Origin of the sequence: Natronogracilivirga saccharolytica, assembly GCF_017921895.1 — a bacterium.
In the GTDB taxonomy this organism is placed as follows: domain Bacteria; phylum Bacteroidota; class Rhodothermia; order Balneolales; family Natronogracilivirgulaceae; genus Natronogracilivirga; species Natronogracilivirga saccharolytica.
Genome location: NZ_JAFIDN010000001.1, coordinates 115,343 through 173,013, shown reverse-complemented (window position 1 = coordinate 173,013; position 57,671 = coordinate 115,343). Strand labels below are relative to the sequence as shown.

Below are 57,671 nucleotides of genomic sequence, written 5' to 3'. Positions count from 1 at the left end.
CGCTGAACCGGCACACGAGACGTGGAGGCCATATTCACAAGATCCTGGATTGCACGTCCCTGGGCATTATTGCGTATGTAAATTTTCGATATGTTGCCGGGCCGGTGTTCAAGCAGTTCATGAACTGCATTCCGTCCGTATACAAATTGCTCGGAATTCATGGATCGTTTTAATTTGCTTGATAGTTATTAAGATAGTTGCTAATGTAAGTTATTGCTGCTTTTAAATGATCGATTCCGGGAACCAGAACTGATGCACGATTAATCAAGATAACGATACCGTTACAGAGCCCCATGATTAAAAGAAGCAAAAAAACAGAAGATATATTCCAGCGCAGAAAGGTCCGGGATGTTTCGTTAACAGACGGAACAGAGCAGCCCGTCCGAAGTCTGAAAGGTGTTAACCCGCTGCATATCGGCGCCTCCGTCCTTATGATGATTACCGGCTTTTTTGCCATTTTTGTCTCCATGACCGAGCAGGTTTTCACTTTCTGGATATCATCCGTGCTCAGCCTGCTGGGAAGTATGAGTGCCATGGTGGGACTCTGGGTGTTTTATGAAACGGTGCGGGACAGAAAAAGCATGGATAATCTCGTAAAAAAGGCTATCATCCGTGTGATTCGCAATCAGAATTAATTTTTTAAACTGCTTGCCGGAATGGCATTTACCGGATATTTGTGATCATGAATTATACGGATGAGGAGCTGACCCGAATCAACACGGTGCTTGATTATCATGTTGGCAAAGATCGTGACGGAAAACCTTTAGCTGACCAGGTTCGCATACTGGAACACCGGAAACGCCGGTTTCTGTTTATCACCGGCATAAACATCCTGGCACTGATTTTTTTTTCATACTGGTTTTTCAGCGACATGACCGAACTGTCCTCATGGGTTTTCTGGGTATTGATAACCGTATTTGTACTCAACCTGGTATCAGTCAATTACCAGAAACGGCAGTTGCAGCAGGCCATCGAGTACCTGAACAGCCGCTGATGCAGCCGTCGGTGCATTTTTGGAAATTGCAAAATACCATTTGATACCGCATGTGAAACCTGCTATTTTTCTGCAACCTTTCACTTAGCCTGCATTTGTCAGATGGAGCCGAAATATATATTTGTAACAGGGGGAGTTACGTCGTCCCTCGGTAAGGGAATCATTTGTTCATCCCTCGGACTGCTTCTCGTTGCCCGGGGTTTTCGTGTAACCATTCAAAAACTTGATCCCTACATCAATGTGGATCCGGGCACGATGAACCCGTATGAACACGGTGAGGTCTATGTTACCGATGACGGAGCAGAAACCGATCTGGACCTGGGTCATTATGAACGATTCCTGGGTGTGCCGACGTCCCAGGACAACAATGTCACTACCGGAAGAATCTACTACGATGTTATTACCAAAGAACGACAGGGCGCTTATCTGGGTCAGACCGTTCAGGTCATTCCGCATATCACCGATGAGATAAAATCGCGGGTCAAGTCAATCGGTGATTCCGGAAATTTTGACATTATAATCGTAGAGATCGGTGGAACGGTAGGTGATATCGAGGGGCTGCCCTATATCGAAGCAATGAGGCAGCTCAGGTACGATGTCGGTAAAGAAAACACGCTCTCCATCCATCTTACGCTTGTCCCGTACCTGAAAGCGGCAGGCGAGCTCAAAACCAAACCGACCCAGCACTCGGTAAAAACCATTTACGAACTGGGATTGCAGCCCGACATCCTTGTTTGTCGTGCCGAAGTACCTATTGATGCCTCCATACGCAGAAAAATTGCCCAGTTTTGCAATGTTGATAATGAAGATGTGATCGCATCGCTGGACGCCCGCTCCATATATGAGGTCCCGCTTCTGATGAAGGATGAAGGATTGGACCATCGCGTCATCAAAAAGCTGCACCTGGACAGTTCCGACCCTGAACTGACCGAATGGAACCGGTTCGTCCAGGCAGTCAGTAAACCGGATTATACCATACGGATTGCCCTTGTGGGGAAATATGTCGATCATCAGGATGCTTATCTCTCCATTGTCGAAGCATTCAAGCACTCCGGAGCGGTAAACAACTGCGAAATTGATATCCAGTGGATATCCTCCGACTATCTGGATTCCGGAAATGTAAACACCCTGCTGGAAGGAGTGTCGGGCATACTGGTGGCTCCGGGTTTCGGTGCCCGCGGTATTGATGGAAAGCTTGTTGCTGTAACATATGCACGTGAAAACCGGATACCCTTCATGGGTATCTGCCTGGGAATGCAGTGTGCCGTGATCGAATATGCACGCAATGTGTGTGGATGGGATCAGGCCAACAGTACCGAATTCGACCCGGAAACCCCCTATCCCATTGTGGATCTGATGCTTGAACAGAAAAGCATCGATGAAAAAGGGGGGACCATGCGTCTGGGTGCCTATGACTGTTCATTGAAACAGGACTCCTTTTCCGGCAGCGCCTACGGGAAGCCGGTCATCAGCGAACGGCACAGACATCGTTATGAAATTAATAACAGATACCGCGAAGAGCTTGAGGCCAACGGTCTGATTGTGACAGGAGTCAATCCGGATAAAGACCTCGTTGAGATTGTTGAGGTAAAAGATCATCCGTGGTTTGTGGGAGTTCAGTTTCATCCGGAACTGAAAAGCACGGTCAAACAACCGCACCCGCTGTTTGTGGATTTCCTGAAAGCATCTGTTGAATACGCACGCTCCAACGGTCAACTGGACGAATTTACTGCGGTAATGAATTCTCACAATTCCTGAAATGCCGGTGGATGATGATATTCGGAATAGGGTGCGGGTCAGAGTAAATGGTCTTGTGGTCAGGGATCAGGCCCTGCTGATGGTAAACCTGCACTCGCCGGTAACGAATGAACTGATCTGGATGCCGCCGGGCGGCGGTCTTGGCTTTGGAGAAACATTGCACGGCGCACTTGTCCGGGAAATAAAAGAAGAGACAGGTGTTACTGTGGAAGCCGGACCTCTTTGGTATCTGCAAGAAGTTCATGCAACCGGCATCCATGCTGTTGAGTTTTACTTTTTTTGCCATTACAAAGCCGGTGAACCGGTTGCAGGCGTAGATCCGGAGTACAGCAAAGAGCAGCAGATTATCAGGGGTGCTGACTTTATCCCCTTTGACCGGCTCGGCCGCAGTGACATATTTCCCGAATACCTTCGAAACGGATTTGCTGAAGACCTGTCCGATCCTGAAAGACAAAAAGAATTGCCCGGGTTCATTTGACAGTTTTATCTTAATGCCCGGCCCAGCCGCAGCTGGAAGTCATTGTATTCCGGATTCCAATGCATTTTTTTGAATTTATATCCGTGCCTGAGTCCCAAAACAACCATCCCCGGATATATTGCCGGGAACGTGTCGTAATGAAGTTCCGTGAAACCCATAGCCGCAGCTTCACGCATCATTTCAAAAAGCAGTTTCGTGGCCACTCCCTGTCTGCGGTACAAGGGCGAGGTAGCCCCTTTAGCCGAATAAAAAATCCTGGGGCTTTGAGCATATCCGATTTTGAAACCGGCCAGCTCTCCCTGGCAGTGGGCAGTCAAAAAAATCAGCGGGTCATGATCCAGCCGGTTGATCAGGCGCTTCTCCCTGAAGACAAGGTTGTTGAGTTTTCTGACTTCCTTTATGAACAGAAAGCCGTCCCGGCTTATGGTGATTTCGTCAGCTACTTTTTTCCTCATGAATTTTGACCACTGCAGGCACGGAAGTATCTTTTACATCTTAATAAATGATTGCAGATGAGTTTTTGTTCTTTTTTTACCTTCTGCTAACCCATAATACATAATTTTTCTTTATTTCATGAATATCCGGATTCAGCAGATAAATGTTGTGGTCGGTGACATCAAAAGCAATGCAGACGCTGTACTCAGAGCTCTTGAAAAAGCCGAAGCTGACAGTGTGGACCTTCTTGTTCTGCCGGAGCTTGTTGTTTGCGGGTATCCGCCGATGGATCTGCTCGAAAGAAGATCATTTCTGAATGCCGTATTTTCCCAGAATGACCGGATCATCGAAAGTACCGGAAGCACAGGCCTGCTTTTTGGAACTGTTACCCCGAATGAATCCGGACACGGGAGGCCAATATACAACACAGCCATACTTGCACATCAGGGAGAAACTGCCGGCCGCGTTCACAAAACCCTGCTTCCGACCTATGATGTGTTTGATGAGTTCCGGTATTTTGAACCCGGAAACAATATCCACGTCACCGAATGGGCCGGTTTTAAATGGGGTATCACTATTTGTGAAGATATCTGGAACAATCAGAATGAGTATAACTATCATACTTACAAATGTGACCCTGCTGTCGAACTAAGGGAGAAAGGGGCACAGGTGCTCATTAACATCGCCGCATCCCCCTTCACCAAAAGAAAACCCGAGATGCGGGAAGATATGCTGGCACGGCATGCCCGCAGGCTGAACATTCCGGTCATTTATGCGAATCAGGTTGGAGCAAATACCGAAATTGTTTTTGACGGCATCAGTTCTGTATTCAGTGCTGAAGGCAATTTGATAACCAGACTGGCGACATTTGAGGAAGACCATGGTGATTTCACTTGGTCAGGGTCACCTGATATCAGTTATACCGGCTCCTCCGTTGCACCGATTCCCGGCACGGAAGAGCGATTGTTTCATGCGCTTGTGCTTGGTCTCAAAGACTATGTCGTCAAAAGCGGAATGCCGGACCGGGTGGTAATGGGACTGAGTGGTGGCATTGATTCTGCCCTGGCTGCCGTCATTGCAACCCGGGCTCTGGGAAAAGAAAATGTGATGGGCGTGACCATGCCCTCGGAGTTTTCATCATCAGGCAGTGTGACAGACTCTGAAGTACTCGCTTCCAACCTCGGGATACCCTTCTACGAATTGCCAATTGCCGATATATATCAGGCGTTTATCAGCACACTTCAACCCGTTTTCGGCGACAGCGAATTCGGAGTTGCAGAAGAGAACCTCCAGAGCCGGGCGCGCGGGGCGCTGCTGATGGGAATATCAAACAAATTAGGAAACATGCTGCTCAATACCGGTAACAAATCTGAACTTGCTGTAGGGTACTGTACCCTTTACGGTGACATGGCAGGTGGTCTTTCCATCCTTTCTGATATCTATAAAACCGAAGTTTATGCGATTTCCCGCTGGCTGAACGACCAGTTTTTCGGCCGTGAGATCATTCCGGAAAACACAATATCCAAACCTCCCAGTGCGGAGCTGCGGCCCGATCAGAAAGACACCGACTCGCTCCCTCCGTATGATATTCTGGACGGCATCCTCAAGGCCTATATTGAAGATCAGATGCCGGCAGAACACATAGTACAAAAAGGTTACCATGAAGAAACCGTGCGGGATGTCATCCGAAAGGTGGATGGCAACGAATACAAGCGCAGACAGGCTGCACCGGGTATCCGGGTGAGTTCAAAAGCTTTTGGCTCAGGCCGCAGACTGCCGATTGCGCAGCGATGGACCGAGTTAGGATAGCCGGCAGTATTTCTTTCGTTTTTCAGTCTTTAGCCGTACTTTTATAGTTTGAACAGGACTGCAACTTTATACATCTGTAGCCCGCATCATATCACCCCATTCCCAAGGGAACAGGCCTGAAAAATGAACCTGAAACAACTACTGATATTCTGTTTGCTCGTACCATTTGCTGTGCAGGCAGCAGCTCAGGACCGTATTGAACAGAATGAACAATTAATCAAAATTGAGGACTGGCAAGAGGGAATTGAATACCGGAAAGTAGAGCCCAGGGTGCTTCAGGTAAACAGGTCAAGGCTGCTGCAATTCCCCGAATTTGACAGGTCTGACTATTTTCGTGAGCAGGAACAGGAAACAGCAGAGTCAAGTCCGCCTTCCTTGTCCAAAGAGGTGCTTCAGCGGCTCGCCCATATTTACCGCGTTCATTTGCTATCAATGGAGGCTCAGATTAATGATGACCCGGCAGCCGCCGAAGAGTATATCACAGACGGTTTGATGGGACTGCAGAATCTGATGGATGATCATCCCGAAGTACGGGACAGCCGCCAGTTCGCCGAGTTGTACCGCACCGTCATGACCGAGTATCAGGAGTTTTACGGGATATCCGAATCCATAATCAATGTTGAAGGTGAGATTTTTGAAGTGCATGAAGACCTGATGCGGATGGAAGAGGAAGACTGGTTTGATACACATGCGTTTATTTTGCCTGAAAATCTTGAAATGGGAAAGACTCAGGTGCCTCTGATCCGCAATGAACAGGTTAATAACCACATCGCCTATCTGACTGTGCGCAGGCCCGAAATCATGGAGCGGTGGCTGGAGCGGTCGGCCAGGTATTTCCCGATGATGAGGGAGATATTTCGTGAAGAAGGGGTGCCTGAAGAACTGGTTCACCTTGCTATGATCGAAAGCGGGTTGGTTCCAACAGCACGGTCACATGCCAGAGCTGTGGGAATGTGGCAGTTTATCTATGCAACAGGCTCGGTATACGGACTTGAAGTCAACTGGTGGATTGACGAAAGACGTGATCCGGTCAAGGCAACCCGCGCTGCTGCCAGGCACCTGCGCGACCTTCATCAGTACTGGGACGGCGACTGGCATCTTGCGCTGGCAAATTATAATGTAAGCACGCGGCGAATGCTCAGCTCTGTCCGGCGCGCAGGCGGCGTCCGGAATTACTGGGAGATATATCCCTACCTGCCGCGTGAAACAAGAGGTTATGTGCCCGGATTCATCGCCGCCACCCTTATCGCAATGAATCCCGAGGATTTCGGTTTTGAATCCGCCTATGATGCAGACCCCTATGAATACGATGTTGCTGAAGTAAATGGCTCAGTTGATCTTGGACTGCTGGCAGAATGTGCCGGCATCTCCACTCAGGAACTAAGAAACATGAATCCGGAGCTGCTGCGATGGGCTACACCTCCCGGCGATGAACCGTATCCTCTGAAGATTCCGAAAGGAAGCAAAGAACGGTTCATGGAAGCCTATAAGGAGATCCCGGAAGATAAGCGTATGAATGATCTGGCAATTCATACGGTCAAAAGGGGTGAAACACTTGGGGTCATTGCAAACAGGTACGGCACCACCGTTCGTGCATTGTATCAGGCAAATGAAGGGTTGTCCAGCGTGATTCATCCCGGACAGGATATTGTCATTCCCGTGCCCGGAGGAAGTGATGTTGCCATACGGTCCGAAGAACCGTCCCGGGCGCAAACGGCAAGAACTGCTGCCAGTTCAGCCGCCAGTCAGCAGGCCTCTGCGTCCAACAGGCCTGCCAATTCAGAAGCTGTTACCTATGTTGTGAAATCCGGAGATACCGTCGGACACATAGCGGAATGGTTTGATACCCAGGCGTGGCGTATTCGTTCATGGAACAACATCAGCAATTTAATACGGCCCGGCCAAAGACTGACCATATATGTCCCGTCCAACCTGCAGCAGCAATATGCGAAGCTGAATGACATGAGCCGGGCGGAGCGTGACAGCTTTTCTGCCTCAGATGCCGCAACCCAGGTAGCCGACGGTTCTGACGGGGAATACCGGACCTACACTGTCCGGCCCAATGACAACCTCTCGAATATTGCAAGAAGCTTCAATACGACTGTGCAGGAAATTCAAAATCTGAACAATCTCTCTTCAACACGAATTTACTCCGGACAGACGTTACGAATTCCGAATTGACATTTTTCTGAAACCGGCCTTCTGTCACCCATGAAAACCAACATTTTTTCCTATCCCAGGTATCTCCTGATAACACTCCTTTTGTTGCTGCTTGTCGGTGCAGGCTTTGTTCACCGGTCTGATCCCTATTTTCAGATCCATAAAAACTTTACCATCTTCAGTGAAGTTTACGAACAGCTGTCAAGTAACTACATCCATGAAGTTGATCCTGAAAAGCTTATCAGGCGGGGGATTCACTCCATGCTCAAGGAGCTGGATCCCTACACTGTTTTAATTGATGAGTCAGGCAGCAGACAGATGGATATTGTGACTACCGGGCAGTATGCCGGTGTCGGGCTGGAGGTAGGAGCCCGTGGCGGCGAGCTGGTTGTTATTGCTCCCATTGAAGGATACTCAGCTGAGCGCAAAGGAATTCGGGCCGGTGATGTTATTCTGAATGTAAATGATACCGATGTACAGGGCCTGAGCACCGATGACCTGCAGAGTCTTCTGAGGGGGGACCCCGGTTCCACGGTAAATATGACCATCAGGCGATACGGAATTGATGAGCCCATCGACTTCGAGCTGACCCGTGAGACAATCGAGGTTAAAAATGTGAGTTATTTCACAACTCTGGATTCTGATTCTCGAATAGGATACATCCTGCTCAGGCGTTTTGCCCAAAATGCTGCCGAAGAAGTCAGAGAGGCCATTCTGGATATGCAGGAAGAGGGTTCCCTTGACGGGCTGGTCCTGGATGTGCGGAATAACCCCGGCGGCTTGCTTGACGAGGCTGTAAAAATCATTGACAAGTTTGTTCCTGCCGGCGAGCGGGTTGTCTGGACAGAAGGGCGGCTCTCCCGGGCAAACCAGGAGTACAAAACAAGAGAACAGCCGGTTTTCCCCGATAAGCCGCTGGTTGTGCTTCAAAACGGTGGAAGCGCCAGTGCCTCCGAGATTGTTAGCGGAGCGCTGCAGGATCTTGACAGAGCTGTGGTCATCGGCGAGCGCAGCTTTGGAAAAGGTCTGGTACAGATAGTCCAGCCGCTTTCCTATAATATGTCGCTGAAAATGACCACCTCAAAATATTATGTGCCGAGCGGCCGGTCCATACAGTCGACACCCTACCTTTCAGAAGAAGAAGCTGCGGAAATGGATGAAGTCCCCGACTCGCTTCGGACCGAATTCAAGACCAGGGGTGGCAGAACGGTCTATGAAGGAATCGGCATTGAGCCCGATATCAAAGCTGAAAAACGGCAGCAAAGCATGCTCGAAATCGCGCTGCTTCAAAACAGCCACTATTTCTTCTTTGCCAATGAGTATACATCAGATAAAGATATCAAGGGCGATGAAATCGATTCAGCGGAAGCTTATGATGCGTTTTTGGCTTACCTTGAGAATCAGGATTTTGAGTATGCGACTCGTACGGAGCGGAAGTTCAATGAATTTACGGAAACACTGGACGAATCGCTCAAGCAGGAGTCGGAGGACCGTATTAAAGCCATGCAGGAGCTCATAGACCTTGAAAAACAGAAACAAAAAGAACGGTATTCCGAATACATCAGGAAAGAACTGATGCTTGAACTTATTTCACGTTTCGATGGAGCCGGCGGACGCATGAAAAAACAGCTGGAATCGGATAAGGCAGTGTTGAAGAGTATCGAAATACTTGAAGACAATGCGGCCTGGTTGTCCATCCTTGAACCCTGACACCTGTTATTATTTTGCTTAAAGCAGATCTTCACATTCATACCACGGCATCCGACGGTAAACTATCACCAGCGCAGGTTGTTGCACATGCACTGACAACGGACCTTGATGTAATTGCGATCACGGACCATGACACCATTGACGGGGTGGCCGAGGCAAAGCTGGCTTCGGAGGGAACCCCCCTGCAGGTTGTCAATGCTGCCGAAGTAAGCACCATTTATCAGAACAGGGAGTGTCATCTTCTGGCGTATTCATTTGAGGATGCCGGTGTCATGACCGGACTTTTCCGGGGGCAGAAAGACAAAAGAATTGAACGGGCGCAAAGTATCATCCATAACCTCAACAAGCTTGGTTTTGATATTTCTTATGATGAAGTCCTCGGGGAAGCGGGAAATGCATCAATCGGACGTCCGCACATCGCCCGGGTGATGATTAAAAAGGGATTTGCAGCCGACATTCAGGAAGTGTTTTTCCGGTACCTTGGGAACAGCTCAAGTGCCTATCATCAAATTGACTATCCGGATATTTCCGAAGCCATAGATCTGGTCCATCAGGCAGGAGGCTATGCAATACTCGCCCATCCCGCTGACAACTACACTTTCATAGATATAAAAAAGTTCAGGGAGTATGGACTGGACGGCATTGAGTGTTTTCATTCATCGCATAACTCCTGGCATCAGCGCCGTTTTACCGATTACTGTGAAAATTTCGATCTGTTAATTACCGGAGGATCAGATTTTCATGGAAGTGTGCAGGATTTTCACCATTTTGGTACGATTCACACCAAACTGGAACCCGATTCACCATTATTGAAGACAAGGGCAGCTGAACCACAGAAAAATTCCAAAACTTATTCAGAAACATTATGCAAGTGAACAAGATTGAAGGGACGTTTAACGTTACAGATGCCAAAATCGGAATCATCGTATCCCGATGGAACAGTTTTATCACCGAACGGCTGCTGGAAGGAGCGGTAGATACTTTGAAGCGGCACGGGGTTGATGAAACACACATAGATGCCGTATATTGTCCGGGATCGTTTGAAATTCCCTTAATTACGTCAAAATTGGCCGAAACCGGCAAATACAATGCTCTGATCTGTCTGGGTGTTGTTATCCGCGGATCGACACCGCATTTTGATTTTGTTGCCGGAACGGCCAGCAGGGGAATTTCGGATGTGATGCTGAAGTATCAGATTCCTGTGGGTTTCGGTGTTCTGACTACCGACACCATTGAGCAGGCAATCGAAAGGGCCGGCACAAAAGCAGGAAACAAAGGTGGAGAAGCGGCAATGACAGTACTGGAGATGATTTCTCTTTACGGTGAAATCGACTCATTGTGAATTCTGGATGACATTGAAAAACGGTAAACTTAACTGAATACATTTTTGAAAGAAGAAGGTATTTCAACCGATAACTCCCGAACCGAAGACCAGCAGAAACAGCTGCAGCTTCAGAAAAGCGGGAAAATTCCCCGGCATATTGCCGTTATCATGGACGGAAACGGCAGATGGGCAAGGAACCGGGGAAGTGTTAGGATAATGGGCCACAAAGCCGGAGTGGATTCCGTGCGCGATATAACAGAGGCATGTGCAGAAATCGGGGTCAAGCATCTGACCCTGTATGCCTTTTCCACCGAAAACTGGGGACGCCCGAAAGGTGAAATCAGTGCCCTGATGAAACTGCTCGTCCAGTCCCTCAGAAGTGAAACCCGTAAACTGGATGAAAACGATATCCGGCTTTCCACTATCGGGGAACTTGACCGCCTGCCTCCAACCTGCAGGCAGGAGCTCGAATACGCAAAGGAGCTTACATCCGGCAACCAGAGAATGGAACTTTGCCTTGCCTTGAGCTACTCCGGGCGGTGGGATCTGAATCAGGCAATGAACAGCATCGCGCAAAAAGTCAAAAACGGAGATTTGGGACCGGAAGATATTACCCAGGATGCCATCTCACGGCATCTGGCAACATCCCGCATGCCAGACCCCGATCTTATTGTGAGAACAAGCGGTGAATTGCGTCTGAGTAATTTTCTGCTTTGGCAGGCGGCCTACTCCGAACTGTATGTTACCGATACCTTCTGGCCTGACTTCCGCAGGGATGAACTGTACAAAGCCATTGATTCATTCCAGCAACGGGAACGGAGATTCGGGAAAATTCCGGTAACGCCCGAACTCGAAGAGTCGACGATCTGACCTTTAAACTTTTTAGTATAAACCGGAATAAACCCGGAAATAAAATTTGAATTACCCCCGTTTTAAAATCGTGTTTAAAATTTTGAGAAACATATTATCTGTCGCAATTCCGGCCCTTCTGGGATTGGCTTTTCTGACGGCCACACAGCTCAATGCTCAGTCCCCTGATGCTGAAGAATCAGGCTTTCGGCCTGTCAATCCGCTTGAAGACCAACCCCGAATGTATGAAATACTGGAAATTAATGCTTCAGGCAGCAGGTTTTACAGCGAAGCCTTTATTATTTCCACATCAAACCTGAATGTTGGTACAAATATCCGTATCCCCGGCGAAGAGATCCCGGAGGCCATAAAACGCCTTCATAATACAGGACTCTTCTCTGATGTTAAAATCTACAAAGAAGAGGTGGAACGTGAGGGTATAGTGCTTGAAATTGAGGTGACGGAACAACCCAGGCTGGAAAGTTATACCATCGAAGGTGTACGGCGTTCCCACAGGCGCGACTTGCAGGATAAAATCAATCTTGCCACCGGTTTTGCCGTTACCGAGTCAAGAAAATCCCAGGCCAAAAACACCATACACCGTTACTACAACGAGCGCGGTTACAGAAACACCAAAGTTGATATTCATGTGTCTGAGGTAGATACCGTACGGAACCGGGTTTCCCTGGAGTTTGATGTGGATCGCGGTGACAGAATACAGATCCGTGAGATCAAGTTTGATGGTAATGAATCGTTTTCTGATCGGCGGCTGCGCAGAAACCTCGGAGATGTCAAACGAGACAGGTGGTGGCGAATTTTTACACGCCAGACATTCAGCGAACAGGAGTTTGAAGAAGGTCAGGAAGAGCTTCTCGGTTTTTACCGCGAAAACGGATTTCTTGATGCACGTGTACGAGAGGATTCGGTCTATGTATTTGAACGCAGCCGCGGCCGGGAGGCCATAGGTGTTTACCTGAATATTGAAGAAGGCCCGCAATACCATCTCAGAAATATTGAGTGGGAAGGAAATACCGTGTATGAAGATGAAGCCCTTACCGAGGCTCTGGACATGCAGACCGGTGATGTATTCAATGAAAAGAAGTTTCAGGAAAACCTGACAATGAATCGCCACGAAACCGATGTTACCAGTATGTACAACAACATCGGTTATCTGTTCTTTCAGGTTCAGCCCGATCTTGAACGGGTTGAGGGAGATTCCATCGATGCCAGAATGTTTATCGTCGAGGATGACATCGCAACGGTGCGAATGGTAGAGTTTTCCGGTAACACCAAAACACATGACGACGTCGTTCGCCGGACATTGCGCAACATGCCGGGTTCGCGTTACAGCAGATCTGCTATCATGCGCTCCATCAGGGAGCTTGCCCAGCTTGGATACTTCAATCCCGAAGCCATTCAGCCCGATCTCGATGTAGATTATGAGGAGAAGAAAGTCGATATCACCTACATGCTCGATGAATCGCAAAGTACCGATAATTTTGAGTTTTCAGGCGGTTATGGCGGACGGCAGTTCGGCCTGATCCTTGCAGCAAAAGTCAATTTCAACAACTTTTCCGCTCAGAATCTGTTTAATTCCGAAGCATGGCGTCCGTTGCCAAGCGGAGACGGTCAGCGATTGTCCCTGGGTGTACAGGTGACCGGTCAGGGTTATCAGAATTTCAGCTTTGCCTTTCAGGAACCCTGGTTCCTTGGGCGACCCAACTCATTTGGCGTCAACATGTCCTATAGTCTGTTCTCCGGATCAGGCGGCGGTTTTTTCAGGACCGGAAGTACCCGCCAGGAAATGTTCTCCGGATCGATTTCTTATGGAAGAAGACTGACCTTCCCGGATGATTATTTCAGACATATCACCCGGTTGAGATACCAGTATTTCGATGTTGAAGGCTATCAGAGTTTGCTTGGCGGACAGGCCAGTATCATTTCGGTCGAACAGGAACTCCAGAGAAACTCACTGGACAACCCGATTTCTCCGAATTCAGGGTCGAAGTTTTCCATTCGTGCTGAAGTAGCACCACCCATCCCCGGATTTTCCCAGTATTTCAAGACCGAGCTTGATTACCAGTATCACATCCCGATTGTAGGAAATCTGGTGTCTTCTTTCGGTGCAGAATACGGTTACATGAGCTGGTTCAGTTCGTCAAACCGGAGTCAGTTCCAGCGTTACTATCTGGGTGGTACCGAGTTGCAGCAACAGCAGGTATTCACGCGGGATAACATTGATATGAGAGGATATCCCGGGGGATTTGACGGATCTATTTCACCCTACCAGGATGGTGAAGAGGTAGGTGGTACCGTTTACGGTAAGTACTTTACAGAACTTCGGTATCCGTTGATAAGCAGCGAGCAGGTGCAGTTGATTCCCTATTTATTTGCCGAAGCTGGTAACGCCTATCTTGGATACAAGCAATTTGATCCGTTTGACGTGAAACGGGCGGCCGGCTTTGGTGCCCGCATATTTATGCCGATTCTCGGACTTATTGACCTGAGTTACGGTTACCGTTTTGACGGACTGGAAGCACCTGGTGTCGATGCCGGCGAATGGCAGTTTCTTTTCAACATTGGCGCACCATTCTGATGATGAGACTGATCTTAACTTCCGTTTTACTGACAGCAGGGCTGATGTTTATTACAGCTGTTCCTTCCCACGCCCAGCAGAAGATCGCCTACATTGACTCCGATTTCGTAATGGAAGAGATACCGGAATATGAAGGTATAAAACAACGCCTGGAGACCATCGCCGAAAACTGGAAAGAAGAAATTGATGAGATGCAGGTTGAAATTGAGCGGCTCAGACAGGAGTTTGAAGCGCGTGAAATTCTTTTTACTCCCGACGTCAGGCGGCAGCGGCAGCAGGAGATCGACAATAAAGTAAGGGACAGGGAACAGTACATTGAACGTCGTTTTGGTCCGGAAGGAGATTATTTCAGGCAGCAGGAAGAGTTGCTCGAACCTTTGCAGCAACGGATTCTTGAAGCTGTCGTAAAAGTTGCCGAGCGGGATGGGTATGATCATGTATTTGACAGAGCTGGTGACTATCTGTTTTTATTTTCAAGAGACCGGTGGGATATCAGCAGGGATGTGCTCGAAGAGATGGGTATATTCGTTGATGATGAAGATTCTCTTTAAAAATGTATAACTGCACAATTATCGGTTGACGTTATCCGTATTAGATAATGATGTTTTGGTATAGCACCGGCAAAAGTATTATCTTACCAAACTTTTAACTACTTCGTAACTAACATAATATCATGAGGCAACTGGCATCAATAACAATACTTATTCTGGCTCTGTCAGTATCTGCAATTGCCCAGCCGAGGGTAGGATATATGAACCCCCAGGCAGTATTGGACAATCTCCCCGAAAAGGAGGCGATTGAGCGGCAACTGAATCGTTTTCTGGACAGCAGGGAAGCAGAATTTGAAGAAAAGTCCATCGAATTTCAAAACAATCTCGCCCGTTTTCAGCAGGAAGCTCCGGAGTTGTCTGAAGAAGAGACTGAGCAGCGACAGCAGGAACTTCAGCAGCAGGATCAGGAACTGGAGCAGTTTCAGATGAGAGTTCAGCAAGAGCTGGAACAACGTCAGGATGAGCTTCTTGGCCCGGTTTTGCGGGAAATGAACAACATTATTGAATCCATAGCACAAGACATGAATCTTGACTATGTACTCAATCAGGAAACAGGTCAGGGTGAAATGCTCTTGCTCTATATCTCGGAAGACGGAAAAGAAGACCTTGATCTGACAGATAAGGTATTATCACGTATGACAAATTAACCACAATGCAGGAATCTCAGACAATGAAAAAAGCTTGGATTATATTCGGATTTATCTTTATTGCGGGTCTTCTTTCCCCAATGGAAAAAGCCCACGCACAGCAAAATGAATTGCGTATCGGTTATGTTGATCCGCAGCATATCATGAGAAGCATGCCTGAAATGGCAGCAATTGAGCGGCGACTCCAGAATTTTGTCGAAAGAAAGCGACAGGAATTTGCAGAGAAAGAAGCTACTTTCCGGCAGGAAGTGGAAGAGTATCAGCAAAAAATGGCAGTTATTTCCGACGAAGCCAAGCGTCAGGAGGAAGAGCGACTCGCGGAACTCAATCTCGAACTTCAGGAGTTTCAGCAAAACTTCCAGCAGGAAGTACAGGAGCGTCAGTTTGAACTGCTTGAACCGTTGCTCGACAAAATTCAGGACGCCATCGAATCAGTGGCTGATGAGCGAGGATTTACCTTTGTGCTGAATACTATGACCAACAACGGTGACTTTATCATTCTCTATGCATCAGATGAAGCACAAAGAGATTATGATATCACTGACGAGGTTATGCAGCGCCTCGATTTGATGTAATCCCGGAAATACCGACAGAGCAGGGCCCCGATGACCGGTGCCTTGCCCTGCATGCACTAAATAAATCAGGAAAAGGTGACGGCATCCCATCAGATTTCTGAATCTGATAATCTGATCTTCGAAAAACAGCTTTCCGAAGAGGGGTTCTCAAGAATCATGGGACTGGATGAAGTTGGAAGAGGATGCCTGGCAGGACCAGTGGTGGCATCCGGTGTAATCCTTGATCCTGAAAAACCGGTAGAAGGTGTCACTGACAGCAAACTGTTAAAATCATCAAGCAGGGAGAAGCTGGCCGGCACAATTAAAAAGAAAGCCCTGTGCTGGACTATTGCCTGGTGCGAAAACACTGAAATCGATAAGCTGAACATTCTCAAAGCATCGCTGCAGGCAATGGTAAGATGTGTTGAGAAAACCAACCCCGTGCCTGACTATCTTCTGGTGGATGGAAATAAAGGACTTGAGACACTGATGATACCCTCCATGACACTGGTTTCCGGAGACCGGCTGAGTGCCAGCATTGCAGCTGCTTCCATACTGGCCAAAGTTTATCGGGACAACATCATGAAAACATATCACCGGGAATATCCGGAATTTGGGTGGGACAAGAACGTCGGATATCCAACCGCAGTTCATTACGATGCCCTTGGAAAATTTGGCTATACGCCGTATCACAGAAGATCGTTTCGTCTGAAAACAGATAAGGCTTACACCAAAAGACCGTGATGAATGCGGGAATGGCTGAACAATTTCCTACGAAAGAATACTGAATTGTCTTCGGTTCATGTAAAAATTGAGAGAGATAGCCAGCATTACAGAATATGACAGAAATGCAGAGCCTCCGTAACTGATGAACGGCAGGGGGAGTCCAATGACAGGGAATAATCCCATTGCACTCCCCAGGTTGATTACCAGATGAACAAAAAATGTTGCTGTAATTCCGACCACTACAAGCTGAGCAAACGGGTGCTTGTGCTCACCCGCAATATTCAGCAGCCGCAGCAAAAGTACTGAAAATATCAGCAAGACAAGTCCGGCCCCGACAAATCCGAACTCCTCGGCAATAACGGGGAAAATGAAATCCGTCCACTGTTCCGGCAGAAAGCGTAATTGGGTCTGTGTCCCCTCAAGAAAGCCTTTTCCCCAGAGCCCGCCGGAACCGATAGCGGTTTTGGCCTGCATTACATTCCATCCGGCTCCCTGCGGATCCAGGGCAGGATTGATAAAGGCTTCAATACGAGCCTGTTGATGAGGTCTGAGGATTTGATACAGCGCAACCTGAACACCTGCTACGACAAGCGAACCCGTAACAATAGCTGAGGTGGTAAGCCACAAGCGTTTTTGTATAAAGAATATGGCTGTGGAAAGAATCAGTGTGGCGACAACACCAAGCATCCAGTTAATTACAGAGAAGTAGGCAATGATAGCCGGTGATATCAGGAAAAGAGAAATACCGTGAGGCAGACCGGACCAGAAGAGCATTACCGGTATAATTGCAAGTAAAACGAGCGCAGTTCCGGTGTCATTCTGAAATATGATAATGACACTGGGAATAAGCATCATCACGACAGCGACAAAGGCAGATCCAATATGCTCGGCTGAAATATCACGTCTGCTGGTGAGATAGTTCGATACCGCCAGTATGGTTGCAAGCTTCAGCATCTCACTTATCTGAAAACGCATGCTGCCGATAACCAGCCACCGGCGGGCGCCGCCGGCTTCCGTACCCCATATGACCGTCGCAATAGCCAGCAGAATACATACTATATAAAGAATATAGGATATCTGCTGGAACGTCCGCGGGTCAGCAAACTGAATCATAACCAGAATCAAAATGGATACACCTATCCAGATAATCTGGTTGAGAAAATTGTTCTGTATATAATCAGGGAGGAATTGCGACACAGGACCCAGTGTGGCACTGTAAATAGCAATAAGCCCGGCTGTGAAAAGAAATATCCAGCAAAAGACAAGCAACCAGTCAAATTCTTTGTACCAGGCCATTACAGTACGTCCTCTTGCTCTTCAGCTTTACGCGGGGTGAATGTTTTCACATAGTCATAAACCCACGGGCGTCTGATCTGTCCGTGAAAATACTTTTCCATGAGCAGGCCGGCAATAGGTGCCGCTGAAATGGAGCCGAATCCGGCATTTTCGACCAGCACGGCAATGGCAATTTCAGGGTTGTCATAAGGAGCATAGGCAACAAACCAGCCATGATTTTTTCCGTGCGGGTTTTGAGCAGTTCCCGTTTTTCCGGCAACTTCCACATCGGCAATATCAGCATAAAATCGTCCTGAGCCGTTTTTTACGGCAAGGCGCATTCCTTCCTGAACAACCTGGAGGTCCTCATCCTTTACCCAGTCAATTTTTTCATTATCCGGCTCAACTACAGATGCCGACCCGTCCGGATAGGAAATACGATCAACAATATGAGGCCGGACACTGTAACCGCCATTGGCAATTCGAGAGGTCATCAGAGCCATTTGCAGCGGAGAACTTGAAAAGGTACCCTGTCCCACACCCACACTCAGAAGATCCCCGATTCCCCATTCTCTGGGCCCGCCGAAATAGGTGTTATAATAGGCGCTGTCAGGCAGAATTCCACGGCGTTCGTTTGGCAGGTCAATATGTGTGACATCACCTAAGCCGAAAGATCTGGTATGATTGTGCCATTCATTCAGGCCCTTCTCACGCATGGTCTGGTGCATCAGAGAAAAGAAATAGGTGTTGCATGAATTCTGGATAGCCTGTACAAGATTCTGTCTTCCGTGCTCTTTGAGGCACTTGTAGTGCCTGCCATGAGTGTATCCTCCCCGGCAGTTAATCTCTGTATCCTTGTCAACTACACCAAAATCCAGGCCTATCAGTCCCATGAGAGGTTTCACGGTGGATCCTGGTGGTTGCATCGTGGAAATGGCTCTGTTGAAGAGCGGACGCGTGGTGTCGGACTGAAGTGAGATCCAGTAATCCATATCAATTCTTCCGGAAAGACGCTCAACATCAAAAGATGGTGAACTTGCAAGTGCATGTATGGCTCCGCTGTTTGGATCCATGACAACCAGTCCGCCGATTTTGCCCTCCATCAGATCTTCAGCAAGCAGTTGCAGTTCGGAATCGATATGGGTGAAAATATCGGCTCCTTTGATGGGGCTCTGACTCATGGTTTCTTCTTCATAGGGACCAAGGGCCTGTCCAAGTGCATTTACCTGGATATATCTTGTACCCAGATTTCCGCGCAGCTCATGTTCGTAGACAAATTCAAGTCCGCTCCTTCCGGCTTTATCACCAAGATGATACCGGTTTGAGCTCCGGTACTCCTGCTGTGTCACTTCACTAAGATAGCCAAAGATATGAGAAGCTTTAACATCGGTAGGATAGTGACGCTTGGATTCAACGTGGTGGCCGATTCCGGGCAGCTTCCACAAGTTCTCCTGTATTTGTGTAAAGGAGTGGAAACTGACATCGGTAAATATCCTTGACGGGCGATGCCATGAGTAACTTCTGGCAGTATTGATTCTGTCTTCAACCACTGCAGGAGGCACCTCAAGATATTCAGCCAGCAAGGGAATGGCATCTCTGTCAAAATTGGCAGGTGTAACCGTGATGGTATATATGGGCTGATTGTCAATCAACAAACGTCCGGTTCTGTCGTAAACAAGTCCTCTGGCAGGGCTTACAGCTTCCTGACGCAGACTGTTCGCCAGACTCAGAGGTCCATATTTGTCATGCTCGATGATTTGCAGCTGGAACAATCTTCCCGCAAAAATGAGAAGTATGGTTATGATAGTCACCTGCAATACCCGTATGGATACGGCTGTGTGTGACTGTTTCTTGTTAAGAAGCATGATGATTATTCAGTTATCACGCAAGAGATGGATAATAGTACCAATTACGGCCGTCAGCAGACTGCTTCCGAATAAAACCTCGAAAAAAACCGCTTCTGCCTGGTAAATCTGAGTGAAGAAAGCGGCTATAAGGAATAACAGATTATGAACTAATGATATTACAAGCAAGAGCAGAAATACCTGTGAAAGGAATAATTTTGTCTCTTCAATCCGTGGGATGAAGTTGTAGACGAACATGGTGGTCAGTGTTTTCGAGAGCAGATGAAGCCCCCAGAAATCCAGGAAAAAGTCTGTCAGAAAGCCTGTGAAAGCAGCAAACAGGATGGCTGTAGTGCGCTCCTGCGTGGCTATTACCCAAATCAGAATTATTAGAACAAAGTCGGGCTCGACTGCACCGTAGCTTAGATGGGAGAAGATTAAAACCTGTAACAGAACAGCTGCAAGTCCAATGAGTCCGAATTTTAACAGATTAGATTTCATTGGAACAATCCTTCGTATTGCAGCAGAAGCTCGTCCACTTCCGGTTCAGGGATGTATCTTACTACGAAAGCTTCAGCAGTTTGATGCAGGGAGACAAAGGGTTTGATATAGATTTGCTGGGTATCTCTGCCTTCCTCAGGCTCTGTACGGATTACTTCGCCGATGGGAATGTGCGGAGGAAACTGATTACTGAAACCCGAAGTTTCAACAACAGCACCTTCAGAAACCCGGATAGTCTGAGGGACGTAGTTCATTACCAGTTCATCGGAGCCTTCACCACTCCAGGATACAATACCGTAAGCCCGGCTGCCCTGAATGTGTGAGCTCACACGAAACATCGCATTGTGAAACGGCATGATCTGGGCGTGGCCCGGGGTGGTAAGTATGACCTGTCCGATCAGACCCTGGGCATTGATCAGAGCCATGCCCGTTTCAACTCCGTCCCGTTCCCCTCTGTCAATGGTAAAGGAGTTATTGATTCCGGTAAGATTTTTGGCAACAATTTTTGCCGGAATCAGGTCATGCTGCAGGGTGTCACGGAGTTCAAGAAGATCGCGCAGTGCACGGTTTTCCTCTTTTACGGATCGCAGACGGGCTATTTCATCCTGTAAAATGATGTTTTGCTTGCCAAGCTGTTCGTTTGTTTGCAATGCTGTGCGGTATATTCGCACCTGCGAAAGGGGCTGCTCAAGGTAGCTGATGGCAAGCACAGAGGCTTTGCGGACAGACTGCAGTCCTCCGTCATGACGGAAAACCATCATGAAAAAAGCGATAAGAACAAAGACCAGCGTAATAATATGATCCTTGACATCTTCCGTCTTTCGCAGCGAAAATCGCATTCAATTGGAAATAAATCAGGTTAAAATCGCTCTGTAATATTCCAGGTCCTCAAGAACCTTCCCGGTGCCCCGAACAACAGCCGTTAACGGATCTTCGGCAATATGAACCGGCAGATCAGTTGTTTCCGTAATCAATTTGTCCAGGTTTTTCAGCAAAGCTCCACCGCCTGTGAGAAAAATTCCGCGGTCCAGAATATCGGCTGACAGTTCCGGCGGAGTTTGCTCCAGGGATTTTGTCACAGATTCTACAATAGTATTAACGGATTCGGATATGGCTTCACGTATGTCTTTCGAAGTTACAATGCGTGTTCTGGGTACGCCGTTTACGAGATCCCTTCCTTTTACAGAAAGCTCGAGCTCTTCATCAAGCGGGGTTGCCGAGCCGAGTATGTGTTTGACCTGCTCCGCAGTTCTTTCACCTATCAGAAGATTGTGGTTCCTGCGGAAGTAGTTTATGATGTCTTCGTTGAGCTCATCTCCGCCAAGCCGTACCGACTGTGAATAAACTATTCCGGACAGTGCAATTACTGCAATTTCTGTCGTACCGCCTCCGATATCCACGATCATGTTGCCGACCGGCTCATGAACGTCAAGGCCGATGCCGATGGCTGCCGCCATGGGTTCATCAACAAGGTAGACCTCTTTTGCCCCGGCATGTTCAGCACTGTCGCGAACAGCACGCTTTTCCACTTCTGTAATGCCGCTGGGTACACATACGACCATTTTCCGGGTTGAAGAGTACCATCTGACCTTCACCTTTTTGATCATGCCGCGAATCATGTGCTCGGCAACCTCGAAGTCAGCGATAACACCATCTCTGAGCGGTCTTACGGTTCTGATCTTCTGGTGCGTTTTTTCGTGCATCAAACGTGCTTCATGTCCGATAGCAACCGCCTGATTCTCAGTGTTAAGTGCAACGATAGAAGGTTCGTTCAGCACTATTCCGTGGTTTCTGGAGTGTATCAGTGTATTGGCTGTCCCGAGGTCAATGGCGATATCGGTATAAAGCCAGTCAAACAGCCCGCCTTTGGAATTATTGCGGGTTGTTTCGGCTTGTTTACTGGTTGCTTCAGACTGCGGCATATGTAATAATATTATCAGGTTGGTTAAGATAATCGGTAATCTCCAAATTTACGACAATCAATGGCATTTTGCGAACTATTTAGGCAAATTCGCAAATTTTTGTTTTAGTGCCTGAAGTGTCGCAAACCGGTAAAGATCATGCTTATGCCCAGATCATCTGCCTTCTGTATGACTTCGTCATCACGTATGCTGCCGCCAGGCTGTATTATTGCCCTGGATCCTGATTCTGCAGCTACCTCAACTCCGTCAGCAAACGGGAAAAAAGCATCAGAAGCAAGAACGGATTTGTTGAGAGAATGGCCGAATTCACGCGCTTTCTGCACTGCAAGCCGGGACGCATCTATACGGTTGGGCTGTCCGGTCCCAATGCCGATGGTTCTTTGTCCGGATGCATATACGATCGCATTGGATTTGACGTGTTTGACTACCTTCCATGCGAATTCAAGCGATTTTTGCTGGTTTGAGTCAGGTTCCAGCTGAGTGACAGTTTCTCTGGTTTCCGTGCCGAACCCGAAGTCGGCTTCCTGCCAAAGGTAACCTCCTGTAATGGTCCGGATATGCGGACGACTGCCGTCCGGCCATTTTTTTATCCGTACAAGTCTGCGGTTGGATTTTTCTGTCAGCAGCTCAAGGGCGTCTTCATCAAAATCGGGAGCAATAATAATTTCGCTGAATATCCGGTCCACAGCTTTGGCTGTATCCGGATCAACTTTCCTGTTGAACAGAATGACACCACCGAAAGGGGATACCGTATCGGTTGCGAATGCCTGCTCCCAGGCCTCCGCGGAACTGCCGGCAAGAGCAACGCCGCAGGGTATGTTATGTTTGAAAATCGCACATAAAGATTCCTCAGGGGATATCTCGTCAGGATGAAAATCGGCACCGAGCTGAAGCGCCGAGTCAATATCAAGGTAGTTGTTGTAGCTCAGCTTTTTACCATGAAAACATTCAATGAATTCACCGGGATTGCCGAAAACTCCCGCAGACTGATGCGGATTTTCCCCATAACGAAGTGTTTGATGGGATGGTGCGCTGATAGTCAGATGTCCGGGCACCCTGGATATCTTTTCATCGCCCGGTTCGCTGAAATGTGCATTTGCTGTTTTTGCCAGCTTCTCGGTGATATGGAGATCATAGTGTGATGTGAGCCGGAAAGCCTCTGAGGCAAGCCGGATTCGCTGCGCTGCTCCTATGCTTCCGTTCTTTGATTTCAACTCCGCTGTAACAGATGGATAATTGCGGGGGTTGGTGACCACACATGCATTTTCGAAATTTTTTGCTGCAGCTCTGATCATGGCCGGACCGCCGATGTCAATATTTTCGACCGCGTGCCCCGTATCGTCGGGTTTTTGTGTTATGGCATCCTGAAACGGATAAAGATTTACCACAACCAGCTCAAATGGCTCTATCCCTAGATCCGCCAGGGTATCGGCGTGATCTTTTTTTCCGGGACGCGCCAGTAGACCTCCGTGGATATGGGGATGAAGCGTTTTAACCCTGCCGTCAAGACACTCAGGAAAATTTGTAACCTCTGATACGTCCGTTATTTTCAGGCCGTTCTCCCTCAAAATTTCTGCGGTTCCCCCCGTGGATATGATCTCAATGCCCAGCTCATGAAGTGTACGGGCAAACTCTGCAATTCCACTCTTATCGAAAACCGATATTAATGCCCTTTTAACTTTGATGTCGGCCAGCTGATTAAGAAAGGTATCCATAAACGAAATATTTAAAGGTTAAACTGTCGCTGAAATATGATTGATGGTTATTTTGATGAATTACCGGAAAGTAGATCTTTGATCACCTCAGGATACAGCTGATGCTCCAGTTTTTGAATTTTATTCGCCAGAGTCTCCGGAGTATCATCAGGACTGACGGTAATTTGTTTCTGCGCAATGATTGGGCCTTCATCATATTCGGTTGTAACATAATGAACTGTACAACCGGAAACCGGTTCGTTGTTTTCGATTACTGCCTGATGCACTTTCATGCCATACCAGCCTTTACCTCCATATTTCGGAAGCAGGGAAGGATGGATATTGATGATTTTACCGTGATACTGTTCGATTACAGAATCAGGAATCTTTTTGAGATATCCGGCCAGAGCAATCAGGTCGGGCTTTTCCGATCTGAGAACCTCATTCAGTCTTGCAGCAAATGTCTGTTCAGAATCGAAATCTGTATGTGATATGAGGCAGGTGCGTATGCCTTGTTTTTTTGCGTATGAAAGGGCACCGGCTTCAGGATTGTTGCAGATAAGGCAGGTTACAGAGGCAGGAATCCGGTTGTCCAGTGCAGCCTGGTGTATTTTTTTGAAGTTGGTGCCCGACCCGGACGCGAAAACAGTTATTTTTTTTGTACTCAAATATCAAACAGGGATTCTTGGCTGGATATTTTTACATCTGAGCCAAAAGATAGCGATAATTCAACACCCAGTGGAAACGGAATTTTGTTGTCAATGTGGCCGTAGGGAACATGCCGTATGACCGGGATATTCAAACCTTCAAAAGTACGGTCAAACACTTTGTCAAGTGAGGGGTTGTCAGGAAATGTTTCCTGTTCGGGTTCTGCAAAATCGCCGAGTATGACGGCAGAAGCACGGTCAAACCAGCCGGCCAGTCTTGCCTGCCAGAGATAACCTTCTACTTTATGTCTTGACTCACCAACATCTTCAAGGATTGGTATGGATTGCTTCAGGTCCGGGAAATAGGGTGACCCTGCCAGTTTTGTTGCGACGGATAATGTGGCAGGAAGGGATATGCCCGAGATGGTACCATTTTTCCGGTTTGACGGCACCTGCAGGCTGTAATCAATTTTGCCGGTTTTTATGAATGTCCAGAATGAATCTTCAAATACGGGATTAACCGGAACAGAATTAAAATCGGTAGCGGGCATTCCGGTGGAAAGTGAGGGGAGACCGGTTTTTGCATAAATTCCCCATTGAAGGGCTGTAATATCGCTGTAACCGACCATCAGTTTTCTTGCATTGCGAATAGCATCATAATCAAGCAGTGGCAGCATTGCCGCACTTCCAAAGCCTCCGCGCGCAAAGAAAATCGCATTAACGGTTTTATCCTGTATCAGGTCCATAAGTTCGGAAGCGCGTCGCGATGCACTTCCGGCAAGGTAATTGTCCCGGCTATAGCAGCTATCAGTTGCATGTACTTTGTAGCCCAGATTTTCAAGATAGCGAATACCATTCTCCAGCTTGTCTTCTTCAACCGGGGATGAGGGCGCCATCACTCCGATGGTACCGTTATCGGGCAGTGGGTGCAATGTCATGTAGAAATACGGTTAATTATTAGTGAGTCTGAAAACGTGATAATTTTCAAGACTCCAGCTGATCTGTTTAGCTGTGATTACAATTACGGCAGTGAGCGGAACAGCTATCAGCATGCCGAATATTCCGGCCAGTTCTGCACCTGTCATCACAACAAAAAGAACAACAAGAGGATGCAGATTGGCAGACCTGGAAAAAAGAAGAGGTTGTACGATAATATTATCTATGACCTGGGTGATAGCAATGGCAATTATGACAAAAATAACGAGTGAGAAATCACCGGTCTCTAGTATCGAAACAATTATGGAAAGAACATAACCAATGATCGGACCGAAGTAAGGGATAATGTTAGCAACACCGGCAGCTATTCCGACAGAAAGAGCGTTGTTCAATCCAACAAAACTCAGCGTAATTGTGGCGGTAGTGGCAATAATGATGCTTTGCAAACCGACACTTTTGAAGTATGTTACCAGCCGTTTTTCAATTTTCTCTATTCCGGTAAGTACAGTCTCAAAATATTTGTTCGGCACCAGCTGGAGAATGTTTCTTCGAAGCCGCGCACCATCTTTCAGTATGAAGAAGGTGGCAAAAGGAACAACCAGAAAGGCCCAGAAAATATCAGCGAAGATACCAAGTATGTTGTTGAGAGTAGCAGCAAAGTCTTCTGTTTGGAAAAGTGCATCAACAGCATTGGGCACATTGTCAATTAATATGCCTTCCTGAAGAAACGGCAGGTGTTCAAGAATCTGCTCTTCAATTTGAGCAGTGACAGCAATAACGGCATCGATATTCAGCTGCTGGCTCAATATGATGAGCTGGTTGGCGATGGCCGGCAGAATGGTGCTGGAAAACCAAACCAGCAAAAGTATCAGCGATGAAATAACAATACTTATGGCCAGGGTCCGGTTCATACCCACTGCCTGCATTCTGTTTACAAAAGGATCAAGAATGTAGGTTATAACAAGAGCAATCAGTGCATACAGAACAAGAGTGAAAAACCTGTAGAGGATAAGCAGAAAAAGCAGAACAGCTGCCAGGCCGATAATCAGTCGAATAAAGGTTTCGGCATTAAGTTTCTTCATTTTCCAACTGTCTTAAAATATCATCGGATTTTTCAAATACGATGTCAGGCGGAAATCCTCTGCGTATCAAAAAATCCACCAGCTTCTTTTTTCTTTTCAGTTTGTCATCAGTGCGCATCAACTTCGTTCGAATGCCTGATGCTGCTTTCAAAAGTGTTTTGCTTGATTGTTCATTGCTGAACAATCCTCGCAGCGACGCATCAATATACTGTTTTTTTACTCCTTTTTTGGACAAAGCTGCCCTGATTTTTGCCGGGCCCCACTTGCCGGACTCTGCTTTTTCTCTTGCAAACTTTTCTGTGAATGTGCAATCGTCCAGATAAGACATGCTGACAAAATAAGAAATTGCCTCGTCCGCCTCAGAACCTGTGTAACCTCTGGCCATGCTTTTATTCCGAATTTCTCCGGTGCTGTGGTCTCTGACAGCGAGCCAGCGGAATATTTGATGCCTGAGCTTGTAGAAGCGGTCTTTTTCCCGGAGCCTGAGATACAGGTCGGGGGTGATCAAGCTCTCCGACTGAATTGAGAAATCATGCAGCACATCCTGATAAAACCCATCCAGATATTCACCATTTACAAACACTGAGACTCTGTCACTGTTGTTTTTTTGCCTCGTAATGTTTGTACAGCGTCCCGGCAGGATATCCGGTATGTTTTCCATGGATCAATCGGTATCAATAAAAAGTAATCTGATGTAGAGGTTTATACTCAGATGTCGTAACAGATGCATAGAGCCTGATATAACTGATTACTTACCAGACGCCGAAGAGCCGGATTTAGCAGCAGACTTGTCAGAAGACGAGGTTTCTTTACTTTCTTTTGGCTTATTTGGGTCCTCACCATTGTCGGGGTACTGCTCCGGCATCAGTTTATGGCGAACGATCTGCTCAATTTTATCGCAGAGTGCCTCATCTTCCCGGAGAAACTGAATGGCTGAGTCGGTACCCTGCCCGATAGGCTCTCCGTCATACCGGTACCAGCTTCCTCTCTTTTGTACAATGTCAAACTGCACGGCAAGATCCAGCAATTCTGCAATCCGCGATATGCCCTGGCCGTACATAATATTGAATTCACAGGTTTTGAAAGGAGGGGCAACCTTGTTTTTGACCACTTTCACTTTGGTCCTGTTACCTATAACGTCCTCGCCTCTTTTGATGGCTCCGATTCTCCGGATATCAATACGCACGGAAGAGTAGAATTTCAGCGCTTTTCCACCCGTAGTAGTTTCCGGGTTTCCGAACATGACTCCTATCTTTTCACGCAGCTGATTGATGAAAATAACTGCCGTGTGTGTTCTGTTGACCACGCCGGTGAGTTTACGCAAGGCCTGCGACATGAGTCTTGCCTGCAACCCGACCTGTGAATCACCCATTTCACCGTCAAGTTCAGCTCTCGGGACCAGAGCCGCCACGGAATCAATGACAACAACATCCAGGGCAGCAGACCGGATGAGCGTTTCTGCAATTTCCAAAGCCTGCTCACCATTGTCAGGTTGAGATATCAGGAGTTCGTCTATTTTTATTCCCAGGGCTTTGCCGTATTTCGGGTCAAATGCATGTTCGGCATCAATCATGGCAGCATGCCCGCCTTTACGCTGTGCTTCGGCAATTACATGCAGGGCGAGTGTGGTTTTTCCACTGGATTCAGGACCGTATATTTCGGTTACTCTGCCACGTGGAATACCGCCTACCCCAAGGACGTGATCCACTGACAGGGATCCGGTGGAGATTGATGGAATGTTGACAACCGGCTGATCACCCAAACGCATAATGGTACCCTTGCCGTGTTGTTTTTCAATCTGGCCAACTGCCAGGTCAAGCGCCTTTAATCTTTCATTATCAGCCATGGTAACGAGACTCCGTTAGGTATATGTGTAAAATATGTTTGAATATAAGTTGTTTGCAATCCAAAAACAAAAACGAATGACATCATTTTAGTAATTGGATAACCAACACTGCAAAAACTTACAATCCGTTTTGTCACATATCAAAAAAAAGTAACAGCCCTTTTGTTCTTTTTATCCCCATTACGTTTTTTTTTCATAACATAGCTCAAACAGGCATATTTGCACGAGGACTCAAAAGCTGTTCGCTTACATGTAATACCCATGACAGATCTTGAGTTCTGACACACAGACATATGATTAAGACTGTTTTGGTATTTCACTTCGTGACCTTCGGTTCACCTGACATTATGAATCGAAAATTTTAAACATATAAAAAAATCATCCCTGTTATTGATATTTCAAAAAAACGAACCGGCAGAGCTTATGAGTTTTGATTATCATAGGCAGCATTGAAATCGTTGTTTGGATTTCAGAGTCACATTCAGAATTCCGAAACCTGCAGTATTATGATCGATACACACTCCCACATCTATCTGCCGCAATTCCGGGACGACCTGAAGGATGTACTGGACCGTGCTTCCGAAAGCGGAGTCAAATCCATTCTCATGCCGGCCATAGATTTTGATTCTCTGGCCCGGATGGATGAACTTTCCCATCCGCGTATTGAATTCCGGAAAATGGCGGGCATCCATCCCTGCGATGTGGGGAAGAGCCTGTCGGGCAAACTGGCCGGTCAGGACGGATTTGAGGATAAGCTGCACAAGTTAGCCGCATCACCGGATATCATTGCCGTTGGAGAGACCGGGCTCGACTATTACTGGTCTGACGAACATGTGTCAGCTCAGAGGCGGAGTTTCCGCCAGCACTGCAGTGTTGCAAAGGCGCTTAATAAACCGGTAGTAATCCACAACAGAAACAGTACGGCCGACATGCTTGATATTATCGAGGATGAACAGGACGGCAGACTGTACGGGGTCTGGCACTGTTTTAACGGCACACCCGAAGAGGGGCGCCGGGCACTTGATTCAGGACTTTATCTCGGAATCGGCGGAGTGATAACCTTCAAAAACGCGGGAGTTGACAGAGTGGTTGCTGATCTGCCGCTCGATAAACTTCTGCTCGAAACCGACGCACCCTATCTTGCACCTGTGCCGAAGCGGGGCAAGAGAAACGAACCATCTTATATGCGTTACACTGCCCGGAAACTGGCCGGGGTCAAAAATGCCGGATTTGACGACATCGACCGGATTACAACAAATAATGCCCAAACCCTCTTCCGGTTGGATGAAGCCGGCTGATACCGGCTGACCCCGGATAGAAAAGGAATTCATTTAAACCGGACTTTCCGCAAGCCGGTGACCCCGTCATGAGAGCACCTTATCCGCTTGTTACCGGAAAGTTGATATAATCGTCACAGATCCGGGCCAGGCTTCTCCTCAGGTGACTGGACACCAGGATGGTTCCGCCGTTTTCCTTGAACTCTTCCAGTATTTCGATGGAGGCCTTTTTGCTTCCCTCGTCAAGGGCACGAAACGGTTCATCCAGAAGGATAATCTCCGGCTCCGTAATCAGACTGCAGGCGAGCATGGTTTTTTGAAGCATTCCGCTGGAATACGTCCCGATCAGGTTGTGTCTGCGCTCATCAAATTTCAATCTGGCGAACAGGTTATCTATACTTTTTTGTGATGAGTTGTCGTCCCACTTTTTTCTGGCGCGCAATGTCCATTCAAGCAGTTCAGATGCACTCAGGTAAACCGGCAGGTCGGTGGCATCGGTAACAATACCAATATGCTTCAGAAATTCATGAGGAGCATCATAAATGGATCTGCCTTTGAATGTAATATTGCCTTCGGTCGGGAATGCGGTAACCGAAACCAGTCGCAGAAAGGTGGTTTTACCCGATCCGTTGGCTCCGATCAGTCCGGTTGCTTTCCCCTTTGAAAACTGATGGTTCAGTCCCGATATCACCATGGGACCGGTACCATAGCGTTTGGACAGATTGTTGACGGTCAGAAAGTCACTCATACATAACGTTTTTTAAAGGCATATTCATTGATGCGGGTAAGTACTACGGCCGACAGGAGGGACACGAAAACATCCAGAATGATCCATATCCCGACGGCGGTCCAGGTCACTGCACCGGAGAACAGTGCAGCGGCTGCGGTTGTCAGCAGCAGCACAAACGTCCAGCGCAGCTGAAGGAAAAATCTTGCGGCAATCCAGTCGTGCGGAGGCATCATCCACCAGTGAAACAGAGGCGGGGACATCGCTTTTTGTGATGCCGGCCAGGCCAGCATGTTTTTAGACAAAATCCAGAATATCAGCCAGCCTGAGTGCCAGCTTTCCGGAACTCCAAGGTAAATCAGCAGAAAGTAGGTGAAGCTCAGAAGGGCGATGATTCTGCCCATGGGACGCTTTCGGTCCAGCTGTATGATCTGGCTCCAGACAGCCGGACGCCAGCGGCCCGGAACCCAGTAAACAGCATCATAACCGGCAGGTTCCCGGGACTCTTTGGTGCCGGTTGACGGATTGGTAAACAGTTCATCGTAAAAGGCGTCACTTTGATAGTAGAGCCGGTCGTATCTTTTTGCTTCTCTGCCAAGCCGAAAACCGGAATACGCCGCAAGCGCGGCAAAGGGCACTACCGCCAGTTGTGCCTGAGGTATGGAAGCTGAGACAACAACCGACATCATCCCGAAAAAGGTAACCAGTATCGTGCTTATGAATGTCGGATACATGCCTGCGGCGACGGGTGTGCTTTTTCCCACTTTTTCCATGGAGTCAAAAACCTGTTTGCCGATTTTCCCTTCATTCCAGCGCTGGGATGTTTCGCCGATGGTGGCAAAGCAGTAGAGAGCATAAAGCATGACAGCGCTGAGGGCAACAATCCCCATCCCCAGCAGGCGGGTTTTTTCATGGAATGATCCTGTTGGCTGCGAGGAGTCGCCGAAAGCGATGATGAAGACAGCGGCAATCGAAAAAAACCACAAAGCCTTGACTTTCGTCACGTGATGCAGCAAGAGGTGACGGGGAGAGAGATTAAGCTGCTGGATCAGCGTTTTATCTCCGTCCGGAAAGAGCAGATGGGGAGTGATAAAGGCCATGGCTCCGGCAAAAGCCATGCATAAATAGCGAAACAGAACGATCCGCTCGTCAATATTTAAATCATGTCCCAGCCAGAACAGTGCCAGCAGCAAGACTATGCCCGGAGCTACAGCTGTAATTCGTCTGCCGGGGGATGTATGTCGTTTAGGGATGATGCGGTCTGTCACGTGTTTTTCCAATATTTTTCAGGAGTGTTCAGCATTCCGGGAGGGTGTGCGCGATATCAGCTCATATGCGGTCATTAGTTCGATGCACGTAAAAACCCCAGCTTTTCAAGCGCTGGGTACCGGTCGGCGAGCTGATCCGGAAGGGCGATACGGTTGAATTCATTTCTGAGCGGAGTATGTTGCCGGATGTCATGGAATAATGACCTTTTTTTGTCATCAGCCAGACCGATCAGGTCTCGCAGCGCCGAGTCATATATGCCTGCAGGGTGTACGGTACGTATAACCTGCTCAAGAGATACATCAGGATCATCGTACTTGATAAACCGGATATCAGGTTCCGGCCGGACCGGATTTTCAATCCCGAAAAACGAGTGCAAATCGTCGCAAACCTTTATTGTCGCATTGCGCTTGGCTTCCAGTGAATATCCGGCGATGTGAGGTGTTGCCAGCAGGGCGTTTTGCGCAGCCTGGTCATTAAAAAACGGCTCCTGCTCCCAGACATCTAATATATAGTTTGCAATATGGTCTTCGTGTACGGCCTTCAGCAGGGAGGACTCGTCCACAACGCCGCCCCGCGATGCATTAATCACCAGTTTTTTCGGATATGCCCGGATCTTGCCGGAATCGTACCAGTGCTGCGTAGCATGCCGGCCGGTTTTATTCAGCGGGACATGGAAACTGATGATATCCGTATCAAGAACGTCATCAAGCGAGGCGGAGCGAAAGGTACGGGTTCGCTCCTCAAGCGGGGGGTCGTACAAAACGCAGTCGAAACCCAGCGCATCGAGAATTTGTGCAGTTGCCGATCCGGTGAAACCGGCACCTACAATACCGGCCCTGAGGTGCCGTCGCTCGTCTTCCGGGACAAGTTGGCTGATCAGGACGCTAACTGCCACATACTCAGCCACGCTGCGGGCATTGGATCCCTTGGCATCCGTAAACCGGATGTTGTTTTCCTGCAGCCACTCCTCATCAAGATGATCTCGCCCGGCGGATGCAGTAGCGACGAATCTGAGCCGGTGATATGATGGCACCGTCCGGCTGTTTACGGGCGTGACCGTCCGGACGATCAGGGCATCAGCCTGACGGATCTGTTCATCCGACCATCCGGAAACAGGATCATAAGTCTCGAGTTTGACGGATGGGTGCAGGTGCTGCTTGAGCTGATAATGATATTGATCGGCCAGAACACGGATCACCATGCAGAATTGCGTATTTCAGAATGAGTGGTGGTGACGGCGCCGTGATTTGGGAGGCCCCAGTATTTCTTTCAGCAGTATACCATCGCGCAGCCGCTCCGGATCTTTCAATATTTTCTTGACCTTTTTTGTGCCCTGTGAGTCCAGGGCAGTCACTTCGGTAACTTCATCCAGTCCGGTATAAATCGGGTTGTCGCTTTCCGTTAGTTCACGGTCTACCAGTTCGGATTGTTTTCCGATGCCGGCTTCATCCGACTGATCATAACTGAAAGGGTCAGAGGACCCGGGTTTCTCGCTTTCAGAATACCTTGAGGACCCGGAGGAATCTGAGGACCCTGAGGAACCGTAAACGGGACCTTCGAGCGGATGTCTTTGTGACTGCGATGATCCTTGACTTCGGCGGGTATCGCTGCTTGCGGTGCTGGCGGTAGTGCGACGCTGATCTCTTACTCCGCCGCCCTGAGGGCGATCCGGTCGATTATGCCCTTGTGACCTTGTGGTTTGGGATTCCTGTTCCTCTCCGGCTAATACCTTTTCCAGTCCTTCGAAAAAATCTTCCCAGCTCTGATCACCGGTTTCCTGCTGTTTTTGACGGTATGTTTCTTGAGTACGGGACGAACGGCCTTCGGATTGCTGTCCGGTCCGTGAGTAGGGATCATATCCCGTTTGCGCTTCTTCTTCCTCTTGCTGCTGCTTTGAGCCACCGCCAAGCAATCTGCGGATAAGCGGATAGAACAACAGAAGAAGAATTAACAGCTGAAAGAGTGAAAATTCCATATAAGGAAAATTGAATTCCGGGATTTACCCGGTCTGTGTGATCATGTCATTACCGGTAATACAGCAAAAGTCTGCTGCCCGTCCGGTACTTTTTTAAAACTGAGAATGTCAGAAGATATCATTTTTTTAAAATTATTGAATGGCTTTTCATAAGCAAGCTATTTGACCTTGTCTGTCATTTGTTATATTTCCGTTTCCTCCTTGTCAACGATAATATTCAGATATTCCTTCCTGTAAAACCAGAAAAACCATGAAATCCTACAATATTGTCTCACTCATCAGGAAAAAGCGTGAAAAAGAGGGGCTGGCGCCTGATGAAATTCGTTTTCTTGTCCAGCAATACAGCCGGGATGTCATGCCCGACTATCAAATGAGTGCCTTTCTGATGGCGTGTTTTCTCAACGGCCTGAATGATGAGGAGGCTGCAGCGCTGACCAGGGAAATGCTGCATTCCGGTACCGTAATGGATTTAAGCAGTGTGCCGGGTGTCAAGGTGGACAAACACTCGACCGGAGGTGTCGGGGACAAAACATCCCTGATTCTTGCTCCCATAGTTGCGGCTTGCGGCGTTCCGGTTCCGATGATATCCGGACGCGGACTGGGACATTCCGGCGGCACGCTTGACAAACTGGAATCCATTCCCGGATTTAATGTCAATCTTGATCTGGACCGGTATGTTGAGGTGCTGAAGAAGCACGGACTGGTCCTGATCGGACAAACCGAAGAAATTGCCCCCGCCGATAAACGCATGTATGCCCTGAGAGATGTTACGGCTACTGTTGAGTCCATCCCCCTGATCGCGGGAAGCATTATGAGCAAAAAACTGGCCGAAGGGATAGATGCCCTCGTTCTGGATGTCAAATTCGGATCCGGCGCATTTATGAAGACAAGGGACCAGGCACTTGAACTGGCAAGGAAACTGGTTTCGATAGGAGAGGAGTTCGGAAAACGTACCATAGCGTACCTTACCAGCATGGAACAACCCCTGGGACAAAAGGTGGGAAACTGGTTTGAAGTCCATGAAAGTATTGAATGTCTCAATGGCGGAGGACCGGAGGATTTGCTGCAGGTTACCCATCAGCTTGCCGGCACCATGATATATCTCGGCGGTAATGCGGGTTCCGTTGAAGAGGGAATAGAGAAAAGCAGGGAGTCGGTCCGGAATGGCACGGCTATGCAAAAGTTCCGTGATATCGTGACAGAGCAGGATGGCTCGACCGAATATCTTGACCGGCCGGACGATTATCCCCAAGCCCGCCGTCAATTTGACGTAAATGCCGCTTCCGACGGATTCATTACGGCAATGGATGCCTATGCTATCGGCATGGCAGGTGTTGAGCTTGGAGCCGGCCGGAAATCAAAAGAAGATGTTGTTGATCCGCAGTCGGGAATCATTCTGGAAAAAAAGATAGGTGAAGATGTACGCCGTGGTGAAACAATTGCCAGATGCTTCACGAATAAGGAAGAACAAACGGACATGGTCCGGAAGATGCTGCAGGATGCTGTAAGTATAGGTTCTTCCCGTGTTGAGGTGCCTGCATTGATAACAGATACTGTTACAAAGGAAGGCACCACTCCCTGGAGCTGATCTCCCGGGCTTGTCCGGCAATGTGAGAACCAAACCGGAGAAGTTATGTGGAGAAGATTTGTGCGAGCCATTAAATCCATTTTTGGCGGGGCGGTAGGAGCCCTTGAGGATCCCAAAAGGATTCTGGAACAGAATATCCGGGAGCTGAACGACCAGGTCCCGCAGATGAATGAAAACATTGCCACGGTCAAGGCCAATGTCATGCTTCTTCAAAAGGAAGTGAAGCGCTATGAAGAGGCCAACCACGATCTGTCACTCCGGATACAGTCCGCTATCAAGGTGAACCGGGATGACATTGCAGAGAATTACGCCCTTCAGCTTCAGCGCTCCCGTGAAGCTCTTGCGACGTCCAGAGAGCAGCTTAAAAGCGCCCGGATGGCTTATGACAAGGCGTTGCAGGTCAAAAAGACCTTCATGAAAGAAAAAGACCGCAAGATTCGTGAGGCCAGGGATGCCATGCGCGAAAGTGAACGATCTCAATGGCAGGCCCGTGTTGCAGATACCCTTGAGCAATTTGAGATTGGCGGAATGGATGCCACCCATGACGAAATGATTTCAAAGATCAAGGAAGAAACTGCCAGAAATGAAGCCCGGATGGAGCTTGCTCTGGACAGCGTGGACAGCAAGTCTCTTGAGCTGGAGTTTGATGCCGAAAAAATGAAGGCCGGTGAGATTGTGAATCAGTTTAAAAGCAAAATGAAAGGAGACAGGTCACTCCGGGAGAATGACAGCAAAGACAGCATGATGATTCATCCTGATGCAAATGATCTCAAATCCCGGCAGACGGTTCATTCCGGAAACAGCCGGTCCCGGTAACACCGGAAACAGTTGCATCCTTCAACCTAATCAAATCATATCAAGATGCATACCCACAGCTCCATATCCTTTGTGCGCGAAGCGTTCTTCCATCCGGTAAACCTTGGGTTTTTACTGTCCGTCGGAATCTTTGCACTTTTTTTTTCCGGGGTGCAGGGACTTCCCGTAGTTTTACTGACCGCCGGTATTGGTCTGGAGCTGCTTTATCTGGGCACGATTCCGAACAAGGGCTGGTTTCAGCGTCATATCATTCGCAGCCAGGAGGGCCGGAATGACCGGGACAGCAGTGAAGCAGCCTGTTTTGAGAGACTTTGCATGGAAAGGCAGAAACAATTCCTTGCACTTCGAAGGCTGACCACGACGGTCAGGGAGAATTTCCGGCTGATGCCGGCCTCCTCACGCCCTCTCACGCAGCAGCTTGCCGGCAGACTCGACGAACTTCAGTCAAAATACCTTCGCCATTTATTGATACTGGATCGATATGAGGAGTATCTGGCGGATGCATCTGCAGAATCTATCACCCTGGAGATCAGAACGTTAAAAAAAGCAATGGAAACGATCCGGTCGGGAAAAGTTCTGGAGATAAAAAAACAGCGTTTGCACATCCTTAACAAACGCCTGGACCGGTACAAAGCCGGCAAAGAAAAAATTGAAGTGTGCCGGTCACAGCTGGAGACGATGGAAGATGCTGTGAGGTATGTCTATGAAAAATCAATCACCATGTCGCATCCGGAAGAAGTTGGCGGGCATCTGGACAGGTTGATTGATGAGCTGGAAGAGACTTCGGCTATTATTCAGGATATTGAAGATGAGCTCCCACCGACGTATACTATCCTGAATCAATATGAATTAAACGAAGAATCTGGAGCTGAAAATGAATCTGCAGCCGGAAATGTTGCTGGTGGAAACGTCGGATCAGATCGCGACCGTTACGGTCAACCGGCCTGAAAAGCTTAATGCACTTGACAACAAGGTCCTTGATGAATTCAGGGAATTGTTTGAACATATTCAGGAGGATGACGATATCAGGGGTGTTGTCATTTCCGGAGCTGGCAGCAAAGCATTTGTTGCAGGTGCGGATATCAACGAACTGAAAAACCTGAAGGTCAAAAGCGGTGAGCGGGCCTCGCGAAAAGGACAGGTGGTTTTTTCTATTATTGAGTCGACCGGTAAACCTGTCATCGCCGCAGTTGAGGGATACGCACTCGGTGGCGGATGTGAGCTTGCACTGGCGTGTCATCTCAGGGTCGCATCCGGGACGGCAAAATTTGGCCTTCCGGAGCTTGGACTCGGGCTCATTCCCGGCTATGGAGGAACTCAGCGCCTTCCGCGGCTTATCGGAAAGGGAAGGGCACTGGAAATGATTCTGGATGGCACTCCTGTTGATGCGCAAAGGGCATATGAGTTCGGTCTGGTAAACCGGCTGGTGGATGAAGGCCGGGCTGTGGACGAAGCAAAAAAATGGCTGGGTACCATTAAAAAAAATGCCCCGATAGCTTTGAAAAAAGCAATTCAGTCTGTCCATGCTGCATATCCGAACCGGGCCCAGGGGTTTCAGGATGAAGCACGGCTGTTTGGATATCTGTGCGGAACAGAAGATTTTCGGGAAGGCACTTCCGCATTTCTGGAAAAACGAAAACCTGTGTTTCGTAATGAGTAAAGCAGTATCTTTAGAAGGTAACCGGACTAAAACTTCAAACGCACCATTGGACAGATCTGAAAAAGACCAGGAGCCTCCTCCTGAACGCGGCTTGTATTGCCAGACCGGCACATCAGGAGGTTACTTATGAGCGAATGGTTGATCATTTTAATATTCATTCTTCTGAGCGGTTTTTTTGCCGGTTCAGAAATCGGTTTTGTATCGGCCAACCGGCTCAAGCTTGAAATCCGTGCCCGTAAAAAAACGATACGATCCCGGGCGCTGACACATTTTCTCAAAGATCCCGAGGCATTTCTGTCGACCACTTTGATCGGGAATAATGTGGTCAATGTGATTTATGCCACACTGATGGCACTGTTTCTGGTACAACCGGTTTCAGCAATCTACTTTAGCCTGTTCGATGCTTTTCCCTCTGATTTCGTCGTTCTTCTCATCCAGACGTTTATCGCTTCTATTCTCATAATGATTTTCGGGGAGGTAATTCCGAAAGTGGTATTCCGGATTAATTCAGAGGCATTTATTTTTTATCTTGCACCTGTCCACAGAACTCTGAATGTGCTTTTTTTGCCTTTCATCCATGTTGCCAATGCTGCTGCTTCACGCCTGATACGCCTTCTTGTACCGCAGCTGCAGTCATCTGAACAGGTATTCCGAAGACAGGATATCGAAATGCTTCTCAGGGAAGTTGGTGACAGTGAGGAATCGGATATCGATCGCGATGACTCTGAAATTCTGACCAATGTACTCCAGCTGTCAAACAAACGTGTCAGGGAGTCCATGATTCCCAGAACTGAAATTATAGCAGTGGAAAAAAATGCAGAGCTCCAGGAGGTGCTTCAGAAGTTTGTATCATCCGGCTTTTCAAAAATACCGGTATATGAGCAGTCCATTGATAACGTGATTGGTGTCGTTTTTGCCTATGATCTGTTCAAGAGTCCGCAGAGCCTGAACGAAATCATCCGTCCGGTAAAGCATATCCCGTCAAGCCAGAAGTCCAAAGACCTTCTTTCCGAATTTCAGAGACTTAAAATATCGCTGGCTATTGTCATTGATGAATATGGCGGCACCGCCGGGCTGGTAACCACTGAGGATTTACTGGAAGAAGTTGTTGGAGATATTCAGGACGAATATGATATGGAAGACACCATAATGAAAAAAATATCTCCTGATACCTTCATTTTAAGTGGGGATGTGCCTCTTCAGGAGTTGTCGGAAAAATTTCCGTCCGCCGGCCTTCCGGAGCGCAATAATAACTATGAAACCGTTGCTGGTTACATAATCAATGAAATCGGACGGATTCCGCGCGTGAATGAAGAGGTTATCATCGGAAACCACAAGTTTATTATCAGCAAGGCGCGGCAGTCCCGCATTGAGACGGTCAGAATGACTGTCATGTAGCCTGGTTATTTTTTCGCACGATCAATAGGAGTGGTTTTGTCACTCCATTCTATTTCAAAGCCTGCGTCTGACCTGAAGTTGTGCGAGGAGCGGATCCAGGCTCCCTGCTGGCGTATCCTTGTGTAACCTTTTTTCAGCGGTTTATTGGGGTCAGCAGCTAAGACTTTTTGATGCAGCTCATTCCAGCGTGATTTTTTTTGCAGCAACAGCGTACTCACAGAGTTTTGAACGGCATCGGATAATCGCCGGATTTCTTCATGCCTGTTTCGTATCTGAATACGCAAAAGCTGTCCTGCCTGTTGTTTTTTCCATTCTAACTGTTCCTTGTTTCTGGCGATCCGCTGCCTCACTTTGTGAAGCGCATAGTTGTCAAGGAAGCGTGAAACGGTCTCCTTGTGCTTTTCCAGAAGCTGCTTTACACGCATTTCAAGTGTCATTTGCAGGTCTTCAATCTTCATTTTCAGATCGTTTTGATCCGGAACGGCCATTATGATGGCCTGGGTAGGCGTGGCTGCACGCGCATCGGCAACAAAATCTGATATGCTGAAATCAGTTTCGTGTCCTACGGCACTGATGACGGGAATGCGGCATTCGGCTATAGCCCTGGCCACGATTTCCTCATTAAATGCCCACAGATCTTCCAGCGAACCACCGCCCCGGCCAATAATCAGCAGTTCAATATCATCCTGACCGGAAAAAAAACGGATGGCATCGCTTATTTCGGGAGCAGCCTGAGATCCCTGCACCGAAGCATGAAAAAGCCGAATCTCACAAAGCGGATACCGTTTTTCCAGCGTGTTTTTCATATCCTGGAAAGCCGCTCCCGTTGCAGAGGTGACAATTCCTATGACTTCAGGAAATCGCGGGATGGGCTTCTTGCGGTTTTCGTCGAACAGTCCTTCATCCTGAAGTTTTTTCTTCAGCTGTTCAAAAGCCTGTTGAAGTGCTCCAAGTCCGGCCGGGCGCAGCGACTGAACAATCATCTGATACCGCCCGTGAGGTGCATAAACCTGCAACGGACCGGCAGCCACAATTTCATCGCCGTGTTCAGGCAGGTAGTCCTGCGACTGGCGCTTTGACCGCCACATCACACAAGGAAGCTGAGCTGTGTCATCCTTGAGTGTGAAGTAAAGATGACCGTTCCGGCTGGTTTTAGGCTGACTCACTTCTCCACGGACATTGATCCAGTCGAAGTGATCTTCGATCATCATTTTGAGTTCACCGGTGAGCTCCGAGACACTCAGAATATGAACCGGGTCTTCTTTGGGTTGATTGAACAGGTCCGTCATGAAATTTTGAAAAGCTTGTTTTCAGCCGAATGGCTAATAAGTTATATTTAGTGACTCAAAAATCATAATAACCAGTGCGCATGAGTTCAACAAAGGATTTGCTGATAAAAAACGTTCGTCCGGTAGACCACCGGGAAGAAGCCGGGGCAACGGCAGATATCAGGATAAACAACGGCATCATCACGGAAATCGCTACCGGGCTGACGCCCGGCCGTAATGAGCAGGTTTATGATGCTTCCGGAGCGTATGTATCACCCGGCTGGATGGATATGCATGTCCATTTACGCGAGCCGGGTTTTGAGCACAAGGAAACCGTTGCTACCGGATGCGATGCCGCTGCAGCCGGAGGTTTTACGGCTGTTGCCTGCATGCCGAATACCAATCCGCCCATCCATACCAGGGATGTGGTGAATTTTATTTTAAAACAGGCCGCAGGCTTGCCGGTGGACGTGCATCCTGTCGGGTGTGTATCCAAAAACCGGAAGGGCACCTCGATTACGGAAATGGCTGATATGGTTGAAGGCGGCGCTGTTGCATTCAGTGATGACGGCGATCCGGTACAGGACAGCCGACTGATGCGGACAGCACTGGAATATTCAGCCATGCTCGGTGTGCCAACTATAAATCATGAGGAAGACCTGCCGTTATCACGTCCCGGACATATGCATGAGGGTAGGGTTTCAACCCGGCTCGGTCTGGCCGGCACGCCTTCCATAGCCGAAGAGATCATGATCGCGCGGGATGTATTGCTGGCGGAACTGACCGGCGGACATGTGCATGTGGCCCACATCAGTACTGAAAAGGCGGTATCACTGGTCCGCGAGGCCAAAAGCAGGGGAATAAAAATCACCACCGAAGCTTGTCCGCATCATTTCGATTTGACGGATGAGGAAATAGAACGCACGGATTTTGATACCAACTGGAAAATGCATCCTCCTTTGCGGACTGACAGCGATGTGGAGGCAATCATTGACGGGCTTGCTGACGGAACCATTGATGCTGTCTGCACGGATCATGCCCCCCATTCCGTAGACGAGAAAGAAGTGGAGTTCATCTATGCACCCAACGGCATTATCGGGCTGGAAACGGCATGGAGTGTTATCTGCAGAAAACTGCTGCATTCCGGAAGAATGAAACTGCCGGAAGTTATTGCAAAGCTGACACTGCATCCCAGATCCATATTAAACATTCCGGTGCCAACTGTTGCGGTGGGAGAGCAGGCCAATATTACGATATTTGATACGGATGGGGAATGGCTGTACGACACCGATGCCGTCCGGTCACGCTCCAGGAATACCCCTTACCTTGGCCGGACAATGTCGGGGCGTCCCCTGGCTGTATACAACAACGGCCAGTTTGTGGAAACCGGCCGTTGATTTTACAGTTGTATTTTTTCCGGCGTTACATTCCCTTATGTCAGGAATGTACCATTTCCGGGGACTCATGAATGGTCTTTCTCATTTTCTGTCATTTATCTGACGTATGAATGAGTCCATGTCCCGGTTCCGGTGACCGTTACTTCCGTTTGAATGGCCATTACTGCCGTTGCCGTTGGTACCGTTGCCATTGCGGTAGCCGTTACCGGAATCATTGAATTTTCCGGAATACTGCTCATCAAATTCAATTTGTTCGGTTTCTTCCTCAAAGAAGAACTTGTCCTGACCAAATGCCGGCTTGAGGTCATTAAGCCAGACAGCATCCGGATTGTATTCGGCGAAAAACGGCCTGCCGGTCCATTCGGGATTGCGTCCCTGAAGGAACTGCAGTGTAAACACTTTTTCGCCGTTAATTTCACTGACACCAAGAACGTGAACTTTTCCGGGTCCGGCAGACATGCTCGGTCCCCGTACCGTTCTGGCTATTCCGCTTACCTGATTGAAAGCACCGCGGAATATGTTCCATGCTTCTTCAAGAGGAATGTCGAAGTGATGGCGGGCGCCCGTATCCCTGACGACGAACATATAATAGGGAATCATGCCCTGTTTGACCTGTTCTCGCCACATCTCAGCCCATACGTCGGAACTGTCATTGATATGACGCAGCAGGGGGGACTGGGTGCGGATTTGTGCACCGGTAGAACGGACCCTGCGGACAGCCTCCTTGTGTATATCGGTACTCATCTCGACAGGGTGGGAATAGTGCCCCATGAGTGCCAGATGAAGCCCTGAGTCTGTGACCTTGCGGAAAAGATCCAGCATTTCGCCGGAATCCTTGTCAGTTACAAACTTGTACGGCCAGTATGCCAGTCCTTTGGTTCCGATGCGGATGTTCCTCAGATTGGGCAGGTCGGCCTCTATGAGTGGTTCAATGTAGGAGGCAAGTACCCTGGGCTTCATGATCATGGGGTCGCCGCCGGTAAACAGAACATCAGTAACTTCGGGATGCTCTTTCAGATAGGCGACCAGTAGTTCTGCCTCCTTCATGGCAAACTTCAGTTCGTCGATCCCTACAAACTGAGGCCACCGGAAGCAAAATGTACAGTAAGAGTGGCAGGTTTGTCCCTGACTGGGGAAAAACAGAGCAGTTTCCTGATATTTGTGCTGCATTCCGGAAAGCGTTTCACATCCAAGCTGGGGTGTATTTTCGTCTTTCTGACCGGCCGGATGGGGATTGAGCTGCATCCGGATTTCGTTGGCGGTTTTTGTAATTTCTTCCCTGGAAGCTCCGCTCTTCAATACTTCGGCCATTTGGTCAAAATGGTGGGACTTCAGCATTGTTTTCTGCGGGAATGTAAGCTGGAACATGGGGTCTTCAGGGATATTGTCCCAGTTGATCAGCTCATTGATAACGTAATTGTTTACTTTGAAGGGTAATACGTTACCAACTACTTCAATAGCAAATCGAATTTCTTCGGGAAGACTCTGCACCTGCGGTATTTTCTCAAAATTTCTGAGATTATATGTTTTAAGCTTTGGTGCTTTCCCATCAATGAAGAATGTTTCGTTTGGTTTGAAATCGAAGTATGTCAATGCGACCTCCTTTTTCTGTTAGTAAAAAAACAGGGTTTGAGCCACTGATCCAACAAATGTTTCGCGGCACTGCTGCAATCAGACAATTCACCCTGTCAAGAGTTCTGGTATGTCGCCTGATAATGTTCGTCCAATGTAATAATCGGTACTTGGCGGCATCGTCCTTTTCAATGCTGCCGCAGGCTGACGCTGTGCGGAGTGTTGCATCAATCCGCCTATATGCCTGTTTTAACTGGGCATATAATTGCTGTTATATCCTACAAGTTAGTAAAAGTTTTTATTTTTGCAACCGGTCCGTGTAAAACTGCCCAGGACCTCTCTTTATTGTATATATTGAATTAATGTCCGTAATGTCCGGGCAAATCAGGCCCGGACATTTGAATCAGACATGCAATATACAAATTTATGGATAGTTTTCACTCGATAGTGTGATCCGTGTATTCGGTACGGCTTTGAACCTCACCGTCTGCATGGCTTTTTTGGTCATAAGCGACCCGGACACCATCTTTAAGTGTCCAGTTATCAAGAGTTAACGTCACATCAACATTTCTTCCCTGGTCAGGATCAAATCTGCTGTATTCCATTTTTACAGGAAGCTCAAGCTCAGGGTCAATGTGCAGTGTAACATCATAATCACCGGCAATGTAAAGGGTGAGAAGGTCTTCATTTTCACCGGAATCGATAAGCAAGGCTTCAAGCTGTGCAGCGTTCATGGCCAGATTCAGCGGATTCCTTTTCAGGTCATCCATCATGGATTCTACAGCGGACTCCGGAAGCCGCTGCTCCTGTCCGCCCATACGTACAACGCCGCTGCCCCCCGAGATGTCTATTTCCTGACTTCCCATCGGAGTTGATATCTGCAGGTTCATGTTTGCCGGGAATTGTGTCCGGGAAGTAATTTCAACAGCCATTTCTCCCTGCGGGGTCTGTATGTACTGACTTCCCTCCATGACGATGGCTTCGAATTCCGGTCTGTCATCGAGGATGGAAGAGGCCATTTTCTCAAGCCACATAGCTCCGGCTTCAGCATCACCTTCCACAGCAGCTCTTTCCGCTGCAGGACGTGGAATGGTTATATCAACTTCGGTGATATCGCCTATCTCTTCAAGCTGATCGTCAATCAGATCGCGGTTACCCACAATAAGCACTTTCATGTTTTCGGGCTGCAGATACTCATTCGCAACACGATGGATATCCTCTACCGTTACTTCCCGCACTTCTTCGATGTACTGTTCAAAGGCATCTTCAGGCAGTCCGAGGTTGTAGTTTTGCATCTGCTCGTTGAGAATTCGGGCATAGCTGTCATACCGGAAGATGATCCTGTTGAATATGCGGTCTTTGGTTTCCTCAAGTTCTGCTTCGGAAACTTTTTCTTCCTGAAGAAGTCTGATCTGCTCCATTGTGGCTTCCATTGCTTTTTTCGTAGATTCCGCGGCAGTACTGAGCCCGGCAAAAAAGACCCCGGGATAACGAACATTGCTTGAATAATTGCCATACACACCGTAAGCAAGACCCTGTTCGGTACGAACCCTCTGCATGAGCCGGCCGGAAAATCCTCCGCTGAGAATCTGGTTCATTACCTGCAATGCGGCATAATCCGGGTTGTCGCGGTACCCGCCGATATGCCCCATCCGGATCTGTGATTGATTCATATCGCCTTTGTGGGCAAAGTAATAGCCGTCTTCAAATTCGTAATCCACTTCAGGCATATCCATATCTACCGGAGTTCCCTCCTCAAATACGCCAAAAGCCTCTTTCAGCTGCTCCCGCACCGCTTCCGGATCAAAATCCCCGATGACGCCTACCATCATATTGCTTCCCTGGTAAGTTTCCGCATGAAAGGAGACAATGTCTTCACGTGTGATATTGGCAAGCGTCTCATATTCGATAATCCGGGCGTAAACAGACTCCGGCCCGTAAATCAGCTTGCGAAACTCCCTGGAGGCGACATTTGAGCCTTCTTCATTTCGACGCGAAATCGCTGTTTGCTGCTGGGTTTTGGCCAGATCCAGGCGTTCTTCCGGCAAAAGCGGGTTGTTGAGCCAGTCAGTGAACACAGGCAGCAATTCATGGAAGTCTTCCTGAAGAACATCCATCCGGGCTGATCCGGTTGCCAGACCAAAGCTGCTTTCCATGCTTGCAGCCCGGTTTTCCAGCAGTTCATTAAGCTCTTCTTCGGGATACTGTTCCGAGCCGCCTGATCGCAGAACGGTGCCGGTAAGCGAGGCTCTGCCTACCTTGTCGGTGGGATCCATCCAGGATCCGCCGTTAACAATGACCCGTACATTCACCAGCGGAAGCTCATCATCCTGAAGCAGGAAAAACTCGATGCCATTGTAAGTGAAGCGTTCTACCTCAGGTATGTTGAACTCTTTCAGTTCCGGAAAATCAAGGTGTTCATGCGGCCTTTGAAGCGTTTCACCCGTATTTCCGCAGGCAACTGCAAATATCAGAGTGATAAAAAGTAAGTTCAGTTTTTTCATTGTAACAATCCGGTTGCTGGTTTCGGTTAACGGGATGCCGTTTCGGAATCACGGGTTTGAATTGTGCCTACGGTGCGCATTTGCTTGACGAAATAGGTGTCAACCACACGCTGCAGGTCTTCCGGCGTAACTTTCTCCATTTCATCGAGATCAGTAAAAATGGACTGCCAGGTTCCCCGTTTCGCATGTGCCTGGGCAAAATTAAGAGCCATTCCCTGATTGGAGGCCAGACCTCGAATGGCTGAGGCACGTGCGTTGGTTCTGACTCTTTCTATTTCGCGCTCGGATATGTCTCCTTCCCTTATCCGGTCCAGCTCTTCATACACAGCCTCCTCGATCTCAGCCAGTTCAACACCCTGATTGGGCACAGCATAGATCAGAAACAGCCCGGGATACAGACTGCCCGGAAAGCCGTTTAAGCCACCGATCTGCAATGCCTTCTGTTCCTCGGTGACCATCCGGCGATAGAGTCTGGACGTGCGCCCTTCGAACAGCACACCGCTGAGAAGATCTATTGCAACGGCATCAGGATGATTCATGTCAACACTGTGATAGCCGATCATTAAAACGGGCTGACCGTCTTCTTCCATGACAAAGCGGCGCTCACCGCGCTGCTCAGGCTCAATAGTCATCACTTTCGGAGGAGATTCGGCTGATGGCATGTCTCCGAAATACCTCTCGGCATATGTTTTCATGCGGTCGGGGTCAACATCTCCTGCTATGGAAATGGTCATATTTGCTGGGACGTAATGCTTTTCATAAAAGTCCAGGGCGTCCTGAATGGTTACAGCCTCAATATCAGACGGCCATCCGATGGGGTGATGCTTGTAGGGAAAAGCGGAATAAGCGGTGGATATCAACTCTTCAATCAACCTCCCGAACGGAGAATTGTCGACACGGTCACGGCGCTCCTCCATTATGACATCCTTTTCAATGTAATATTCACGCATTACCGGATTCATGAACCGGTCTGCCTCAAGCGCAAACCAAAGTTCGGCCTTGTTTTCGGGCAGACTGTAAAAGAACGCTGTTTCATCGGCAGATACAAATGCGTTCAGGCCGGATGCTCCTTCACGCTCGACAATCTGGCTGAATTCATTGTTTACCACAAATTCACCGGCTTTTTCCTGAAGCTTTTCGAACCGGTCCCAAAGTTCTGAGAGTTTTTCTTCATCCGGGCTGGAACTGCGCGACTCCTTCAGCCAGGCAAGGTAGGCATCATCCATTTGATCAATAATGACCTTCTCCTCCTCCCAGTTTGTGGTTCCGATGGTGGTAGAGCCCTTGAAAGCCATGTGTTCAAAAACGTGGCTGAGGCCCGTCTGGCCAATTTGTTCATTAACCGATCCCACGCCTACATGGGTTACAAAACTGGCAACCGGTGCAACATCTCTTTCGATGATGATGAAATGGAGACCGTTGTCCAGGGTAAACTCGGTTACGTTCTGTTCGATGTTTTCGATGCTTTGAGCATGAAGCGTCGGTGCAAATGATACCGCAAAGAAAAATACGGATAGCATCAGTCCGGCCGCTTTCAGCTTCACAGATAAAAAAGATGAATGCGTCATGTTAGGGATGGTTTGGGTGAGAAATTAATAGCTTTACGTAAAAGGCCGACGGAAGATTCAGAGAATATATCAATTTCTGCCTATTACCTGATAAATAAAATGATTATCCATTTTGTGCTCGCCTCAAAACGGGCTTTTGGGGCTGTTTACAGAGGGATGCTGCCGGGCATGTGCAGTGCGGGGCCGGTGCAGAAATTTCCCGGAAAAAAAATCAGCAACCATCTGCATCGTGGTGGCGTATAGCATGTCAGGTAAAAGAGATTGACACTCTGACCGTACCTGAACCCGCACTTGCAGGGGTAAAATTGAATGCGGTCATTGTACTTCACTTCGTGACCTTCGGTTCATCCGACGACAAAATCCAAACAATTAAACACATGAAATGATCATGACCGGCTGAAATCCGGACACACATGAGCATGATTAAAAACGGTCATGGAATTACATCTGACCATATGAATCTAAAATCTTAAACAGATGAAACGCTTCTTAATATCAATAGCCATCATTGTCGCAGCTGCAGGAATAGCAGCCTGGGTTTTCTCAGGAGACAGCAGCAAAAACGAACAACCGGACAACAGCCTTAAGGTGGAAAAGGGCAGTCTGACATCACACGCCCTTGCTGTCGGGCAGATTGAGCCCCGGAATGAAATCGAAATAAAATCAAAGATTTCCGGTGTGGTGAACAGGGTTTACGCCGAAGCCGGTGATTATGTCCGCGAAGGTGATCCGCTTTTGGAAATTCGCCCTGATCCGACCCCGCTTGAACTTGCCGAAGCCAAGCGAAATGTTGAGCGGTCGGAAAACGCCCTGGAAAATCTTCAGCGGGAAATGTTCCGCACCGAAAAGCTCCGGGAAAGAGACATGGTGTCTGATCACGACTATCAGGAGCTCCAGCAGCGCAAACGTGATGCCGAAATCGATCTGCAGCTCAACAGGGAGCGTCTTGAACTTCTGGAATCCGGACGCATCATGATCGGCGAAACACTCATCGAAAGTGTGATCAAAGCACCTGCAAATGGCTTCATTCTTGAAAAATCGGTTGACATCGGGGATCCCATTGTGCCTCTGACATCCTATCAGGCCGGTACCGTGTTAATGAGCCTTGCCTGTATGGAGGATCTGATCTTCAAAGGTACCGTTGATGAAATTGACGTCGGCAAGATGGAGGAAGGCATGGCCGCAGATATCCGTATCGGTGCCCTTCCGGATGCCAAAGTCAAAGGTGAGCTTTCAAAAATTTCACTTAAGGCGGTAAAACGTGATAACAGCACCGTCTTTCCGGTGGAAATCAGGATAACAGATCCTGGCGGATACAATTTGCGAGCCGGTTATTCGGCTAATGCCAATGTGATCATTGATCACAGAGAAGATGTGCTGACTGTTCCGGAACGGATTGTGACTTACAACGACGACAAAACCACGGTGTATGTTCCGGGCCGGGGAGAGGGTGGCCGTGAAGAAAGAGAGATCAGGGTTGGTCTCAGTGATGCCATCAATGTCGAAGTCATAGAAGGGCTTGAAGAGGGTGAAACCGTACTTGAGAAACCGGTTCGCAATCTGGCTTCAAAATGATGCAGCAAGGCCCGGATCGGGTACGATGCAGTAATGCCGGAATTCGGTCACGGATACATTGCAGGAGAAAAGTATGTCATTCACATTACCACGGTTTCAGTTCACAATAATACCAATATCCCGTTAACATGAGTTTTTTCAAGGACTTTTTCCAGATGATAAAAAATCAGCGTCTCAGGACATTCATGACGCTGTTCGGAATTGTCTGGGGTACGGCGACTTTGATCATTCTTCTGGCATTCGGAATGGGTTTCCGCGATCAGATGACGCTCAACATGCGGGGCATGGGTGATGAAATCATGCTTGTCTTCGGTTCACAGACAACCAAACCATATCAGGGGTACGGTATCGGCAGGCAGATTCGCTTTCGCGAAAGTGATGCCTGGAGCCTCAAGCAGAATATTCCGCAGATATCGGAAATCGCCCCGGAATATACGACATCTGCATCCGAGCTCCGCCGCGGTGACCGGCGCAACTCACCGCACCTGACCGGTATACCTGAGAATTACGGAAAAATGCGGAATATATTTGCACAGGAAGGCGGCCGATGGATCAATGATCGTGATCTCCGGGAACAGCGCAGGGTTATTTTTCTCGGTGACAAGCTCAAGGAGCTGCTTTTTGACGATGAAGATGCCATTGGTCAGAAGGTTTATGTGAATCACACGCCCTTCACGGTAATCGGGGTGATGCAGCCAAAATCTCAGAACTCATCGTATAACCAGCGTGATCAAGACCGGGCTTTTATTCCGATGACCACCTTTTCCACTCTTTTCGGTACGGATATCCTCAACAATATCGTGCTTCAGGTTGAGGATCCCAGGTACAGTACACATGTTAAAAACGCCATTGAGAAACACATGGCACACCGCCACCGGTTTGACCCCGAAGACACGGACTCCATCCTCATATGGGATACCGGTGAATTCTGGTCTTTTATCACCTACTTTTTTCTCGGATTCAACATATTCATGGGAGTTATCGGGTTTGTGACACTTGCTGTCGGCGGCATCGGAGTGGCCAACATCATGTTTGTTGCCGTCCAGGAACGCATGAAGGAAATCGGAATACGACGGTCGGTAGGTGCCAGACGCAGCTCCATCCTCTCACACTTTTTCGGCGAAACATTTTTGCTGATCGGAATCGGGGCACTGGCAGGCTATCTGATCGGATGGGGCATTGTCGGGGCCATGCAGTTTATCCCGATCAAGGAGTTTGTGGGTACACCCCAGTTCACTCCCGGAGTCGGACTGGTTGCTTTCGCCGTGCTGACCGTCATCGGTCTTGCGGCAGGCTGGATGCCGGCTTTCCGCGCCTCACGCCTGAATGTAATTGAATGTCTTAAATAAGAGAATACCATGATAGGCAATCTTGTCAGCGAATTTTTACAGGATATACGGAAACAGAAACTCCGTACCGGACTCACCATAATTGCAATCTGCTGGGGAACCATCGCTGTAATTACCCTGCTGGCATTCGGTGAAGGACTCAGCCAGCGAATGATGGAAGGTTTGAGAGGCGGGGGCAATCAGGTCATGATGTTTTACGGCAATCAGACCAGCAAGTCTTTTGAAGGCCTGGATGTTGGCCGGCGTATTCGTTTTCATGAGGATGATATCGAACTGCTGAGGCGTTCGGTTCCTGAAATTGAAATTGTTTCTGCCCAGTACGGACGAAGTGTCGGGTTGCGTTCTGATTTCGAGAATACCAATACGCATATGGAAGGTGTGGATGCCGGTTTTGATGAAATGCGGTCGATGTATCCGGTGGCCGGTGGCCGGTTTATCAACCAGCGCGACGTAAACGAGCGGAGGCGTGTGGTTTTTCTGGGTGATGAAATCGCATCTCAGCTTTTTCCGGAAGGGGATGCGGTCGGAAGCAACATTATGATTGACAATAACACCTTTACTGTCATAGGGGTGATGCAGGAAAAAATGCAGATGGCCATGAGTCACGGACCGGATGCCAGACGAGCTGTCATACCGCATACTACCTTCCGGCAGATTTACAACCCGGGCCAGCTCGGATCCATACTCATCAGGCCGGCAGACCCGGCTTATCAGCAGCGTGTGGAGAGCAGAGTCAGGGAGATAATGGCACGCAAGTACCGGTTTCATGCAGATGATGAGCAGGCAATCGGAGTATGGGACTTCATTGAGGCGGAAAGAGTGCAGAATCAGGTAAGTACCGGTGTCAAAATATTCCTTTTCATTGTGGGCTTTTTTACACTGCTTATTGCCGGCGTCGGTGTAGCCAATATTATGTATGTGGTTGTTAAGGAACGAACACGCGAAATCGGAGTTAAAAAGGCGATCGGGGCAAAAAACAAGCACATTATTTCGCAGTTTATATTTGAAGCACTGTTCATTTGTCTGATCGGGGGTGTCATTGGTGTGCTTTTTTCTGCCGGACTCATACTGGGAGTGCAAAGTCTTAACCTGGAAGGGGATGTCGCCGCGTTTCTCGGTAATCCGGTGATTTCCCTGGAATCCATGGCTATGACAAGTGGTGTCCTCACAGTAATCGGTCTGGCTGCCGGTGTTTTTCCGGCAAGGCGTGCCGCACTGGTCAATCCGGTCGAATCACTTCGCTATGAATGACGTAAACAGCCTTGGCGAACATTCTGTGACCTGATGTTTACGGGCCGGAGCCGGGGATTGGAAACAGGATTGGCATCCGTTATTGCTTCCTTCCGGAAGTGTTCTTATTGTAGGTCGGTCTTTGTTGCTGAAACTTCACCAGAGGTAGCAACCAAAGGGTGTTGTTTACATTCAATCCCAGAGTCCCCACACTGTAAAATCATGCAGTTTGATTTAAATAAACCGGTTCTGGCCATAGAAACAGCTACGCCAGTCTGCTCCGTTTCCATGAGGCTTCCGGACGGAAACGTATTCGAGGAACGCACCGAAGGAAAGGGCGTGCATTCAGATTGGACATTTGTTTTCATACAGAGTCTGCTCGACCGGGGAAAGCTCCGGGCGGGTGATCTGGGCGGGGTGCTGATCAGTTCGGGTCCCGGTTCTTTTACAGGACTCAGGGTAGCAAGCAGCGCTGTCAAGGGGCTGTTGTTTGACCTTGATATTCCTCTTTTTGCATGTAATACCCTTGCGGGAATAGCGGCAGGCGTCTGGTGCCGCCACTTTTCTGATGACGGTGACTTCAGACAAACCGACCCGCTGACCGTCCACACCGTTATTGATGCGAGACGCAACCACCTGTATCACCAGTCCTGGAAGGTTTCTTCTGACGGGATAACTCCTGAAAACACTGCAGAGGCGCGATCTCTTGATGAACTGCTCCCCGTTTGCATTGAGAATCCGAACTTTTTCGGCACCGGTCTGGACAGAATGGAACAACTTATTGATTCACAGCAGGGCAAGGGAAAGCTGCTTCCTTATTTGAATGATCTGGAGGTGATATCTGCCCGGAATTATTTCTATTTCATGGATTCTCCTCAATTCAGGGATTTCGCCCTAAAAGAACATGCGGGTGCATCTGTCTTTGAGTCGCTTGTGAAAATGGTTGATCCTGCCTCATTTGAACCGCATTATTATTCATAGGGGGGGATTACCGGCACCGGCTGTCTTCTGATCGGAATTTGAGTCCCGCCGGCTTTGTTAACAAGTTAAAACAGAGTTTTCCTTAATACATTATTCCGATCCTATGGCAACAATGGCAGTGAGGTATGCGGTTCTGGTTTTGGCTCTGTGCTACGGTTGCAATACAAATGGCGAAATTGAGGACAGCTCCATTTCTGACGCAACGGAATCCGGTACGAAAAATGAGGAAACCGGAGAGCTGACCGGTAGAACCCCGCACAACTTCAGAGAAATCCTGCCGGATGAGCTGGCTTCTGAGGCAGCTGAAATTCCGGGAATCACTTCCTTTATCCTGTTTCAGAACGGACAAAAGGTTGTCAAGTACTTTTCCGGAACTATGGGTCCGGACAGCGCAGTCAATATCAAGTCTGCCTCCAAAAGCATAATGTCAGCTCTGATCGGAATTGCCATTGAAGAAGGCTACATCAACTCGCCGGATGACCGGGTGGAAAAATACATCCCCGGGTATTTTGAGAATCTCGATGAGCCTGAAAAATCTGCAATAACCATCCGCCATTTGCTGACCATGTCCAGTGGTTTGGAATCCACAAGCTTCCGTAATTACGGTTCCTGGGTCAATTCAAATGACTGGGTTGCCCATAAACTGAACGGGCCGCTGAATCATAATCCCGGTGAACACATGCGCTACAGTACGGGTGACACCCATCTGCTGTCCGTGGTATTGGCTGCGGCATCGGGTATGAGTGCCCGCAGATTTGCCCAAACCTATTTGTTTGATCCGATAAATCAGAATATTAAAGGATGGGACCGTGATCCCTCCGGCTATTATTTCGGAGGCAACAATATGTCGGTCAGCCCTGAGGCTTTGCTGAAATTCGGAAGGTTGTATCTCGAAGGCGGAAGTTTTGAAGGAAAGTCTGTTATTCCGCCGGACTGGTTAGAGGAATCATTTACTGTCTATTTCGATGATACAAGTTACAACTACCGGGATCACGACTACGGGTTGCTTTGGTGGAGAAATGAATTTCAGGGATATGAAAGCTGGTTTGCCTGGGGTTACGGAGGGCAGTACCTTTTTGTGCTTCCGGACCTTGATGCTCTTGCAGTATTTACAAGTAATCCGGAATCCAGGGCTGCTGAAAGAAATGACCGCATTTACGAGGTAATGGAAAATATGACAATACCCCTGCTTTACCAGAATAAACAGGGATTCTGATGGTCCGGCTAAAGAAAATGACCCAAATATTCGCAACAAATTTCCAGGAACCGTATTATTGGAGTCGGTGTCACCGGATTTCAGTGTTTACGAGAAGAGCTGAATCAGGGCTGCTTGAATCGCCGGGACACTCTGACGTATCTTGTTGATCACCATTCTTGTTCCACCCGGACCGGGAAATGATAATGGGCCTGATAAACTGACTTGAAACAATCGAAAATATGAGCTGGTTCGAACGAAAAGGAATCAATATAGTTACCAAATCTCCGAAAGAGATGCCTGAAGGTATATGGGTGAAGGTTCCCGCCACAGGTGAGACCATTCACCGGCGTGAGCTGGAGGAAAACTGCTGGGTCGATCCGGTGAGCGGCTATCATTTCCCAATCGGCAGTGAGGAGTACTTTCATTTGCTTTTTGACGGTGGCAAGTACAGTGAGCTCGGTCAACACATTCAGCCCGTCGATCCGCTTGCTTTTGAAGACCGCAAGAAGTACAACAAGCGTTTGAAAGATACCCAGAAGAAGACCGGATTGAGTGACGCTGTCAGGGTTGGAACGGGAAAACTGCGCGAAAAGAATGTTGTTGTAGCCTGTATGGATTTCCGTTTTATTGGTGGCAGCATGGGATCGGTTGTTGGAGAGCGCATTGGTCTGGCAATTGATCATGCAAGAGAAAAAAAGAAACCTCTGATAATTATTTCACAGTCCGGAGGCGCCCGCATGATGGAGAGTGTGCTCAGTCTCATGCAAATGGCGAAAACATCCGCCAAGCTTGGCCTTCTGCATGAAGAAAAAGTGCCTTACATATCGGTTATGACTAACCCAACCACCGGGGGGGTAACGGCCAGTTTTGCCATGCTTGGAGATTTCAATATTGCGGAACCCGGAGCACTGATCGGCTTTGCCGGACCCAGAGTCATCCGGCAAACCATCGGACGCGATTTACCCGATGGGTTTCAAACCTCGGAGTATCTGCTTGAGCATGGTTTTCTTGACTTTATTGTTTCCCGGAATAAAATGAAACGGCGCCTTTCCCGTCTGCTCAAAATACTGGCGCATGATATGAAGTAACAGCGGCATCTGACCGTGCAGCTCATAGGACTATTTACGAGATATTAGTTGTTTCCATGTTTTACCGCCTGCCTGAAACAACTTGATGTAATTATGCCATCAGTCGGAGCTTTATTAAGATTATATAATTAAGAGATATTAATAAAGCTCCGATAATGAGAGTAGCTTCCGGACTTATTGAAGCGGCACAGATAAAAGTAGCGGAACTATTATTAAAAAATCTTAATTTATAATGGTAAATATTAATTTTTTCTAATATATTCGGATTCATCCTTGCTGGTCGTGGCTAATGCACTCATTATGAAAGGGTTATTGACGATATTATTACTGGCAGTGATATGGCACCCGGGAACACTGAATGCCAATGGTGGCGGGAGTGCATCAGCAGTAATGAATGTAAGTGTTGAAGCCGTTGAGCCATCACTTATTCAGGTCGAGAGAGGGTTTGTCAGGGAGCTGGCCGGCAATCCGGGGGACAAACTGAAAATATCAAGTGAAGAAGGGGCAAGATTCATGATTTCGTCGCACCCCGAATCGCATATGTCGATATCTGTCACAGGCGGGAACGAGCTTAATGATGGAAATGGCCGTTCTGTTACTTTTACCCCTCAGATCAGTCTAAGCAATGATGTTTCTGAAAATTCACAGGTTGAGCTTAACGGAGCAGAGCGGCTTGTTGAGTTTACTGAAAATGGCAGAGACACCTACAGGTCAGTTCAGTTTGTTGATTTGTACGGAATGATTGATTTAAACGGTTATGATGAGGGTAACTTCTCGGCCACATACACCGTAAGAGCAGAGCATTATTGAATGTTGCGCATCTGCTGACCGCACAAATCCAAAAGAGACCGGCGCTTATCCACTGTTGATATTCCCATCCTGATTGACTGAGTTTCAGGTTGCTGAAGCCGGGCCGAAGTATGATTAATCAATTCTAACTGATTATCACGGTCATTAATCCTTATTATTCGGGTAATTAACAGCAATCAAAATCACGTCTGAAAGAGTTCAGGAAAAAGAACTGATGTCCATAGTGGCTAAATACCGGTCTGACAGATTAGCAATGGTACTGATGTACGTGGTGGTATTTTGTGCTATTGCCTTGTTTGGTCAGATAGCTGATGCAGATGCACGGTACAGCCAGCAGGAAAGCATCAACCGCATATTCGTGGATCTTCAGGCCACAGGAACCGGTACCGGTGACAGCTGGCAGAATGCAATGACGTCACTTCAGGATGCACTGGATGCCGCCTCTGAAGGATCGGAAATATGGGTTGCCGCCGGCACCTATCTTCCGGAAAGGAAAGCAGGAGGAGATGATTCCCGGTACAAGACGTTCCAGCTGGGCAAGGGCGTCCGGATATACGGCGGTTTCGAGGGAATAGAAGATCCTGCAACATTCGATCTCCGTGACCGGGACTTCAGTGCCAATGAAACCATACTCAGCGGTGACCTGAACCAGGATGATACTCCGGGGGATTTCTCTGTCAACCGGTCAGATAATGTTCTGCGGGTTATTTATCATCCTGATACAAAAGAGCTTGACAGCGGGGCAGTTCTGGATGGATTTACCATCCGCGGAGGGCATGCCGATTTACAGGGTGAAGATCAGCTGGGGATGCCCCGAAACAAGGGCGGAGGAATTTTTCACTCCGGCAAAAGCCGGAACGGTTCCGGCAGCGGGCCTGTCTTCAGAAATATCACAGTGACCGACAATTATGCAGGCGGTTGGGGCGGCGGAATCCACATAACCGATGCCGGCCATTTGGAAATGGTAAATATCATTATTTCCGGGAACAAGGCCCGGGAATTCGGTGCGGGAATGAATGTCAGTCAATCTGAGCTTCTGATGGTCAACGGCCTGATAACCGGAAACAAACTCAGCGGATCGGATGCAAGTGGTGGCGGTGCCCGGTTTTCTGATATTGCTGACGGGCTTCAGGCCACACTGATCAACGTGACTGTTTCCGGCAACTATTCAAGCGGTGATGCCGGCGGGCTGATCCATGTCACCGGTTCAGAATCAGGAACCGACAAAGGAGAACTTAAGATCCTGAACTCCATCATACTTGGAAATAAAGCGGAAGATGGTGATCACGATCTGATTGCCAAGGGCCCGCTGACCAAAATGATTGTTGATTATTCTGCTTATTCAGCATCTGTTTCAAGGGACGGTGCTACAATTTTTTCCACCAATCCCAAAATGGGGATCTCGGCGTCAGATATTTTTATGCAGCATATTGATCCGCTTGCCGATAATACCCCAAACTCGGACGGCAACTATCGTCTGACTGAGGGGGCACCGGTAATCGACTCCGGTATCAATGAACCGTTTGAAAGCGGCGGCATTGCTGAACACATCACCAGGGATCTCGACGGAAATATCCGGATTCAGGACGGTACGGACGACGGCGAGGCGGTAGTAGATATGGGAGCATATGAATTCCCGGGAATTGAAATTGTAGTTTACTACAGCCGGCAAAGCGGGAAATGGCAGTCAGCTGACTCCTGGACGCTCGATGCCTCGCATGAAGGGGATCCGGCTGACACACCGCCGCAGCGCAATGACAAAGTTGAAATTGCCGCAGATCATGTCATCCGGCTGGAGGATAATGTAGAAAACGACCAGCGGATATCTTTAAAAAACACCGGTGCGCTTGAAACCGGTATACACTATCTCAAAGGATCGGGAAGTTTTGTGCTTGAAGCGGGAGGAAAACTGAAAATCGGCTCCGGCGATGGCATTACATTATCGGAAAATGCCGGTGCCGTCAGGATGGCAGCGCGATCATTCAGCACCCGGGCCCACTACGTCTATAACGGGCAAGTTCCCCAGGAAACGGGATCAGGTCTGCCTGTATATACGGCCACTTTTACCATCGACAATCCTCAG

The 57,671-nt window shown here is 48.3% G+C and carries 52 protein-coding genes (2 of these 52 running past the window's edge); 31 read left to right on the top strand and 21 right to left on the bottom strand.

Annotated features, from left to right (window positions below):
- A protein-coding gene (gene rlmB / locus NATSA_RS00720; protein WP_210509407.1) for a 23S rRNA (guanosine(2251)-2'-O)-methyltransferase RlmB crosses the window boundary here: on the bottom strand, positions 1-161 show its 5' end (the start). It extends 589 nt beyond the left edge of the window; only the first 161 of its 750 coding nucleotides appear in the window; its start codon is at positions 159-161; its stop codon lies beyond the left edge, outside the window.
- Positions 162-293: 132 nt separating this feature from the next.
- Here rlmB and NATSA_RS00715 point away from each other — a divergent pair, with 132 nt between their 5' ends.
- The 4 genes from NATSA_RS00715 to NATSA_RS00700 all read left to right on the top strand — a co-directional run bounded on the left by NATSA_RS00715 (position 294) and on the right by NATSA_RS00700 (position 3,230).
- Complete coding sequence (locus tag NATSA_RS00715) at positions 294-635, top strand: hypothetical protein (protein ID WP_210509406.1); 342 nt, start codon at positions 294-296, stop codon at positions 633-635.
- Between the two features lie 47 nt (positions 636-682).
- The gene (locus NATSA_RS00710; protein ID WP_210509405.1) at positions 683-994 is read left to right on the top strand and encodes a hypothetical protein; all 312 of its coding nucleotides are present in this window, start codon (positions 683-685) and stop codon (positions 992-994) included.
- 102 nt (positions 995-1,096) lie between these two features.
- Positions 1,097-2,752 carry a CTP synthase gene (locus tag NATSA_RS00705; protein WP_210509404.1) on the top strand — a complete coding sequence of 552 codons (1,656 nt, stop codon included), beginning with the start codon at positions 1,097-1,099 and terminating at the stop codon, positions 2,750-2,752.
- Positions 2,753-2,759: 7 nt separating this feature from the next.
- Positions 2,760-3,230: an NUDIX domain-containing protein gene (locus tag NATSA_RS00700; RefSeq protein WP_210509403.1), complete on the top strand. Its 471-nt coding sequence runs from the start codon at positions 2,760-2,762 to the stop codon at positions 3,228-3,230.
- 5 nt (positions 3,231-3,235) lie between these two features.
- Here NATSA_RS00700 and NATSA_RS00695 read toward each other — a convergent pair whose 3' ends face one another.
- Complete coding sequence (locus NATSA_RS00695; RefSeq protein WP_210509402.1) at positions 3,236-3,685, bottom strand: GNAT family N-acetyltransferase; 450 nt, start codon at positions 3,683-3,685, stop codon at positions 3,236-3,238.
- A gap of 118 nt (positions 3,686-3,803) precedes the next feature.
- Here NATSA_RS00695 and NATSA_RS00690 point away from each other — a divergent pair, with 118 nt between their 5' ends.
- The 11 genes from NATSA_RS00690 to NATSA_RS00640 all read left to right on the top strand — a co-directional run bounded on the left by NATSA_RS00690 (position 3,804) and on the right by NATSA_RS00640 (position 16,609).
- Positions 3,804-5,474, top strand: a complete 1,671-nt coding sequence (locus NATSA_RS00690) for an NAD+ synthase (RefSeq protein WP_210509401.1) — start codon at positions 3,804-3,806, stop codon at positions 5,472-5,474.
- A gap of 123 nt (positions 5,475-5,597) precedes the next feature.
- The gene (locus NATSA_RS00685; RefSeq protein WP_210509400.1) at positions 5,598-7,655 is read left to right on the top strand and encodes a LysM peptidoglycan-binding domain-containing protein; all 2,058 of its coding nucleotides are present in this window, start codon (positions 5,598-5,600) and stop codon (positions 7,653-7,655) included.
- A 30-nt stretch (positions 7,656-7,685) separates the two neighbouring features.
- Positions 7,686-9,344 (top strand): S41 family peptidase, encoded by a 1,659-nt coding sequence (locus NATSA_RS00680; RefSeq protein ID WP_210509399.1) that lies wholly within the window; start codon positions 7,686-7,688, stop codon positions 9,342-9,344.
- A gap of 14 nt (positions 9,345-9,358) precedes the next feature.
- Positions 9,359-10,219: a PHP domain-containing protein gene (locus NATSA_RS00675; protein ID WP_210509398.1), complete on the top strand. Its 861-nt coding sequence runs from the start codon at positions 9,359-9,361 to the stop codon at positions 10,217-10,219.
- Positions 10,216-10,686 carry a 6,7-dimethyl-8-ribityllumazine synthase gene (gene ribH, locus NATSA_RS00670; RefSeq protein ID WP_419539828.1) on the top strand — a complete coding sequence of 157 codons (471 nt, stop codon included), beginning with the start codon at positions 10,216-10,218 and terminating at the stop codon, positions 10,684-10,686. The genes NATSA_RS00675 and ribH overlap by 4 nt, the downstream gene beginning before the upstream one ends.
- 45 nt (positions 10,687-10,731) lie before the next feature.
- Positions 10,732-11,538, top strand: a complete 807-nt coding sequence (locus NATSA_RS00665) for an isoprenyl transferase (RefSeq protein ID WP_210509396.1) — start codon at positions 10,732-10,734, stop codon at positions 11,536-11,538.
- Positions 11,539-11,620: 82 nt separating this feature from the next.
- Positions 11,621-14,113, top strand: coding sequence for an outer membrane protein assembly factor BamA (gene bamA / locus NATSA_RS00660; RefSeq protein ID WP_210509395.1), 2,493 nt, complete (start codon positions 11,621-11,623; stop codon positions 14,111-14,113).
- Between the two features lie 44 nt (positions 14,114-14,157).
- Positions 14,158-14,664, top strand: coding sequence for an OmpH/Skp family outer membrane protein (locus NATSA_RS00655; RefSeq protein WP_210509394.1), 507 nt, complete (start codon positions 14,158-14,160; stop codon positions 14,662-14,664).
- 122 nt (positions 14,665-14,786) lie between these two features.
- A complete protein-coding gene (locus NATSA_RS00650) occupies positions 14,787-15,311 on the top strand; it encodes an OmpH/Skp family outer membrane protein (RefSeq protein WP_210509393.1) in 525 nt (174 codons plus the stop codon).
- 23 nt (positions 15,312-15,334) lie between these two features.
- Positions 15,335-15,886, top strand: coding sequence for an OmpH/Skp family outer membrane protein (locus NATSA_RS00645; protein WP_210509392.1), 552 nt, complete (start codon positions 15,335-15,337; stop codon positions 15,884-15,886).
- Positions 15,887-16,042: 156 nt separating this feature from the next.
- Entirely contained in the window at positions 16,043-16,609 is a 567-nt protein-coding gene (locus NATSA_RS00640; RefSeq protein ID WP_210510051.1) for a ribonuclease HII, read from the top strand.
- Between the two features lie 27 nt (positions 16,610-16,636).
- Here NATSA_RS00640 and rodA read toward each other — a convergent pair whose 3' ends face one another.
- From rodA to recA, 11 genes are all read right to left on the bottom strand, one after another.
- Positions 16,637-17,887, bottom strand: a complete 1,251-nt coding sequence (gene rodA / locus NATSA_RS00635; protein WP_210509391.1) for a rod shape-determining protein RodA — start codon at positions 17,885-17,887, stop codon at positions 16,637-16,639.
- Positions 17,887-19,731 carry a penicillin-binding protein 2 gene (gene mrdA, locus NATSA_RS00630; protein ID WP_210509390.1) on the bottom strand — a complete coding sequence of 615 codons (1,845 nt, stop codon included), beginning with the start codon at positions 19,729-19,731 and terminating at the stop codon, positions 17,887-17,889. The genes rodA and mrdA overlap by 1 nt, the downstream gene beginning before the upstream one ends.
- 9 nt (positions 19,732-19,740) lie before the next feature.
- A complete protein-coding gene (gene mreD, locus NATSA_RS00625) occupies positions 19,741-20,211 on the bottom strand; it encodes a rod shape-determining protein MreD (protein WP_210509389.1) in 471 nt (156 codons plus the stop codon).
- Positions 20,208-21,050: a rod shape-determining protein MreC gene (mreC, locus tag NATSA_RS00620; RefSeq protein WP_246481542.1), complete on the bottom strand. Its 843-nt coding sequence runs from the start codon at positions 21,048-21,050 to the stop codon at positions 20,208-20,210. Before mreC ends, mreD begins: the two co-directional genes overlap by 4 nt.
- A 15-nt stretch (positions 21,051-21,065) precedes the next feature.
- On the bottom strand, positions 21,066-22,133 hold the full coding sequence (locus NATSA_RS00615) for a rod shape-determining protein (protein ID WP_210509388.1): 1,068 nt from the start codon (positions 22,131-22,133) through the stop codon (positions 21,066-21,068).
- A gap of 104 nt (positions 22,134-22,237) precedes the next feature.
- A complete protein-coding gene (gene purH / locus NATSA_RS00610; RefSeq protein WP_210509387.1) occupies positions 22,238-23,848 on the bottom strand; it encodes a bifunctional phosphoribosylaminoimidazolecarboxamide formyltransferase/IMP cyclohydrolase in 1,611 nt (536 codons plus the stop codon).
- 47 nt (positions 23,849-23,895) lie between these two features.
- Positions 23,896-24,495 carry a phosphoribosylglycinamide formyltransferase gene (gene purN / locus NATSA_RS00605; protein WP_246481540.1) on the bottom strand — a complete coding sequence of 200 codons (600 nt, stop codon included), beginning with the start codon at positions 24,493-24,495 and terminating at the stop codon, positions 23,896-23,898.
- A complete protein-coding gene (locus NATSA_RS00600; protein ID WP_210509386.1) occupies positions 24,492-25,412 on the bottom strand; it encodes a S66 peptidase family protein in 921 nt (306 codons plus the stop codon). The genes purN and NATSA_RS00600 overlap by 4 nt, the downstream gene beginning before the upstream one ends.
- A 12-nt stretch (positions 25,413-25,424) precedes the next feature.
- Positions 25,425-26,492: an AI-2E family transporter gene (locus tag NATSA_RS00595; RefSeq protein ID WP_210509385.1), complete on the bottom strand. Its 1,068-nt coding sequence runs from the start codon at positions 26,490-26,492 to the stop codon at positions 25,425-25,427.
- Complete coding sequence (locus NATSA_RS00590) at positions 26,479-27,153, bottom strand: regulatory protein RecX (RefSeq protein ID WP_210509384.1); 675 nt, start codon at positions 27,151-27,153, stop codon at positions 26,479-26,481. The genes NATSA_RS00595 and NATSA_RS00590 overlap by 14 nt, the downstream gene beginning before the upstream one ends.
- Before the next feature lie 87 nt (positions 27,154-27,240).
- Positions 27,241-28,338, bottom strand: coding sequence for a recombinase RecA (gene recA / locus NATSA_RS00585; RefSeq protein ID WP_210509383.1), 1,098 nt, complete (start codon positions 28,336-28,338; stop codon positions 27,241-27,243).
- Between the two features lie 506 nt (positions 28,339-28,844).
- On the opposite strand from recA, the gene NATSA_RS00580 reads away from it, so the two are divergent.
- Positions 28,845-29,636 (top strand): TatD family hydrolase, encoded by a 792-nt coding sequence (locus NATSA_RS00580; RefSeq protein ID WP_210509382.1) that lies wholly within the window; start codon positions 28,845-28,847, stop codon positions 29,634-29,636.
- A 79-nt stretch (positions 29,637-29,715) separates the two neighbouring features.
- On the opposite strand, the gene NATSA_RS00575 is transcribed toward NATSA_RS00580, so the two are convergent.
- The 4 genes from NATSA_RS00575 to NATSA_RS00560 all read right to left on the bottom strand — a co-directional run bounded on the left by NATSA_RS00575 (position 29,716) and on the right by NATSA_RS00560 (position 33,586).
- Positions 29,716-30,363, bottom strand: a complete 648-nt coding sequence (locus NATSA_RS00575) for an ATP-binding cassette domain-containing protein (RefSeq protein WP_210509381.1) — start codon at positions 30,361-30,363, stop codon at positions 29,716-29,718.
- A complete protein-coding gene (locus NATSA_RS00570; RefSeq protein ID WP_210509380.1) occupies positions 30,360-31,610 on the bottom strand; it encodes a hypothetical protein in 1,251 nt (416 codons plus the stop codon). Before NATSA_RS00570 ends, NATSA_RS00575 begins: the two co-directional genes overlap by 4 nt.
- Positions 31,611-31,684: 74 nt before the next feature.
- A complete protein-coding gene (locus NATSA_RS00565; protein WP_210509379.1) occupies positions 31,685-32,812 on the bottom strand; it encodes an NAD(P)-dependent oxidoreductase in 1,128 nt (375 codons plus the stop codon).
- 15 nt (positions 32,813-32,827) lie between these two features.
- Positions 32,828-33,586 carry a hypothetical protein gene (locus NATSA_RS00560; RefSeq protein WP_210509378.1) on the bottom strand — a complete coding sequence of 253 codons (759 nt, stop codon included), beginning with the start codon at positions 33,584-33,586 and terminating at the stop codon, positions 32,828-32,830.
- 250 nt (positions 33,587-33,836) lie between these two features.
- Here NATSA_RS00560 and NATSA_RS00555 point away from each other — a divergent pair, with 250 nt between their 5' ends.
- The 5 genes from NATSA_RS00555 to NATSA_RS00535 all read left to right on the top strand — a co-directional run bounded on the left by NATSA_RS00555 (position 33,837) and on the right by NATSA_RS00535 (position 39,048).
- A complete protein-coding gene (locus NATSA_RS00555; RefSeq protein ID WP_210509377.1) occupies positions 33,837-35,174 on the top strand; it encodes a thymidine phosphorylase in 1,338 nt (445 codons plus the stop codon).
- A 45-nt stretch (positions 35,175-35,219) separates the two neighbouring features.
- A complete protein-coding gene (locus NATSA_RS00550; protein ID WP_210509376.1) occupies positions 35,220-35,990 on the top strand; it encodes a PspA/IM30 family protein in 771 nt (256 codons plus the stop codon).
- Between the two features lie 45 nt (positions 35,991-36,035).
- Positions 36,036-36,938: a hypothetical protein gene (locus tag NATSA_RS00545; RefSeq protein WP_210509375.1), complete on the top strand. Its 903-nt coding sequence runs from the start codon at positions 36,036-36,038 to the stop codon at positions 36,936-36,938.
- On the top strand, positions 36,865-37,650 hold the full coding sequence (locus tag NATSA_RS00540) for an enoyl-CoA hydratase/isomerase family protein (protein ID WP_210509374.1): 786 nt from the start codon (positions 36,865-36,867) through the stop codon (positions 37,648-37,650). The genes NATSA_RS00545 and NATSA_RS00540 overlap by 74 nt, the downstream gene beginning before the upstream one ends.
- Positions 37,651-37,776: 126 nt before the next feature.
- Positions 37,777-39,048 (top strand): hemolysin family protein, encoded by a 1,272-nt coding sequence (locus NATSA_RS00535; RefSeq protein ID WP_210509373.1) that lies wholly within the window; start codon positions 37,777-37,779, stop codon positions 39,046-39,048.
- Positions 39,049-39,053: 5 nt separating this feature from the next.
- Here the strand turns inward: NATSA_RS00535 and xseA are convergent, their stop codons facing one another.
- Positions 39,054-40,337 (bottom strand): exodeoxyribonuclease VII large subunit, encoded by a 1,284-nt coding sequence (gene xseA, locus NATSA_RS00530; protein ID WP_210509372.1) that lies wholly within the window; start codon positions 40,335-40,337, stop codon positions 39,054-39,056.
- An 80-nt stretch (positions 40,338-40,417) separates the two neighbouring features.
- Between xseA and NATSA_RS00525 the strand changes: the two genes are divergently transcribed.
- A complete protein-coding gene (locus NATSA_RS00525) occupies positions 40,418-41,713 on the top strand; it encodes a dihydroorotase (protein ID WP_246481538.1) in 1,296 nt (431 codons plus the stop codon).
- Positions 41,714-41,794: 81 nt separating this feature from the next.
- Here NATSA_RS00525 and NATSA_RS00520 read toward each other — a convergent pair whose 3' ends face one another.
- From NATSA_RS00520 to NATSA_RS00510, 3 genes are all read right to left on the bottom strand, one after another.
- Entirely contained in the window at positions 41,795-43,306 is a 1,512-nt protein-coding gene (locus NATSA_RS00520) for a KamA family radical SAM protein (protein ID WP_210509371.1), read from the bottom strand.
- 416 nt (positions 43,307-43,722) lie between these two features.
- Positions 43,723-45,789, bottom strand: coding sequence for a M16 family metallopeptidase (locus tag NATSA_RS00515; protein ID WP_210509370.1), 2,067 nt, complete (start codon positions 45,787-45,789; stop codon positions 43,723-43,725).
- Positions 45,790-45,815: 26 nt separating this feature from the next.
- Positions 45,816-47,357 (bottom strand): M16 family metallopeptidase, encoded by a 1,542-nt coding sequence (locus tag NATSA_RS00510; RefSeq protein WP_210509369.1) that lies wholly within the window; start codon positions 47,355-47,357, stop codon positions 45,816-45,818.
- Positions 47,358-47,369: 12 nt separating this feature from the next.
- On the opposite strand from NATSA_RS00510, the gene NATSA_RS00505 reads away from it, so the two are divergent.
- The 9 genes from NATSA_RS00505 to NATSA_RS00465 all read left to right on the top strand — a co-directional run.
- Positions 47,370-47,600 carry a hypothetical protein gene (locus tag NATSA_RS00505; RefSeq protein ID WP_210509368.1) on the top strand — a complete coding sequence of 77 codons (231 nt, stop codon included), beginning with the start codon at positions 47,370-47,372 and terminating at the stop codon, positions 47,598-47,600.
- 234 nt (positions 47,601-47,834) lie between these two features.
- A complete protein-coding gene (locus NATSA_RS00500) occupies positions 47,835-48,932 on the top strand; it encodes an efflux RND transporter periplasmic adaptor subunit (protein WP_210509367.1) in 1,098 nt (365 codons plus the stop codon).
- Between the two features lie 128 nt (positions 48,933-49,060).
- Positions 49,061-50,281: an ABC transporter permease gene (locus NATSA_RS00495; protein WP_210509366.1), complete on the top strand. Its 1,221-nt coding sequence runs from the start codon at positions 49,061-49,063 to the stop codon at positions 50,279-50,281.
- Between the two features lie 9 nt (positions 50,282-50,290).
- The gene (locus NATSA_RS00490; protein ID WP_210509365.1) at positions 50,291-51,532 is read left to right on the top strand and encodes an ABC transporter permease; all 1,242 of its coding nucleotides are present in this window, start codon (positions 50,291-50,293) and stop codon (positions 51,530-51,532) included.
- 201 nt (positions 51,533-51,733) lie between these two features.
- Positions 51,734-52,492, top strand: coding sequence for a tRNA (adenosine(37)-N6)-threonylcarbamoyltransferase complex dimerization subunit type 1 TsaB (gene tsaB, locus NATSA_RS00485; RefSeq protein WP_210509364.1), 759 nt, complete (start codon positions 51,734-51,736; stop codon positions 52,490-52,492).
- Positions 52,493-52,595: 103 nt separating this feature from the next.
- Entirely contained in the window at positions 52,596-53,708 is a 1,113-nt protein-coding gene (locus NATSA_RS00480) for a serine hydrolase domain-containing protein (protein WP_210509363.1), read from the top strand.
- Positions 53,709-53,929: 221 nt separating this feature from the next.
- Positions 53,930-54,778, top strand: a complete 849-nt coding sequence (gene accD, locus NATSA_RS00475) for an acetyl-CoA carboxylase, carboxyltransferase subunit beta (protein ID WP_210509362.1) — start codon at positions 53,930-53,932, stop codon at positions 54,776-54,778.
- Between the two features lie 300 nt (positions 54,779-55,078).
- Positions 55,079-55,588: a hypothetical protein gene (locus tag NATSA_RS00470; protein WP_210509361.1), complete on the top strand. Its 510-nt coding sequence runs from the start codon at positions 55,079-55,081 to the stop codon at positions 55,586-55,588.
- 253 nt (positions 55,589-55,841) lie between these two features.
- Positions 55,842-57,671, top strand: the start of a protein-coding gene (locus NATSA_RS00465; RefSeq protein ID WP_210509360.1) for a T9SS type A sorting domain-containing protein. 1,854 nt of this gene lie beyond the right edge of the window; the window shows 1,830 of its 3,684 coding nt (coding positions 1-1,830); the start codon lies at positions 55,842-55,844; the stop codon falls past the right edge of the window.

What these genes read in the sequence shown, in the direction of transcription:
- NATSA_RS00715 (WP_210509406.1), top strand. Translation starts at nt 294, where the DNA reads ATGATTAAAAGAAGCAAAAAAACAGAAGATATATTCCAGCGCAGAAAG.
- NATSA_RS00710 (WP_210509405.1), top strand. Translation starts at nt 683, where the DNA reads ATGAATTATACGGATGAGGAGCTGACCCGAATCAACACGGTGCTTGAT.
- NATSA_RS00705 (WP_210509404.1), top strand. Translation starts at nt 1,097, where the DNA reads ATGGAGCCGAAATATATATTTGTAACAGGGGGAGTTACGTCGTCCCTC.
- NATSA_RS00695 (WP_210509402.1), bottom strand. Translation starts at nt 3,685, where the DNA reads ATGAGGAAAAAAGTAGCTGACGAAATCACCATAAGCCGGGACGGCTTT.
- NATSA_RS00690 (WP_210509401.1), top strand. Translation starts at nt 3,804, where the DNA reads ATGAATATCCGGATTCAGCAGATAAATGTTGTGGTCGGTGACATCAAA.
- NATSA_RS00685 (WP_210509400.1), top strand. Translation starts at nt 5,598, where the DNA reads ATGAACCTGAAACAACTACTGATATTCTGTTTGCTCGTACCATTTGCT.
- NATSA_RS00680 (WP_210509399.1), top strand. Translation starts at nt 7,686, where the DNA reads ATGAAAACCAACATTTTTTCCTATCCCAGGTATCTCCTGATAACACTC.
- NATSA_RS00655 (WP_210509394.1), top strand. Translation starts at nt 14,158, where the DNA reads ATGTTTATTACAGCTGTTCCTTCCCACGCCCAGCAGAAGATCGCCTAC.
- NATSA_RS00650 (WP_210509393.1), top strand. Translation starts at nt 14,787, where the DNA reads ATGAGGCAACTGGCATCAATAACAATACTTATTCTGGCTCTGTCAGTA.
- NATSA_RS00645 (WP_210509392.1), top strand. Translation starts at nt 15,335, where the DNA reads ATGAAAAAAGCTTGGATTATATTCGGATTTATCTTTATTGCGGGTCTT.
- NATSA_RS00640 (WP_210510051.1), top strand. Translation starts at nt 16,043, where the DNA reads ATGGGACTGGATGAAGTTGGAAGAGGATGCCTGGCAGGACCAGTGGTG.
- rodA (WP_210509391.1), bottom strand. Translation starts at nt 17,887, where the DNA reads ATGGCCTGGTACAAAGAATTTGACTGGTTGCTTGTCTTTTGCTGGATA.
- mrdA (WP_210509390.1), bottom strand. Translation starts at nt 19,731, where the DNA reads ATGCTTCTTAACAAGAAACAGTCACACACAGCCGTATCCATACGGGTA.
- mreD (WP_210509389.1), bottom strand. Translation starts at nt 20,211, where the DNA reads ATGAAATCTAATCTGTTAAAATTCGGACTCATTGGACTTGCAGCTGTT.
- mreC (WP_246481542.1), bottom strand. Translation starts at nt 21,050, where the DNA reads ATGCGATTTTCGCTGCGAAAGACGGAAGATGTCAAGGATCATATTATT.
- NATSA_RS00615 (WP_210509388.1), bottom strand. Translation starts at nt 22,133, where the DNA reads ATGCCGCAGTCTGAAGCAACCAGTAAACAAGCCGAAACAACCCGCAAT.
- purH (WP_210509387.1), bottom strand. Translation starts at nt 23,848, where the DNA reads ATGGATACCTTTCTTAATCAGCTGGCCGACATCAAAGTTAAAAGGGCA.
- NATSA_RS00600 (WP_210509386.1), bottom strand. Translation starts at nt 25,412, where the DNA reads ATGACATTGCACCCACTGCCCGATAACGGTACCATCGGAGTGATGGCG.
- NATSA_RS00595 (WP_210509385.1), bottom strand. Translation starts at nt 26,492, where the DNA reads ATGAAGAAACTTAATGCCGAAACCTTTATTCGACTGATTATCGGCCTG.
- NATSA_RS00590 (WP_210509384.1), bottom strand. Translation starts at nt 27,153, where the DNA reads ATGGAAAACATACCGGATATCCTGCCGGGACGCTGTACAAACATTACG.
- recA (WP_210509383.1), bottom strand. Translation starts at nt 28,338, where the DNA reads ATGGCTGATAATGAAAGATTAAAGGCGCTTGACCTGGCAGTTGGCCAG.
- NATSA_RS00580 (WP_210509382.1), top strand. Translation starts at nt 28,845, where the DNA reads ATGATCGATACACACTCCCACATCTATCTGCCGCAATTCCGGGACGAC.
- NATSA_RS00575 (WP_210509381.1), bottom strand. Translation starts at nt 30,363, where the DNA reads ATGAGTGACTTTCTGACCGTCAACAATCTGTCCAAACGCTATGGTACC.
- NATSA_RS00565 (WP_210509379.1), bottom strand. Translation starts at nt 32,812, where the DNA reads ATGGTGATCCGTGTTCTGGCCGATCAATATCATTATCAGCTCAAGCAG.
- NATSA_RS00560 (WP_210509378.1), bottom strand. Translation starts at nt 33,586, where the DNA reads ATGGAATTTTCACTCTTTCAGCTGTTAATTCTTCTTCTGTTGTTCTAT.
- NATSA_RS00555 (WP_210509377.1), top strand. Translation starts at nt 33,837, where the DNA reads ATGAAATCCTACAATATTGTCTCACTCATCAGGAAAAAGCGTGAAAAA.
- NATSA_RS00550 (WP_210509376.1), top strand. Translation starts at nt 35,220, where the DNA reads ATGTGGAGAAGATTTGTGCGAGCCATTAAATCCATTTTTGGCGGGGCG.
- NATSA_RS00545 (WP_210509375.1), top strand. Translation starts at nt 36,036, where the DNA reads ATGCATACCCACAGCTCCATATCCTTTGTGCGCGAAGCGTTCTTCCAT.
- NATSA_RS00540 (WP_210509374.1), top strand. Translation starts at nt 36,865, where the DNA reads ATGAATCTGCAGCCGGAAATGTTGCTGGTGGAAACGTCGGATCAGATC.
- NATSA_RS00535 (WP_210509373.1), top strand. Translation starts at nt 37,777, where the DNA reads ATGAGCGAATGGTTGATCATTTTAATATTCATTCTTCTGAGCGGTTTT.
- xseA (WP_210509372.1), bottom strand. Translation starts at nt 40,337, where the DNA reads ATGACGGACCTGTTCAATCAACCCAAAGAAGACCCGGTTCATATTCTG.
- NATSA_RS00525 (WP_246481538.1), top strand. Translation starts at nt 40,418, where the DNA reads ATGAGTTCAACAAAGGATTTGCTGATAAAAAACGTTCGTCCGGTAGAC.
- NATSA_RS00515 (WP_210509370.1), bottom strand. Translation starts at nt 45,789, where the DNA reads ATGAAAAAACTGAACTTACTTTTTATCACTCTGATATTTGCAGTTGCC.
- NATSA_RS00510 (WP_210509369.1), bottom strand. Translation starts at nt 47,357, where the DNA reads ATGACGCATTCATCTTTTTTATCTGTGAAGCTGAAAGCGGCCGGACTG.
- NATSA_RS00500 (WP_210509367.1), top strand. Translation starts at nt 47,835, where the DNA reads ATGAAACGCTTCTTAATATCAATAGCCATCATTGTCGCAGCTGCAGGA.
- NATSA_RS00495 (WP_210509366.1), top strand. Translation starts at nt 49,061, where the DNA reads ATGAGTTTTTTCAAGGACTTTTTCCAGATGATAAAAAATCAGCGTCTC.
- NATSA_RS00490 (WP_210509365.1), top strand. Translation starts at nt 50,291, where the DNA reads ATGATAGGCAATCTTGTCAGCGAATTTTTACAGGATATACGGAAACAG.
- tsaB (WP_210509364.1), top strand. Translation starts at nt 51,734, where the DNA reads ATGCAGTTTGATTTAAATAAACCGGTTCTGGCCATAGAAACAGCTACG.
- NATSA_RS00480 (WP_210509363.1), top strand. Translation starts at nt 52,596, where the DNA reads ATGGCAACAATGGCAGTGAGGTATGCGGTTCTGGTTTTGGCTCTGTGC.
- accD (WP_210509362.1), top strand. Translation starts at nt 53,930, where the DNA reads ATGAGCTGGTTCGAACGAAAAGGAATCAATATAGTTACCAAATCTCCG.
- NATSA_RS00470 (WP_210509361.1), top strand. Translation starts at nt 55,079, where the DNA reads ATGAAAGGGTTATTGACGATATTATTACTGGCAGTGATATGGCACCCG.